The organism is Streptomyces sp. NBC_01498 (assembly GCF_036327775.1).
Taxonomy (GTDB): Bacteria; Actinomycetota; Actinomycetes; order Streptomycetales; family Streptomycetaceae; genus Streptomyces.
Genome location: NZ_CP109598.1, coordinates 749729 through 807399, shown reverse-complemented (window position 1 = coordinate 807399; position 57671 = coordinate 749729). Strand labels below are relative to the sequence as shown.

Sequence of the window (57671 nt, the reverse complement as noted above, 5' to 3'; positions counted from 1 at the left end):
CCGACAGGCCGCGGGCCCGCCCCATCGGCGGAATCCCAGTCGCCACGCCGCGCGGCGTGTCCGAAATGGGATGTTTGAGTCGGCAGTGTAGAACGGGAGACGTGACGGCAATGACGGTTGATCTCCAGCTCCGCGAGGGTCGCGCCGTCCCCGCAGCGGGCGGGCCGCGGTGACGGCCGCCCCCCGGACGCAGGCCGGGACCGCCTCGCGAGCCACCCTCGACAAGGCGTCCGGAGAGAACTTTCCCGTCGCCCCCTTCTTCCTGCCGCGCGCCTGGCGCGAGGACCTGATGGCCGTCTACGGCTACGCCCGCCTCGTCGACGACATCGGCGACGGCGACCTCGCCCCCGGCGGCGCCGACGCCCGCCACCTCGGCCTCGACCCCGCGCGCACCGACGACCGGCTCGCGATGCTCGACGCCTTCGAGACCGACCTGCGCCGGGTGTTCGACCCGGCCGGACCGGACCCCCGGCACCCGCTGCTGCGCGGCCTCGTCCCGACCGTACGGCGCCACACGCTCACCCCGGAGCCGTTCCTCGGCCTGATCGAGGCCAACCGCCAGGACCAGTCCGTACGGCGCTACGGCACCTACGACGACCTCGTCGCGTACTGCGCGCTCTCCGCCAACCCCGTCGGCCGGCTCGTCCTCGCGATCACCGGAACGACCAGCCCCGAACGCGTCCGCCGCTCCGACGCCGTCTGCACCGGCCTCCAGATCGTCGAGCACCTCCAGGACGTCGCCGAGGACCTGGCGAACGACCGGATCTACCTGCCCGCCGACGACATGAAGCGGTTCCAGGTCGGCGAGGATGACCTCGCGGCGCCCACGGCGAACGCCTCCGTACGCAGCCTGATCGCCTTCGAGGCCGAGCGCGCCCGCGAACTCCTCGACGAGGGGCTGCCGTTGGTCCACAGCGTGCGTGGCAGGCTCCGGCTGCTGCTCGCCGGATTCGTCGGCGGGGGGCGTGCCGCCCTCTCCTCGGTCACCGCCGTGGGACACGATGTACTGCCCGGACCGCCCAAAGCCACCACACCACGCCTGCTGCGTGAAGTGGGAGCGGTCCTGCGGACGACGCACAGAAAGGGGTGAGCCGGATCGTGGAGGGACAGACCCCCGTGTCGCCGCCGGTACAGGCCGCGTACAGCTACTGCGAGGCCGTCACCGGGCAGCAGGCCCGCAACTTCGCCTACGGCATCCGGCTGCTGCCCGCCGGCAAACGGCAGACCATGTCCGCGCTGTACGCGTTCTCCCGCCGGGTGGACGACATCGGCGACGGCACGCTGGAGCCCGACGCCAAGCAGGAGCGGCTCGAAGAGACCCGCGCCCTGCTCGGGCGGATCCGCAACGGCACCGTCCAGGAGGACGACACCGACCCCGTCGCCGTCGCGCTCACCGACGCATCGCGCCGCTTCCGTCTCCCGCTCGGCGGGCTGGACGAACTCATCGACGGCGTCCTGATGGACGTCAAGGGCGAGACGTACGAGACGTGGGCCGACCTCAAGCTCTACTGCCGGTGCGTCGCCGGGGCCATCGGCCGACTCTCGCTCGGGGTCTTCGGAACCGTTCCCGGCGCGCCCGGCGCAGAACGCGCCTCCGAATACGCCGACACCCTCGGCCTCGCGCTCCAGCTCACCAACATCCTGCGCGACGTCCGCGAGGACGCGGGCAACGCCCGCACCTACCTGCCCGCCGACGACCTCGCCAAGTTCGGCTGCTCGGCCGGTTTCGACGGCGCCGCCCCGCCCGCCGGCTCCGACTTCACCGGCCTCGTGCACTTCGAGGTCCGGCGCGCCCGCGCGCTCTTCGCCGAGGGCTTCCGGCTGCTGCCCCTCCTCGACCGGCGCAGCGGCGCCTGCGTCGCCGCGATGGCGGGCATCTACCGTCGGCTGCTCGACCGCATCGAACGCGACCCCGAGGCCGTCCTGCGCGGCCGGGTCTCCCTGCCGGGACGGGAGAAGGCATACGTCGCGGTACGCGGCCTCTCCGGTCTCGACGCCCGGAACATCTCCCGGCAGGCCGTCAGGAGACGCCCGTGAAGCCTCTCCCCGCCAACGGCGCGTACGGTGCGACCGCCGACGCTGGTCGCACGTACGGCATCCCCACCGGCTTCCTGCCCACGGGTGCCGTCGGGACGTACGGTTGCCCGGTAGGCGGCAGCCGCACCGGCGCCGTCCGCGCGCACGCGACCTCCACCGGCTTCCCGCCGACGGGCGCGGTCGGCACGTACGCCATCTCCACCGGCTCCTCGCCCACTGCCGCCGTCCGCGCGTGCGGCTTCCCGGTCGGTGGCAGCCGCACCCGCGCCGTCCGCGCGTACACCATCGCTACGGGCTTCCCGCCCATGGGCGCCGTCGGTGCGCGCGGCTGCCCCGCCGAGGGCAACCGCACCGGCAGCGGCTGTCCCGACGCCACCGACCGCGCGGGTGACCCCCGGTCAACCCTGTGCCGATCTGACGCGTCCCTCACGGCGACAGCCGCGGGGGAGGGCCCATGACCACATCCGGCAGTACGACGTCCCGGGGCGGCGCCCCCCGTCACGCGGTCGTCGTCGGCGGCGGCATCGCCGGGGTCACCGCAGCCCTCCAACTCGCCGACGACGGCGTGCGCGTGACGCTCGTCGAGGGCCGCCCGCGTCTCGGCGGACTCGCGTTCTCCTTCACCCGCGGTGAGTTGACCGTCGACAACGGCCAGCACGTGTATCTGCGCTGCTGCACCGCCTACCGCTGGTTCCTCGACCGGATCGGCGGCGCCGCCCTCGCCCCCGTGCAAGACCGGCTCGACGTCCCCGTCCTGGACGTGGGAGCGGGCCGGCCCCGGGTCGGCCGGCTGCGCCGCGACACCCTGCCCGTCCCGCTGCACCTCGCCGCCGGGCTGGCCACGTACCCGCACCTCTCGCTCGCCGAGAAGGTCTCCGTCTCCCGCGCGGCGCTCGCGCTGCGGGCCCTTGACCCCGCCGACCCCGCGCTCGACGGCATCGACTTCGCCACCTGGCTCGGCCGCCACGGCCAGTCGCCGCGCGCCGTCGAGGCCCTGTGGGACCTCGTCTGCGTCGCGACGCTCAACGTCCCTGCCGCACAGGCGTCGATGGGCCTGGCCGCGATGGTTTTCAAGACCGGACTGCTCTCCGAGCGCGGCGCCGCCGACATCGGCTGGGCACGCGTACCGCTCGGCGAACTCCACGACACCCTCGCCCGCGAGGCCCTCGACACGGCCGGCGTACGGACCGAACTGCGCACCCGCGTCACGGCCGTGACCCGCGCCGGGGACGGCCGCTGGAGCGTCCACCTGCCGGGCGGGACCGTCGACGCCGACACGGTGATCCTCGCCGTACCGCAGCGTGAGACGCACGCGTTGCTGCCCGACGGCGCGCTCGACGACCCGGACCGGCTCCTGGACATCGGCACGTCGCCGATCCTCAACGTGCACGTCGTCTACGACCGCAGGGTGCTGCGCCGCCCCTTCTTCGCCGCGCTCGGCACCCCGGTCCAGTGGGTCTTCGACCGCACCGACGCCTCGGGTCTCACCGACGGCCAGTACCTGGCGCTGTCGCAGTCGGCCGTCACGGACGAGATCGACCTGCCCGTCGCCGACCTGCGCGCCCGCTACCTGCCCGAGCTGAAACGTCTCCTCCCCGCCGCCCGGAGCGCCGAGGTGCGGGACTTCTTCGTCACCCGCGAGCGGACGGCGACCTTCGCCCCCACCCCGGGTGTGGGCCGGCTGCGCCCCGCCGCGCGCACCCGGGCGCCCGGTCTCTTCCTCGCCGGGGCGTGGACCGCGACCGGCTGGCCCGCGACCATGGAAGGCGCGGTCCGCAGCGGATTCGGCGCCGCGGACGCGGCCCTCGCCGAACTCGGCCGGGGCCACCGGCACCCGCTGCGGGAGGCGGTATGAGGCCGGACGCCGCCGTACCGGGCACGACGACGACGTCGGCCACGAGCACCGGCACCACCCCGAGCACCAGTACCACCAGCACCACCAGGACCGGCACGCTGAACACGAGCACGGTGACGACGAGTACGGCCACGGCGCGTACGGGACCCATGAGTACTGCGAAAAGAGGAGAGACCGTGGCGACTGTGCCCCCCGCGAACCCCGCTGTCGACACTGCGGACGTCTTCGCGCTGCTGGAGCGCGGCCGTGCCCTGTCCACCCCGGTGTTGCGGGCGGCCGTCGGCCGTCTCGCGGCCCCGATGGACAGCGTCGCCGCCTACCACTTCGGCTGGATCGACGCCGAGGGCCGGCCCGCCGACGGCGACGGCGGCAAGGCCGTACGCCCCGCGCTCGCCCTGCTGTCCGCCGAGGCCGCCGGAGCGCCGGGCGAGACCGGCATCCCCGGCGCCGTCGCCGTGGAACTCGTCCACAACTTCTCGCTGCTGCACGACGATCTGATGGACGGCGACGAGCAGCGCCGCCACCGCGACACCGTGTGGAAGGCGCACGGCCCCGCCCAGGCGATCCTCGTCGGCGACGCCCTCTTCGCCCTCGCCAACGAGATCCTGCTGGAGCTCGGCACCGTCGAGGCGGGCCGCGCCACCCGCCGCCTCACCACCGCCACCCGCAAACTGATCGACGGCCAGGCCCAGGACATCTCCTTCGAGCACCGCGAGCGGGTCACCGTCGAGGAGTGCCTGGAGATGGAGGGCAACAAGACGGGCGCCCTCCTCGCCTGCGCCGTCTCCATCGGCGCCGTCCTCGGCGGCGCCGACGACCGGACCGCCGACGTCCTGGAGGCGTACGGCCACCACCTCGGCCTCGCCTTCCAGGCCGTCGACGACCTGCTCGGCATCTGGGGCGACCCCGTCGCCACCGGCAAGCAGACCTGGAGCGACCTGCGCCAGCGCAAGAAGTCCCTGCCGGTCGTCGCCGCGCTCGCCGCCGGAGGCCCCGCCTCGCGACGGCTCGGTGAACTGCTCGCCGCCGACGCCAAGAGCAACGACCTCGCCCACTTCTCCGAGCAGGAGTTCGCCACCAGGGCCGCCCTCATCGAGGAGGCGGGCGGCCGGGAGTGGACCTCCCAGGAGGCCCGCAGACAGCACACCGTCGCCCTGGAGGCCCTGAACGGGGTCGACATGCCCGAACGGGTCCGCGCGCAGCTCGTCGCACTCGCGGACTTCGTCGTCGTACGAAAGAGGTGATCACCATCACCCCTCGCATATCCACGCCCACCGGAGGCTGACCCACCGTCGGCCTCCGCAGTCGCCGTTCACCGGACCGCACAGGTCCGGCGGACGACGGAGACCCCAGCACAGCAGACGACCAACTGCACTAAGGGGAAGCCATGACAGCGACGACCGACGGAGGCACCGGGTTCGTGGGACCCCGTGCCGCCGGGGCGAGCGGACCGGCCGACACCACTTCCACCCCCGACGACATCGAAGAGGCCGCACGCCGTGCCACCGCACGGTCCGTCGAGCATCTGCTCGGCCAACAGGACGCCCAGGGCTGGTGGAAGGGCGACCTGGAGACCAATGTGACCATGGACGCCGAGGATCTGCTGCTCCGTCAGTTCCTCGGGGTGCGCGACCGGGGAACCACCGAGGCGGCCGGCCGGTTCATCCGGGGCGAACAGCGGGCCGACGGAACCTGGGCCACCTTCCACGGCGGACCCGGTGAACTCTCCACGACCGTCGAGGCGTACGTCGCGCTGCGGCTCGCCGGGGACAGACCCGACGACCCCCACATGGCGCGCGCCGCCGCCTGGATCAGAGAACACGGCGGCATCGCGGAGAGCCGGGTCTTCACCCGGATCTGGCTCGCGCTCTTCGGCTGGTGGAGATGGGACGACCTGCCGGAGGTGCCACCCGAACTGATCTTCCTGCCGCGGTGGTTCCCGCTGAACATCTACTCGTTCGGCTGCTGGGCACGGCAGACCATCGTGCCGCTCACGATCGTCTCGGCACTGCGCCCCGTCCGCCCCGCGCCGTTCGCGCTGGACGAACTGCACACGGATACCGATCGTCCGAACCCTACCAAGCCCCTTGCCCCGGCGGTCAGTTGGGGCGGACTCTTCCAGCGCGCCGACAAGGCGCTGCACCTGTACCGCAAGGTCGCGCCGCGCGCCCTGCGCCGCGCGGCGATGAACGCGGCGGCCCGCTGGATCGTCGAACGCCAGGAGAACGACGGCTGTTGGGGCGGCATCCAGCCCCCCGCCGTCTACTCGGTCATCGCCCTGCATCTGCTGGGCTACGACATCGGGCACCCGGTCATGCGCGCCGGACTCGAATCGCTCGACCGGTTCGCCGTCTGGCGCGAGGACGGCTCACGCATGATCGAGGCGTGCCAGTCCCCGGTGTGGGACACCTGCCTCGCCACGATCGCACTCGCCGACGCGGGCGTCGGCCCGGACCACCCCGCGCTCGTCAGGGCCGCCGGCTGGATGCTGGACGAGCAGATCACCCGCTCCGGCGACTGGGCCGTCCGCAGACCCCATCTCGCCCCCGGCGGCTGGGCGTTCGAGTTCCACAACGACAACTACCCGGACATCGACGACACCGCCGAGGTCATCCTCGCCCTGCGCCGCGTCACCCACCCGGACACCGCGCGGATGAACCGGGCCGTCGAGCGCGGTGTGCGCTGGACGCTCGGCATGCAGTCCAAGAACGGCGCCTGGGGCGCCTTCGACGCCGACAACGTGAGCCGGCTCCCCAACCGGCTGCCGTTCTGCGACTTCGGCGAGGTCATCGACCCGCCGTCGGCCGACGTCACCGCGCACGTCGTGGAGATGCTGGCGTACGAGGGCCTGGGCCGGCACCCCGACACCCGGCGCGGCATCGAGTGGCTGCTGGCCGAACAGGAGCCGAACGGCTCCTGGTTCGGCCGCTGGGGCGTCAACTACGTCTACGGGACCGGGTCCGTGGTCCCCGCGCTCGTCGCGGCCGGGCTGCCCACGACCCACCCGGCGATCCGCCGCGCCGTCCGCTGGACCGAGTCCGTGCAGAACGACGACGGCGGCTGGGGCGAGGACCTGCGTTCGTACCGCGAGGAGACCTGGATCGGGCACGGCGGGTCGACGCCCTCCCAGACCGCGTGGGCGCTGCTCGTGCTCCTCGCCGCCGGGCGGCGCGACACCCCGGCCGTCGAGCGCGGCGTGGCCTGGCTGGCCGAGGCGCAGCGCGAGGACGGCTCCTGGGACGAGCCGCACTTCACCGGCACCGGCTTCCCGTGGGACTTCTCCATCAACTACCACCTCTACCGGCAGGTGTTCCCGCTCACGGCGCTCGGCCGGTACGTCAACGGGGAGCCGTTCGCGGACCGCGCCCCGGCAAGCGCCGAACCGCTCGGGACGACCATCCGGACACCCCTCGCCGGGGAGCGCCTCGGCGGCGGCCGGGCGGACGCCCGCGAGAGGGTCTGATGGGCTCCGCCCCGGACGGAGCCGGGCCCGCCGAGGACGAGGACCCGGCCGGCCCGCCGTACCCCGGCATCCACCCCGGCATCCACCCCGGCGGCCGGGACGACCGGCCCGGCCGCTCCGCGCACCCGGCCCCGCTGCCCCTGCTGATCGCCTGCGCGCTCGGCATCGAGCGGCTGGCCCTGCGCGGCGCGCCCCGCATCGGCCGGGCGGGGCAGGACCCCACCGGGCCCGTCTCCGTGCTCCGTACCGGCATGGGCCCCGCGAACGCCGAGCGTGCGACGGCGCGGGCGCTCGGAACGGACCGGCACCGGAACGCGGCCGTCATCGCGTCCGGATTCTGCGCCGGACTTGTCCCGGGCATGAGACCGGGGGACCTGGTCGTCGCCGACGAGACCCGGGACCCCCACGGCGTCACGCCCTGCACGGGAACGGCCCTGCTCGTCGAGGCGCTGACCCGCGCACTGCCCGGCCGCGGCGTCCACACCGGCCCGCTCACCGGCTCCGGCCATGTGGTGCGCGGCCCCGAACGGGCCGCGCTGCGCGCCACCGGAGCCGTCGCGGTGGACATGGAGTCCGCCGCCACGCTCCGCAGCGCGCTGCGCGCCGGAGCCCGCCCCGTTGCCGCCGTACGGGTGGTCGTGGACGCCCCGGAGCACGAACTGGTCCGTATTGGCACGGTCAGCGGTGGAATATCAGCTTTCCGTGTCCTTCGTGCCGTCATTCCGGCTTTTCTTGAATGGCACCGTTCTTTGCTGCTCCCCAGGAGGTGAGCTCGATGGCCATGCCGCTCCGCCAGACCATCAGGGTCGGGACGTATCTCGTTGAACAGAAGCTCCGCAAGCGTGAGAAGTTCCCGCTCATCGTCGAGCTGGAACCGCTCTTCGCGTGCAATCTCGCCTGTGAGGGCTGCGGCAAGATCCAGCACCCGGCAGGGGTCCTGAAGCAGCGCATGCCCGTGGCACAGGCGGTGGGGGCGGTGCTCGAATCCGGGGCACCGATGGTCTCCATCGCCGGCGGCGAGCCGCTGATGCATCCTCAGATCGACGAGATCGTCCGGCAGTTGGTCGCCAAGAAGAAGTACGTCTTCCTCTGCACCAACGCGATGCTGATGCGCAAGAAGATGGACAAGTTCACGCCGTCCCCGTACTTCGCGTTCGCCGTGCACATCGACGGCCTGCGCGAGCGGCACGACGAGTCCGTCGCCAAGGAAGGGGTCTTCGACGAGGCGGTGGAGGCGATGAAGGAAGCCAAGAAGCGCGGCTTCCGTGTCACCACCAACTCCACGTTCTTCAACACCGACACCCCGCAGACCATCATCGAGGTCCTCAACTACCTCAACGACGACCTGAAGGTCGACGAGATGATGATCTCGCCCGCGTACGCCTACGAGAAGGCGCCCGACCAGGAGCACTTCCTGGGCGTCGAGCAGACGCGGGAACTGTTCAAGAAGGCGTTCTCCGGCGGCAACAGGAGCCGCTGGCGCCTCAACCACTCCCCGCTCTTCCTGGACTTCCTGGAGGGCAAGGCCGACTTCCCGTGCACGGCCTGGGCGATCCCCAACTACTCGCTCTTCGGCTGGCAGCGCCCCTGCTACCTGATGAGCGACGGGTACGTCCCGACGTACAAGGAACTCGTCGAGGAGACCGACTGGGACAAGTACGGCCGGGGCAAGGACCCGCGCTGCGCCAACTGCATGGCGCACTGCGGCTACGAACCGACGGCCGTGCTCGCCACCATGGGCTCCCTCAAGGAGTCGCTGCGAGCGGTACGGGAGACGGTCAGCGGCGGCACGTGAGACCCGTGCGGCGTACGACCGGCGGCGCGTGACGTCCCGGTCGGCGGAGGGGAGGGCGGCCACCGCCGCCCGCCCCTCCGTCGGCCGCGCGCGGCCACCGGCCGTGCCGCACGGCACCGCGCGGTACGAGGACACAGCGAGGAGACGACGGGATGACGGCATGACGGAGTCCGCGGAGCACGTGACGGCCGGGAAGACCGGGCCCCGGGCGGCACCCGCCCCGGGCAAGGGCTTCGACCTCGCGACACTGCTGGCCGAACGCGGCGGTGAACGCTACGAGTTGCACTCCGCGCACCTCAACCACCAACTCCCGCGCATGCTGCGCACCCTCGGCTTCGACAAGGTCTACGAACGCGCCGAGGGCGCCTACTTCTGGGACGCCGACGGCAACGACTACCTCGACATGCTCGCCGGCTTCGGCGTGATGGGGCTCGGCCGCCACCACCCCGTCGTACGCAAGGCCCTGCACGACGTCCTCGACGCCTCGCTCGCCGATCTCACCCGTTTCGACTGCCAGCCGCTGCCGGGCCTGCTCGCCGAGCGACTGCTCGCCCACAGCCCGCACCTGGACCGGGTCTTCTTCGGCAACAGCGGTACGGAAGCCGTCGAGACGGCCCTGAAGTTCGCCCGGTACGCCACCGGGAAGCCCAGGATTCTCTACTGCTCCCACGCCTTTCACGGCCTGACCACGGGCTCGCTCTCCGTCAACGGCGAGGCAGGGTTCCGCGACGGCTTCGCCCCGCTGCTCCCCGACACCGCCCTGGAGATGGGTGATCTCGACTCCCTGGAGCGGGAGTTGGCCCGAGGCGATGTGGCGGGCTTCGTGGTCGAACCGATCCAGGGCAAGGGCGTGCACGCCACGCCGCCCGGATTCCTGCGGGCCGCACAGGAGTTGCTGCACCGGCACGGGGCGCTCCTGATCGCCGACGAGGTGCAGAGCGGGCTCGGCAGGACCGGGGACTTCTACGCGTACCAGCACGAGGAAGGCGTCGAGCCGGACCTGGTGTGTGTGGCCAAGGCGCTCTCCGGCGGCTATGTGCCGGTCGGCGCGACCCTCGGCAAGGACTGGATCTTCAAGAAGGTCTACTCCTCGATGGACCGGGTCCTGGTCCACTCGGCCAGCTTCGGTTCCAACGCCCAGGCGATGGCGGCCGGTCTCGCGGTCCTGTCGGTGATCGAGGACGAGCGGCTCGTCGCCAACGCCGGGGCGACCGGTGATCTGCTGCGGTCACGGCTGGCCGCGCTGGTCGACCGGTACGAACTGCTGCGCGAGGTGCGCGGCCGGGGGCTGATGATCGGCATCGAGTTCGGGCGGCCCGCCTCGCTCGGGCTGCGGAGCCGCTGGACGATGCTCCAGGCGGCCCGGAAGGGGCTCTTCGCGCAGATGGTCGTGGTGCCGCTGCTCCAGAAGCACCGCATCCTCACCCAGGTCTCCGGGGACCGGCTGGAAGTGATCAAGCTGATTCCCCCGCTGAACGTCGGGGAGCGGGAGGTCGACCGCTTCGTGACGGCGTTCACGGCGGTGATGGACGACGCCCATCGCGGGGGTGGGCTGATGTGGGACTTCGGCCGGACGCTGATGAAGCAGGCCCTCGCCCAGCGCTGACAGACACCCGTTTCTTGCCTCCGAGGCAAGGAACTTGCCTCGGAGGAAAATTCCTGGCGGAATGGACCCATGAACCTTCCCGCCGACGCCCGCGAACCCGAGGCGGCAGAGGACCTGCCGGACGTCGCCCCGCGCCTGCGTGAGCTGCGGCGCGGCCGGAGCCTCACCCTGGAGGCCGCCGCCGCGAGAGCCGGGCTCTCCCCGGCCCATCTCTCCCGGCTGGAAACCGGGCGCAGGCAGCCCTCGCTGCCCATGCTGCTCGGTCTGGCCCGCGTCTACGGTACGACGGTCTCCGAGCTGCTCGGAGAGGTGCCGCCCGAGTCCGACCCCGTGATCCGCGCGGCGCGCGCGGAACCCGTGGAGGCCGACGGCTGGACGTACCGCCGGGCGGGCAGCGCCTCCGGCCGGGCCATGCAGCCCCTGCGGGTGACCGTGCCGTACGGGGCGCAGGGCGACCTCGTCCGGGTCCATCCCGGCGAGGAGTGGATCCATGTCCTGGAGGGCCGGCTGAGGCTGGGCCTCGGGGACGGCGTCCATGTCCTCGGCCCCGGTGACAGCGCCCACTTCGACTCGACCACACCGCACCGGCTCGCGGCGGCCGGCCCCGGCGGCGCCGAGCTGCTGTTCGTACACACCCTGCTGACCAGTCCCGTCGCCGAGCTGTGCCTGCCGGGCGGGGCCCACCGCCGCTGACCTGCGGTCAGCCACCACCGGACCGAGAGAGGCCGTCACCATGCCCGACACGTCACCGAAGCAGGAGCAGGAGCAGGAGCAGGAGCAGGAGCAGGACCTGGTCCAGGTCCAGGAGCGGCGAGGTCGGGAGCGGGCGCCGCTGTCCGAGGCGCCCGCACCGTCCGCCGCCTGCGACATGTCGGCCACGCCCGACTCACCCGTTATGTCTGACTCGTCCGCCGCGCCCGCTCCGTCCGTCATGGACGAGGAGCGCAATTTCCCCCGGGGTCTCGCCATCCGGCTCTTCGCCTACCTGGTCGCGGGCCATGTCCTGGCCGGCTTCCTCTATCTGCTCTTCGAGGCGGGCGCCAAAGGCCGGTAGGCCCTGTCCGGCGCCCGCCCGGGGCCGTACTACCCCTCGTCGACCAGGCGTGCCCGCAGCCGTTCGCGCCGCTCGTCCGTCAGCCCCAGCCCGTCCGCGAGGTAGCGGTCGATGCTGCCCCACGTCTCCTCCATCGTCGTGAACGCCGTTTCGAGATACACGGCACGCGCGTCGAAGAGGGGCGCCAGCAGTTCGAGCACCTCCGGCGACGTTCCCTCGGGCGACGGGTCGCCGCGGCGCACCAGATACCGGCGGGCCGGGGCGTTGGACTTCAGATAGTCGGCCTCGATCGCGTCCCGCTCCACGCCCACGGCGAGCAGCGACACCGCGACCGAGAGTCCGGCCCGGTCCTTGCCCGCCGCGCAGTGCATCAGCGCGGGCAGGCTCTCCTCCGCCAGCGCGTGCAGCACACGCCGGTGCTCGGCGGTGCGGTCCAGAATGATGGAACGGTACGAAGCGGTCATCCGGGACACCCCTTTGCCGTCCGCGAGGATGGACCGCAGCTGGTCGAGATCCCCGTGGCGGACCATCTTCCAGAACTCCGTGCCGTCGGCCGGGTCGGTGAGCGGGATGTTCACATTGCGTACGCCGGCCAGTTCGACGTCCAGGCCGTCGAGCTTCTGGTCGGCCGCGTTGCGGAAGTCGAAGATCGTATGCAGCCCCAGCGACGTGAGGAACGCTCTGTCCTCGGCGGTGGCATGGGCGAGGTGGCCGCTGCGGAAGAGCCGTCCGTACCGTACGCGCCGCCCGTCGACCGTGGGCAGACCGCCCACGTCGCGGAAGTTGCGTACCCCGGCCAGAACGGGCTCGGCCGACGGGATCTGCTGCGGCACCTCGTGCGTCACGTGAGCTCCTCCGCGTCTCCGGACGGCGCTGGTCGCCGACCTGTCGCGCTCCGACTTTACGACATGGGCACCCATCGAATAGTCGTACTAAAGGGTTTCTGGTCGTAATGCCGGATTGTGAGTAACACGCCCAGGAAGAAGGGGAGATGGAGGGAAATAGTCGTCCGTGGGTGAGCAGGATCTCATCCGTGACGGTGTGTGGCCGTGCCCGGCCGGGGGAGGCCGAGGGAATCGGTGCGACGCACGGAATTCACCGGTCCGTTTCCACGCAGGGTGACCGGTTCCGGCGGCCGGTATTCGCGGCACTGATTGCCGGAGCAAAGCAACGGGTTGTCCGCGCCGGTCCGCCCGGCTTAACGTCACCGCAATCCGAACGGACCGCCGAATCCTGCCGCCGTTCGGAATCCGCATCCATCCAGCACCCATTCACGTGTGGCAGGAGCGGGGGACCCAGGTAGTACGCCGTTCCGGAGAATCGGGACGGCTCGGGGTGAAGCCGCGTCAACGCGCGGCCGGGCATCTCCAGTCCGAACCCGACAGCTCACCTCGCAGGCGCCGGAGAGGAATTCGCCATGCCCGCAAAGGGTAAGCACCGCCGTCCGAGGAACAACCCGATAGTGCGTGGATTCGTCGTCGCCGGAACGGGCGGCGCGGCCCTCGCTATTCCGCTCGTGGGCGCCACGGGTGCCCACGCCGCCGAGCAGACCGGTGCCCCGTCGTCCGTCACCGCCGCGTCCGCCGCCTCCGTCGCGCACACGGCCGCCGCTCCCGCCGGGCAGCGGGCCGGGACCAAGCGCGGGTCCGTCTACACGGTGAAGCCGGGGGACTACCTCGCCAGAATCGCCCAGACGCACCACGTCCGGGGCGGCTGGCACACGCTCTACGAGGACAACCGCGAGGCCGTCGGCGACAACCCGTCGCTGATCCACCCGGGCCTCAAGCTCACCATCGGCGCCCAGGCCAAGGCGACGGCCGGGGGCCGTGCCGACGGCGCCGCGAAGAAGAAGGCCGCGCCCGCCAAGCCCGCCCCGGCGAAGCCCGCGCCCGCTCGGCCCGCCCCGAAGGCCGACACCGCCGCCGACACCGCCCCTGACACCACGGCCGCGCAGCCCGCCGCGCCGAGCGCCGCGTCCGGCTACACGGCCCCCGTCGACGGCGCCGCCATCACCACCCAGTACCGCGCGTCCGGCAGCAGTTGGGCCAGCGGCTACCACACCGGCGTCGACTTCGCGGTCGGCACCGGCACCACCGTCAAGGCGGTCGCCCCCGGCACCGTCGTCTCGGCGGGCTGGGCCGGGTCGTACGGCAACGAGGTCGTCATCCGGCACGACGACGGCCAGTACTCGCAGTACGGCCATCTCTCCTCGATCTCCGTGTCGGCGGGCCAGAGTGTCGGCGCCGGTGACCAGATCGGTCTCTCCGGTTCCACCGGCAATTCCACCGGTCCGCACCTGCACTTCGAGATCCGCACCGGCCCGGGATACGGCTCCGACGTCGACCCGCTGGCGTATCTGCGCGAGCACGGCGTTTCTCTCTGACGCCTTTCTCTCCCCGGTCCCGACCGCAATCGGATTCACCGGAATCGGCTCCGCCGCAATCGGATCCACCGGAATCAGCCGTCGGCCGGCACCCCCGTGTGCCGGCCGACGGCTGTTCGTCCTTTCCCGGTGGAAATAACTCCGGACCCGATGTCGCTCGCGCGTCACCGAACCACCGGGAAAGGAAGGGACATCGGCCCGGTCGGCGGCGCCGCCGGTATCCGTTCCAGGACGCCGCCCGCGAAGACGTCGTACAACGGCAGTGTCTCCAGATGGACATAGCCGATGTGGCAGTCGCACGTCGTGAGCGGGCAGGGGCGCGGCCGGAGAGCCTCACGGTAGGAACCGTCGTACAGATTGCCCAACTCGGCCGGGACGAAGTGGCACCGGCGGACCCTGCCCTCGCCGTCCACCGAGATCACCGACTCGCCCGTGCGGCAGGGCAGCCCCGCCGACGAGTGCGGGTGGCGGCTGAACGGGAACAGCGGGTCGAGCGCGGTCCACTCCGCCGCCTCCTCGTCCGAGTACCCGCGTCCCTCGGCCGCGTTGACCCACAGATACACCTGGCCGGGGAGGTCGGCGCGGAGTCGGCGCGCCTGGTCCAGATGGTCCGGGAAACCCACCACACCCACACTGAACCGGACTCCCCCGCCTTCCAGTTCACGGCACTTGGCGAGGAAACGGTCGTACGGTGTCTGGCCCGGGTGATACGTGCACCACAGGGCCACCTTCGCGGGGTCGGCCGCCTTCAGCCAGTCGACGCGGCAGCTCAGATTCGTCTGGATGGCGACCCGGGCGACCTGCGGCAGATGCGACAGCTCGGTCAGCGCCCGCCGGTACCAGGAGCGGGTGAGCCCCTCGCCCCACGGGGTGAACAGGACCGACAGCCGGTCGTCCGTCCGCCCGGCCACCCACGCCGTGAAGCGTTCCAGCGCCGCCCGGTCCGCGCGCAACTGGTCCGGGCTGTCACGGCGCTTGGCAAACGGGCAGTAGGGACAGTCGTAGTCGCAGGAGGCGAGCGGGCCCCGGTAGAGGATCGTCAGGTCCACGTCGGTCTCACTTCAGTTCGTACGAGGCCATCGCGGCCCGGACGGCGGGGGAGAACAGGGCGGGGCCCAGCGCGTCCGAGTGGGCGAGCCCCTCGGGCGAGAGACGCAGCAGATCCGGACCGGCGCCCGTGTCGAGCCAGCCCAGATCCGCGAAACGCGTCAGCTCGGCGGGGAAGTCCTCCTCCGGACGGGTGCCGAACCGCGCCCGGTACGCCTCCCGTGCCATGCCCTCGGCCTGGAGCAGCGACTGGAGGAGATGGCGCCGGCGCGCCTCGCCGATGTCGACGGCGCGGCCCACCTCGGCCCGCGCGAAGTCCTCCGTGGTCGTGGTCGTGTACGCGTCGATAAGAGTGCGTATCTCCCGCATCCCGACCGCGTAGTCGAAGGAGTAGTGCAGATCCGCCGTGTACGAGCGCGCCCCGCAGCCGAGGCCGATCATGCCGTCCGTCTGGCACGCGTAGTCGTCCGCCCCCTCGTGCGGCGCACCGGGCAGGCGGAACATCCGCATCGACACCTGCTCGTAGCCCCGCGCGAGGAGATGGTCCCGGCCCCGCCGGTACAGATCGAGCCGCTGCGCGTCCCACTCCGTCTCACTGGCGTGCGCGCGCCGCCCGAGCGGGGTGAGCGGGCGGGCGTACAGCGGGTAGAGATACAGCTCCTCCGGGCGCCAGGCGAGCGCCGCGTCGAGCGAGTACCGCCAGGACTCCGGGGTCTGCCCGTCGATGCCGTAGATGAGGTCGATGTTCAGGACCGGGACGCCCGCGTCCCGGATCCGGCCCAGGGCGGCCTCCACGTCGGACCGGTGCTGCGGGCGCACCGCCGCCCGCGCCTCCTCCTCGACGAAGCTCTGCACCCCGATGCTCAGCCGGGTGGCCCCGCGCCCGGCCAGGACCGACAACCGGTCGGCCGTCGCGGTCGACGGTGACGTCTCCACGGAGAGCGGGACGGACCGCAGGTCGGCGCCCATCCGCTTCTCGGCGATGTCGCACAGCCGCTCCAGCTCACCGGCCGTCAGGAAGGTGGGCGTGCCGCCGCCGAACGCTCCCGCCGCGAACCGCACCCCGCCGCCCGCCGCGCCGTTCGCGTGGAGTGCGTCGGCCACGGCGGTCGCCTGCCGGTCCAGCGCGTCGAGGTAACGGGTCGTCAGCTCGTCGGGCGCGCCGATCCGCGTGAAGAGATTGCAGAAGCCGCAGCGCACCTCGCAGAACGGTATGTGCAGATACAGCGAGAGCGCGTCCTTGCGTTCCCCGGCCCACAACTCGCTCAGGGCGGGCCGGTCGGGCAGCGGGCGGTACGCGGTCTTGTGCGGATAGGCGTAGACGTAACTCTCGTACGGACGCGGTGCGTTGACAACGGACAGGTGGGTCGACTCGGTCGTCATCGGGCTGCCCCCGGCTCCAGGAAGAAATGGGCGTACGGCACGGTCCAGACGGACTCGTGGCCCAGGCGGTGGCCCGACCAGCCGTCGTCGCCGTAGGCCGTGCCATGGTCGGAACAGACGATGGTGAAGCAGCGGCGGCGGCTGCTCGCGGCGGCGAACAGCCGGCCGATGTGCCGGTCCACGTACTCCAGCGCGGCGGCGTGCGTCTCCCGCGAGTCGCCCGCCTCCCGGGTGGCGCCGGGCAGATGGAACCAGTTCGGCTGATGCAGCGACGGCACGTTGACGAAGAGGAACAGCCGCTGACCGGTGGGGAGTCCGGCCACGACCTTCTCCGCGCGGGCCACCTGGGACTCGAACGATCTCGGCGAAGCCACGCCGAACTCCGGCTCCCAGTGGCTCTCCTGGAACATCCCCGGCAGTACGGACCCGAGCGGGCCCCGCTTGTTGAAGAAGCCGACACCCCCGACGCACACCGTGCGGTACCCGGCGTCCGCGAGTCCCGACACCAGATCGGGCGTGTCGAAGACGAACGTCCTCGCCGCCGTGGACTCGCTCCCCTCGAACCGGGCGGCGAACAGCCGGGGGTGCGGCCCCTGCCGGGCCGGTGTCGGCAGGAATCCGGCGAACATCGCCTGGTGCGAGGCGTAGGTGAAGCTGCCGGGGGCGTGCCGCTTCTCCCAGCGCCCGCCGGGGAGATGACGGGTGAGGTTCGGCAGTCGGCCCGCGGCGGCCAGCTCGGCGGCCACGTCGTACCGCAGCGTGTCCAGCGTGATCAGCAACAGGTCGTCACGGCCGACGACCTGTGCCATGTCGGGCGGCTCCGGGACCGCTTCCGCCTCGCCGGTGACCGCGGGGGCCGCGACATCGGGACTCGTGGCTACGGGACCCGTCGCCACGGGACCGGCGGCCTCGGGACCTGAACCCCGGGCCCGCGTGGCATCAGACGCGCGCATCGTGTCCCTCCTCCGCCCTCGTGGCCCCGGCAAGCGGCGAACGTGGGAACACCCGTGGCAGGGCGGCGAGTTGTGCCCCGTAGGTGTCCAGGCCCTCCGCGCCACTGCCGGGCAGCCCGGTGAGACCGGGCAGCAGATCACCGAAGGCGTTGACCTCACCGACGGCGAACCTGCGCCAGCCGGTCGCGGGCAGCAGGTCAACGCCCACGCAGTGCGTGCCGGGGAAGCACGCGGCGGCCCGTTCGCAGACGTCCAGCGCGGCGGACCAGCTCCCGGCGCCGCCGGCCCGCTCCACCGCGTCCCGTACCGCGTCCAGATCGCCGCGTGCCCCGCCGAGATGCAGATTGGTCATGGGCGACGAACTGGTCCGTACGACGGCGTGCGTCGCCCGGCCCGCGACGACCACCACCCGCAGATCGGCCGCCCGGCCGCGCTGCGTGGCCTTCGGCAGCCACCGTTCGACATGCAGCCCGTCCGGGGCCAGCGCGTCGACGATCGCCGCCACCTCGGGCTCGCTCGTCAGCCGCCGCACCCGCAGCGAGTTGAACAGCCGCCCGGCGGCGTCCCGTTCGACCGATGTCGTCGCCCGCACCCGACCGGGGCCCGCGGTCTCGACGGCGAGCACCCCGGAGGCCGACGAGCCGTGTGCGATCTTGACGAACGCCCGGCGCAGACCCGGTCCCTCCATCAGGGCCCGCACATCGTCCCAGCCACGGACCACCGGGCCGCCGGGCCCCGACGTCGGCGACGGCGGTACGGGTACGGAGGCCCGGTCCAGCACCCCGTGGCACAGCCGCTTGTCGAACAGCACCGCCAACTCGTCCGGATCGTCCAGAAGATCCGCCCCCGACTCCCGTACGGCCCGGCCCAACTCCCTTACGACGGAGGTGAACCGCTCGTACCAGAGGGCGGTGCCCTCCACCCGGGTCGGATCGTCCGCGCCGCGCAGCAGCCGCTCCACCGTCCCGTCCTCACCCGGCGACTCGACCCGGACGACCTCACCGGGCCGGAAGACGGCCCGCCCGCCGAGCACGTCGAGCCAGGCCACCTCACGGGCCGGGGGCAGCCCCGCCGCCGCGACGGCGTCCTGGAACAGCCGGACCCGGCGGTTGGCGGGATTGCCGACAACGGCCAGATCCGGCGTGGCACTACTCGGAGACGGCGACATAACGCCACTCGTCCTCTTCGTCGTAGTAGTCCACCGACTCCTGCTCCACCCGCACACCGTGCGCGCCCAGGGCCTGTTCGATCCGCTCGGCGCAGGAGTCGGAGAGGAAGTGATGACGCAGATCCAGCTCCTTGAGGTGCGTGAGCGGCTGCCCGGCGAGCAGCGCCTCGGCGCCCTCGTCGCTCAGTGTCCCCATGGACAGCGCCAGCGACTCCAGCCCGGCCACGACCGGCGCCGAGGCCACGGCCGCGGCGATCTCGTCCTGGATCTCGCTGTTCTGGAGCCCCAGACGGCGCAGCCGCGGGAACCCGCCGCCGTCCAGCAGCGGCGCCAGATCGGCGACCGTCGTGTCGCCCCCGTACTCGTCGGTGCCCAGCCACAGCTCCAGACGCTCCAGCGCGGGCAGCCGGCTCGCGCCGACCGCGCGCACGACGGCGCCCGGCAGCCCGCCCGACTCGCAGCGCAGAACACGCAGATGCTCGTGCGTCACGGGCCGCAGCCGGAGCGCACCGTCGTTGTAGGAGTTGCCGCAGCCGCGTACTCCGAACTCCTCCAGCAGCGGGAACGCGTCGATCGCCGGAGTGACGTCGGTCATCACCAGCCAGGACACCTCGCACTCCTCGCCGACCACGTCCGCCAGGAACAGCGCGCGCAGCGCGGGGAAGCGGCCGGCGTCGGCGACGATCAGCTCCAGGGCCCGTGCCAGGCTCGAGTAGTCGCCCTTCCACCACGGCCCGATCACCAGAGCGCGCACCCGGCTGGTGTCCGCGACGTCCGTGAACCGCTTCCAGATCCGGGCGAAGTCCCAGTCGTCGTCCCACGCGCAGGCGAGCCGCCAGGCGACGGCGTCGCTCTCGGGGAGCGTCCCCGGCGCGGGCGCCTCGTCGTGCGGCAGCGTGAAGACGGGCAGCCCGTGGAACTCGTCGAGATGACCGATGCTCGTCGGGCCGCTCATTCGGCCACCGCCGTGTACCGCGAGTCGTCTTCCCGCGTGGACTCGCAGTCGGACAGGTCCACGACCACTCCGGCGGGCTCCAGCGCCGCCCGGATCCGCTCCCGCACGGGCTCGCTCAGGAAGTGGTGATGCAGATCCAGGGACTTCAGGTGCGTGAGCGGCTGCCCGGCGAGCAGCGCCTCGGCGCCCTCGTCCCCGAGGGTGCCCATCGACAGGTCGAGTGATTCCAGCCGCGCCACGACCGGCGCGCCCGCCACCGCCGCCGCAATCTCGTCCTGGATCTCGCTGTTGCGCAGGGCCAGGGACTTCAGGGCGGGCAGCCGGGCCCCGGTGAGAAACGGATCCAGGTCCGCCACGCCCGCGTTCGCCCCGTACCAGGACACACCGAGCCAGATGTCCAGATGCTCCAGCGCAGGCAGCTCGGCCGCCCCGATGTCACGGACCACGCCCGCGTCCAGACCGCCCGTCTCGACTGTCAGCGACCGCAGTCCCGCGTGCTTGATCCCGGCCATGTCCAGCGACTGGCCGCCGCGCACCCCGAAGGAGCGCAGCTGCGGGAGGCCGTTGATCAGTGGCGCCATCGCCGTCTGGATGATCCACGAGATCTCGCACTCCTCGAAGGTGATGTCACCGACGAACAGCGCGCGCAGGGCGGGGAACCGGTCGCCCGCCGCGACCAGGGCCGCCACGATGCCGGTGGGTGCGGTCTCGTACGCGTCGCTCCACGAACCGACGATCAGCGCCCGGACCTCGGTGGTGTCGACCGCCTCGACGAAGCGGGCGAACGCCGACTCCCACTCCTCCTCCGCCTCGTACGCGTCGACGCCGATACGCCAGGCCACCGACCCGGCGGCGGGGAGCTCCGCCCTCGTCTCGTCCGCGGCGTCGGGGAAGTCGAACGCCGGCAGGCCGTCCAACTCCTCCAGGTGGTTCGAAATGGTCATGGTGAATTGCTCCAGACACCGGCATGGGCGTTGATCGGCTTGATGCTGAGAGAAGTTGTAACAGGCCCCACCGACAAGCCCGGTCCGGGGGCACGGCCGATTGTCAGACCCACCCTCTAGCGTCGTTCACAGGTCGGCGCACTCGGCGCCGCCGATCGAGGGGAGAGCCATGTACCGGCAGGGAGACGTGCTGATCGTGCCCGTCGCGGAGGAGAGCGTGCCGTCCGGGATCACCGGGACACGGAGCGAGCCCAGGGACGCCCGGGGCCGCCTCGTGCTGGCGCTCGGCGAGGTCACCGGACACGCCCACGCGGTCACGGGACCCGGTGTGCTCGTCCGTGAGACCGGGGGCGAGTTCGGGCCGATGCTGCTCCATCTGCCCGAGGGCGGCCGGGTGGTGCACGAGGAGCACGCGGCGATCCCGCTGCCCAAGGGGTGGTTCCGGGTGGTGCGCCAGCGGGAGTACCTGCCGGGCGCGGTGCGCGTCGTCGCCGACTGAGCGACGGCGTCCGGCGCCGGGCGGACAGCCCGGCGGGAACGCGCGGAGAGGTACCGGAGGCACGAGAGGTGCCAGAGGTACGGGAAGCGCGAGAAGTAAGAGCGGCGTGGAGAACAGTGACGACAGGGGACGGGGCTTCAGACATGCAGCATGTGGACAAGTGGCGCGGCATCGCGGCGGCGACCGGGGCGGCCGACCGCCCGGCGGCCGAGGCGGGGATACGTCTCGCCCACCGGACGGCCGGGCTGCCCGAGCCGGAGCGGATCGTCTGGGCGGACTCCCCGCTCGCCGCGCTCGCCGTCGTCCGGTCCCTCACCGACCGTGGCCGGTCGGTCCGCGAGGAGATCCGCACCAGGCCGTGGGCCGAGGAACGGCGCAGGACGCACGACGAGTTGGGCCCGGCTGGCTGGGCCGAGTGGTGGGGCGTCACCGGAGCCAGGCTGTGGGACACCACCCGCGCGCTCGCCGACCGCATCCGCTCCGGCGTCGTCGACGCGCTCGGCGCGGACTCGCCGGACCTGCCGGAGACCCGTCAGCTGCTGCTCGACGCGGTCCTTGGCCAGCACGACGCCGCCTGGCTGGCCGCGTTCGACGGCCGGGGCGACCGGCTCACCGGGCTCGTCGAGGTGGCCGCGCACGCCGGCTGGTGGTGGCCGTACGAGAACGCGACGGTGGTCTGCGAACGCCCGGTGGAACTGCACCGGGACGAGGCGGGCCGGCTCGACCGCGGCGACGGCCCCGCCCTCGCCTACCCGGACGGTTTCGCGCTCCACGCCTGGCGCGGCATGCCGGTCCCGGCCGAGTTCCTCGCCGGGCTCGGCTCGCTCGACCCGGCCCGCATCCGCGCCGAGGAGAACGCCGAACTGCGCCGCGTGATGCTGGAGCACTACGGGTACGACCGCTACCTCGCGGAGTCGGGCGCCGAGCCCCTGCACAAGGACGAGACGGGCATCCTCTGGCGCATAGCCCTCGAAGGCGACGAGGACGTCGTGATGGTCGAGGTCGTCAACTCCACTCCGGAGCCCGACGGCACGAACCGCACCTACTGGCTGCGGGTGCCGCCGACCACGCGTACCGCCAAGCAAGGGGTCGCCTGGACATTCGGCCTGGGCGCCGAGGAGTACGTCCCGGTGCGGCAGACCTGACCGTCCGGGGTCGCGGACCTGTCCTTCCCCGGCCGGACAGCCGTGAGCGGGCGTGGACGGGCCAGGGACCGGCGCGTACGGGACAGGTCAGGGGCGGGCACGTACGGGAGCGGCCGGGACTGTCGCGTACGGAGCGGGCCGGCGGCCGGCCCGCCCCCGGACACGACGCGGATCAGCGGGTCCCCGACAGCAGCGCGTCGGAGCCGATCAGTGACGCGCTGCCCTCCACCGTGCAGGCGTGCGCCCCCGCGACCGCCCCGAGGCGCGCGCAGTCCTCCAGGTCCCGCCCGGCCAGCCGCCCGTAGAGAAAACCGGCGACGTACGCGTCGCCCGCGCCGTTGGAGTCCACCACCGGTGCGGGTGGGACGGTCGCCGGTACCGGCCGGGGGGTGCGGCTGCCCTCGCGGGTGAGCAGATACGACCCACCGGCGCCCGCCGTGGCCACCACCGCCTGTGCCCGGCCCTCACGCAGGATCTCCCGCATCACCGCCGCGATGCGCTCACCGGCCCCCGCCGCGCTGAGGAAGACCAGGTCGGCACGGTAGGCGAACTCCCGGTGGTAGGCGTCGATCCCGTCCCAGTCGTGCAGATCGGTCGAGACGGGGACACCCTGCTCCACGATGTCGTCGAAGAGAAAGCGGGTGAAGTTGGTGATCGACAGATGCACATGGCGGGCGCGCCGCAGATACGGCAGATAGAAGTCACGCGGCATCCGCAGGTCGTCGGGGTCGCGCGCGTCGTGCAAGGACATCCGGCGGCCGGTCCGCTCGACCAGATTGACCGCGCGGCGGGTGCCCGCCGGTGAGATCAGTCCGTCGAAGTCCACCCCGCCCTTGGTGAGATGCTCCCGGACCTGACTCCCCGTCCAGTCGTCACCGATGAAGTCCAGGAATTTGACGTTCAGTCCGAGGGCCTGACAGCCGAGGGCCACATTGCCCCCGGTCTGCCCCGGCCATTCGCGGATCGGCCCGACACCGACCGAGTCGGCGAGCGGGACCGGCAGCGAGTCGACCCGGACCACGGTGTCCACACCGCTGCCGCCGACGACGAGCACATCGACCCGCGCCCCGGGGCCGGGATCGGCACCCGGCCCGGATATCCCCTCGACGTCCGGATGTTCGGTCCGCTGCTGCGCCACAGTCTCCACCTTCGTGCCGGATTCCGGATGTCCGCCTCAGTATGGCCGTGGCGGCGTCGGCCGGTGGGATGTCAGCCACTCCGGGCATCCCCCGTCAGCGGTCGTGGCCGAACCGCGCGGCGATCAGGGGGAGTCGGCCGGCGGCGATCGCGTGCGCCGCGGCCCTCGGAGTCGTACGGTCGGCCGCCGCGCGCTCCAGCGTCAGCTCCGTCAGCGCGCGCATGGCGCGCCGGATGTGGGCCAGGGCCTCGTCCGGATCGGGCCCGATGTCGCCGAAGAGGGTCCACCACCACCAGGCGTTCGTGGCGGAGTTGACGACGACGTCCGGCAGCACCGTGATCCCGCGCGCGGCCAGCGACTCCTCCGCGTCCGGCCGGACGGGCATGTTCGCCGCCTCGATGATCCAACGGGCCCTGATCCGCGCCTGGTTGGTGGTGTCGATCGCGTACGAGACGGCGGCCGGCACCAGGATCTCGGCATCCGCCGACAGCCAAGCCTCGCCCGGCAGTTCACGGTCCCCGGGCCGCAGCACCGCGCGGTCCACCGTGCCGAACCCGTCACGCGCGGCGAGCAGCGCCTCGACGTCCAGTCCGTCCGGGCAGGCGATGGTGCCCTTGACGTCCGCCACGGCCACGACCGTCAGTCCGGCCCGGGACAGGAACCGCGCGGTCGCCCCGCCCATGGTCCCCAGCCCCTGGAGAGCGACCCGTGTCCCCTCGCGCGCGACCCCGGCCCGGTCGAGAGCCGTCAGCGCGGACTCGGCCACACCGCAGCCGCCGGCCAGTTCGTCCAGCCCGATGCCGTCGACCTCAGCCGCGAAGGCGTCCGCGAGCCGCCGCCGCGCCGCGGCCTCGTCGTCCAGGAGGGGATGGATCGCCTGCACGGTCGAGATCAGCCCGGCCTCGGCGGCGGCCCGGTCGATCACGTCCTGGGTCAGCCCGAGGTCCTCGCCTGTGGTCCAGACGGTCTCGATGTACGGCCTGACGGCCCGCAGATAGCGGACGAGTACGCCGTACGCCGCCGGGTCCCGGGGATCGCAGTCGATCCCGCCCTTGGCGCCGCCGAGCGGGATGTAGCGCGCGGCGGGGTCGTCGTCGTAGTGCAGGGCCTCCTTGAGGGTCATGCCACGGGCCAGGCCCGTCACCTCGTCCAGCGAGCAGCCCTCGCGCATCCGCAGCCCACCGCTGGAGACACCGCGTACGAGCCGGTCCACGACCAGATACCCCTGGCGGCCGGTCTCGCGGTCGGTCCAGGTCAGCGAGATCAGCGGCGGGGACATGGGTGCCTCCCGGCACGACGGCGGGCCGTGGGGAAGCGACACGGCTGAACGGGAGGTCAGTATCGAGAGCGGCGACGGTGCTGTCAAAGAGCGGTGACGGCGCTGTCCGAGAGCTCCCCGAGGAGCCGACGGCGGTGGAGGAGCGCCGAGAGGAACGGCGGACAGTCGGCCGCATGGCCGGATTTCGCCCATCGGAGACCCGTGAGGGAATCCCGGAGATCGTCCGTGCGTTCCCAGCGGGTGTCACGTACGGCATATCACCGTGGCACTGTGGTATCAGAAAACTCCCATAACGGGATGAAATCGAACCTTCAGGAGATGCAGTGGACGGCGCCGGCTCCTCACCCTCACTCCGCTCCCGGCTGCGCTCGATGCGGACCGAAGCCTTCGGGGCCGACTCGGCCGGCGAGCGCCTCCGGCGCATCCACCGCTCCCCGAACTTCGCCGACGGCGTCTTCCGCAATCCCGAGGGCACCACCAGAACGAGACCCTCCGGCTCCATGCGGGAACTGTCGAAGGTCTATCTCAACAAGGAGGCGCGCGCCCGGCGCCGACCCGCCACCCCGATCCCCGTCCACCGGGACACCCTCGCGGACCTCGCCGTACCACCCGCCTCCGGTCTGCGGCTCACCTGGATGGGACACTCCAGCGTCCTCGCCGAGATCGACGGCCGGCGGGTCCTCTTCGACCCGGTCTGGGGCGAGCGCTGTTCCCCCTTCTCCTTCGCCGGACCGAAGCGCCTGCACCCCGTGCCCGTCTCACTCGCCGCGCTCGGACCCGTCGACGTCGTCGTCATCTCGCACGACCACTACGACCACCTCGACCTGCCGACGATCAAGGGCCTGGCCTCCACCGACACCGTCTTCGCCGTGCCTCTGGGCGTCGGGGCCCACCTGGAGCACTGGGGGGTGCCCGCCTCCAGGCTGCGCGAGCTGGACTGGAACGAGACGGCGGAGATCGGCGGCATCTCGTTCACCGCGACCCCCGCGCGCCACTTCTGCGGCCGAGGACTGCGCAACCAGCAGCACACCCTCTGGGCCTCCTGGGCCGTCGCGGGACCCGAGCACCGGATCTACCACAGCGGTGACACCGGCTACTTCTCCGGATTCCGCGACATCGGCGCGGCGCACGGCCCCTTCGACGCCACGATGATCCAGATCGGCGCCTACAGCGAATACTGGCCGGACATCCACATGACCCCGGCGGAGGGTCTGCGCGCGCACCTCGACCTCCAGCAGGGCAACCCCTCCGGCGTGATGCTGCCGATCCACTGGGGCACGTTCAACCTGGCCCCGCACCCGTGGGCCGAGCCCGGCGAAGGCACGGTCGCGGCGGCGGCCGAGTCGGGCGTACGGATCGCCCTGCCACGTCCCGGCGAGTCCTACGAGCCGACGGTGAGCGAGACCATCCCAGGTGCGCCGTGGTGGCGCTCCGTCGCGCTCCCGCCGACGGGCGGCCGGCCGGAGCCGGCACCGTCCGGGGACAAGGCGGCCCTTACGGCGCCGACCACGGCCGCGACCACCACGTCCGCGAACGCGGGCGCCACGACGACCACCACGACAACGACGACATCCTCGGTGTCCGAGCCCGGTACGCGACCGGACACCGCGAAGCGCACCGACGACCCCGGCACGGGGTCCACCGGCACGGCGCCTTCCGCGCAGAGCGCCCCCTAGAGCCTGTCTGACAAATCCCGCCTGGCGCGCGACGCCCGGCACGCACGCTCTCCCCCGAAGCCCCCGAAGCCCCCGAGGGGGCACGGGAGGTGCCCCCTGTGTGGTCGGAGTCGGCCACGTACGCCCGGACCATCCACGACGACGATCCTCCGCCTCGCGAGCGCACGCACCGGCGGGGACATCAGCCGCTCCGCGACGGGCGCACGCCCCGCCCTGCGGGCGGACGGCACTATCTGTCAGACGCGGCCTAGGGTCTGTCGTTCGGATCGTGCCGGGCCCGCGTGCCCCGGCACCACGCCTCGCCGCTGTTGACGGCGCGGGAGGGAGGCACGGCGGAGGCCACGTCTCGCTCCTCCGCCGTGCGATCCACGGCGCCAAAGTGACATCGGCCGCCGACGCGGCGGGCGCTCACCGATCCGGCCTGTTCCGAACGACAGGCCCTCGGCCCTGTCCGCCGGACAGGGCCCGGCCCCCTTCCCGCTCCGCGGGCCCGGAACACCTGGCGTGGCTCCTCTCCGCCGTAGCCCGAGCCCACGGAGTCGCGCCGGACGGGATCTGACCGGCGGGCGGTCGTGCGCGGTTCGGACCCGGCACGGCGCGGGTCCGTATGCGCGCTCCACGATCCCGCCCGGCCTGTAGCCGGCACCGGCGCTCTCCATGGGTGGCCGGTCAACTCGCCATGCCCGCGTGCCCGTACGTCCCGGCGCCGCGCCCCACGCCCCGCACGCCGCACGCGATTCCTGACACGCTCGCCCACTCCCGCTCACCCACGAGGAGTGAGCGCGTGGGCAACTGCCCCGCCCCTCAGTTCGATTGCACTGTTTCGCTCTGTTGTGCGACGACTCATACCGAAGCGGGACGCTCTGTGGGCAACTTCGTCAACTGTCCGCCGCGACTGACTATTCGCCAACTACCGTGTGTGCTCAGTGATGAACGCTGGGCTTCCTTCCGCATGTCCGCCCGCCCTCCCCACCGACGACCACGCACCAGACCGCCGCAGAACACCGCCACACCACACCGCCGCGAAACCCGAATGCCCGCGGCGGGCCCCACGTACCGAGGACACTCATGTCGCACCTTCGCGCCCCCGCCGCGCGACCCGCCCGCCGAGAAGGCGGACGGCACGGCCGGCCAAGCGCCCGTACGTCCACGGCCAGGACGTCGCCCGCCAAGGGCCCCGACGCCGTACCCGACCCCGCACCCGACCCCGCCACGCCGGTGACCCCCGGGACCCGGATACGCGCCCAACTCCTGCGCGCCGCCGTGGTGCCGACCGTCATAGCCACGCTCGGCGGCCTGCTCGCCGTGCTCGTCGTCGCCCGCTCCGGCGGGGCGAGGCCGACGGGCGGTGTCTGGGCCGCCCTTGCCGGCGCCGTGCTGATCGGGGCTGCCGCGGTGACGTACGCCGTCGTCGCCGCCGACCGCGCGGCCAGGTCCGTGACCGACCGCAGCCACGCGCTGCGCAGGTCGAACGCCCGCGCCCGGTCCGACCTGCGCGGCGTCGTGGAACAACTCCGCCGGGGCGAGGGCCCGCCACCCCGCCGTACACCCCCGTCGACGCCCCCCACGGGCGACGAACTCGACCTGCTCGCAATGGAGTTGACCCGGTCCCAGGAAGGCGCGGTCGCCGCTGTCGTCCAGGCGTCCCGGCTGTCCAGCAGCGTGGGCAACGAGCAGAAGGTCGAGGTCTTCGTCAACATGGCCCGACGGCTCCAGTCACTCGTCCACCGGGAGATCCAGCTTCTGGACGAACTGGAGAACAAGGTCGAGGACCCGGATCTGCTGAAAGGTCTCTTCCACGTCGACCACCTCGCCACCCGTATCCGCAGGCACGCCGAGAACCTCGCCGTACTCGGCGGGGCCATCTCGCGCCGTCAGTGGAGCCTGCCGGTCACCCTGACCGAGGTGCTGCGTTCCGCCGTCGCCGAGGTGGAGCAGTATCCACGCGTCAAACTCGTGCCGCCGATCAGCGGGACCCTGCGCGGCCACGCCGTCGCCGACGTCGTCCATCTGCTCGCCGAACTGGTCGAGAACGCCACCCTGTTCTCCGCCCCGCACACCCAGGTCCTGCTCCGCGCCCAGCCGGTCACCTCCGGACTGGCCATCGAGGTCGAGGACCGCGGGCTCGGCATGCCCGCCGACGAGCAGAGCCGGATGAACGCGCTGCTCGACGACCCCGACCAGGTCAATGTCGCCCATCTCCTCCAGGACGGACGGATCGGCCTGTACGTGGTGTCGGCACTCGCCCGCCGACACGGCATCGCCGTACGGCTGCACGCCAACATCTACGGCGGCATCCAGGCCGTACTCGTACTGCCGCGCGCCTTGTTGGGCGGCCGGGGCGACGGCGACAGCGACGACACCTACGCACCGGAGCAGGCGGAACCGGCCGCACGGGCGGAGCCGACCGGACGGGCAGGGCAAGCCGGTCAGGCGGGCCGGGCCGGACGGACCGTTCACGCCGCACCCCCGTCGGGGCCGCTGCCCCCCGCAGCCCCCGTCGTGCCCGCGCCGGTGCCCCCGCCCCCGACCGACCCCCCCTCCGCGCCTGCGCAGCCGCACGAGACCGGGCCTGCCCCGGTCGCGGACACGTCGCGGTCATACTCCGGGCGGACGTCCCCGGGTCCACGCTCGCACCGGCGACGGACCTCGGAACGCCGGCCGCTGCCCGTACGCGGCGAGCACACCACCCCCACCATCCAGGGCGGCTCCCGCGCGAGCTCGATCTCCCGGCCCCGGCCGCCCGCGCCGGAGGAGCGGCCCCAACTGCCCAAGCGCCGCAGCCAGGAGCACCTCGCCCCGCAACTCCGGGACGCCCCCGCCCCGCCCGGCGACAACCAGGCACTCCACGATCCCGGTCTGATGGCCGCCTTCCAGCGGGGCATCGGCCTCGCCGAGGCCCAGACGCCCCGGGACCCCCGGCACGCAGTCGACGCGTCCCCCGCACCTGTCCCCGTCCCCGTGACGGACCTGACAGACCTGACGGACCGGCCGGACCTGACCGACGTGCCGTCCGTGCCGGTCCCGACGGACCTGCCGGACACGGAACGCCGAAACCGAGACAACCCCCCCAAGGAGTAGATCACCATGGCGAGCGATGCGCCGACCGGCCACGTCTCCGACCTCGACTGGCTGCTCAGCGGCCTGGTCCAACGGGTGCCGTACACCCGCAGCGCGGTACTCCTCTCCTCCGACGGACTGGTCAGATCCGTCCACGGCCTCGATGCCGACAGCGCCGACCACATGGCCGCTCTCGCCTCCGGCCTCTACTCGCTCGGCCGCAGCGCCGGGGCGCGCTTCGGCGACAGCAGCGAGGTCCGCCAGGTGGTGGTGGAGCTGGACTCCACCCTCCTCTTCGTCTCGACGGCGGGGTCCGGCACCTGTCTCGCCGTACTGGCCGGACGCGAGGCGGACGCCGCCGTCCTCGGCTACGAGATGGCGATACTGGTCAAGAGCGTCCGGCCCTATCTCGTCACGCCGGTCAGACGAGCGGCCGTCACCCCGTCGAGCGTTCCGGGGCGGTGAGCGGCGTGCGGCTTCTGCGGGACGGGCCCTGGCTGGACGACGCGGCGGGCCGGCTGATCCGCCCGTACACCGTCAGCGGCGGGCGGACCCGTCCGACGACCGAGCTGGATCTGATGTCGCTGGTCATGGCCACGGGCGCGGCCAGCCGGATGTACTTCGGCCCCGAGCACAGCCAGGCGCTCGGCCTCTGCCAGGGGCCGATGTCGGTGGCGGAGATCGCCGGACGTCTGCGGCTGCCCGCCGTGGTCACGAAGATCCTGCTCTCCGATCTGATGGACAGCGGCGCGGTCACCGTCCGGCCGCCGCACCTTTTCGACAATCCCGGCGACTGTTCCCTCCTGAAGGCAGTACTCGATGGTCTACGACGACAACTCTGACTCCGGGCCCGTCGCCTTCCCCACCGCCCTGAAGGTGCTGATCGCCGGTGGATTCGGGGTGGGGAAGACAACCTTTGTGGGATCGGTCAGCGAGATCGTCCCGCTGAGCACCGAGGAGTTGCTGACCCAGGTCGGTACGGCGACGGACGATGTGACGGGTGTCGAGCAGAAGACGTCGACCACGGTCGCCATGGACTTCGGCCGTATGACGCTGGACGCGCGGCATGTGCTCTATCTGTTCGGCACCCCCGGGCAGGAGCGTTTCTGGTTCATGTGGGACGAACTCTGCCGGGGCGCGCTCGGCGCGGTCGTCCTCGCCGACACCCGGCGGCTGGAGCACTGCTTCTCGGCCGTGGACTTCTTCGAGAAGCGCGGGATCGGATTCGTCGTGGCCGTCAACGAGTTCGACGGCGGGTTCCGTTACGACCCGGAGGAGGTCCGGGCCGCGATCGACCTCCGGCCGGAGGTGCCCGTCGTGATGTGCGACGCGCGGATCGCCAGTTCGGGCATCCGTACGCTGGTGACGCTGGTCCAGCATCTGCTCACCGCCGTCCCGGAGGGGCAGCCACCGGAGCCGGTCGGCGCGCCCGGCGAACCACCGGAACCCGTCGGCATGCCCGGCGAGCAGCCGGAACCCGCCGTCGCCAGCGGAGCCGGCCCGGACGAGGGGGCGCGGTGATGAGCGGACACGGAGCTGAGCAGACGCGGCGGGCCTGAGCGAGCGTGGTGACGGGCGAGCGCGGTGGTGACGAGGGGACGACCCGCGCGGTGCGACACGCGCGAAAAGAAAGGCGGTTCGCCCCGTCGGCACACCCCTCAGCCGTCGGTCCCACCGACCGGCGGTGGCCCCGTGCTGGCACGCAGCACCACCTCGCCGCCCACCCGCAGTACGCGTGAGCGCTGCCCGTGCGGCTCACGCAGCGCCAGCGAGATGGCGTGCCGGCCCATGGTGGTCAGCGGCAGGGCGACGGTGGTGAGCGGGGGAGTCAACTCCCGTACGAGCGGGATGTCGTCGAAGCCCGCGAGCGAGATGTCGGCGGGCACGCCCACACCCGCCTCCCGGAACGCGGCGAGCGCGCCCACCGCCATCACATCGGTCACCGCGAAGACACAGGTGGGGCGGACCGGCCGGGTGAGGAGTTCGCGGGCGGCGGCATAACCGCCGTCCCGGGTGAAAGCGCCTTCTACGACCGCGTCACGGCCGAGCGCGATCCCCGCCTCGGCGAGCCCTTCCCGGAAGCCCGCCAACCGGTCGGCGACGGTGGTCAGTTCGGGCGGCCCGCTGAGAACCGCGAACCGCCGGTGGCCGAGCGCCAGCAGCGCGCGGGCGAGCGCCGCCGCGCCCGCCCGGTTCTCGGGCAGGACGGCGTCGGCGCGCAGACTGCGGTGGCGGCTGACGACGGCGACCCGCCCGCCCGCGCGGATGTACGGGTCCAGCTCGGCGCCCAACGCCCGTTCCCAGGTGCGGTCCTGGAAGCCCGAGCCGATCAGCAGAATCGCGCGGGCGCGCTGGGCCCGCAGCATGGAGACGTACGCGATCTCCCGCGCCGGTTCGCGGAACGTACTCGCCAGCATGACCATCACGTCCTGCTCGGCCGCCGCCCGCATCACCCCGTCGGCGATCGCCGCGAAGTACGGGTCGCCCACGTCGTGGCAGATCATCCCGACGGTCTTGCTCGACGAACTGGCCAGTGCCTGGGCGTGCGCGTTGGGGATGTAGCCGAGCAGATCCGCCGCCGCCCGCACCCGGTCGCGCAGTTCGTCCCGCACCCGCGTCGTCCCGTTCAGCGCTCTGGAGGCGGTCGCCAGGGAGACCCCCGCGTGGCGGGCCACGACGTCGAGCGTCACATGCGTCCGTGCTTCCCGTTCACTCAAGTCGGCCCCCGAGTCGCGGTGGCGGCAGGGCCCCCGGCGGGGCCCGGAAACTTCCGGACGACCTATTGACCGTTCGGACGAGCAGTCATTAGCGTGGCGATCACCTTACCAGAAAGCGCTTTCTGAAAGCGCTTCTCCGGTGGGGCCGCAAGGCGGCCGGTACAGCCACCGGTCACGGCGGAGGATCGGACAGGGCCTCGTAACCGCTCCTGATTCCCGAGGAGTTCACTGTGAGCCAGAGCGTCGTACCGGGACCGGCCAAGGAGATCGCGGGAGTCGCCGCGCGCACCGGGCCGGGAGCCGGGGAACGGTTCGGCAAGGCCGTCGAGACCAGTTGGCGGCCCGTCGCGCTGCTCCTCGGCTGCTTCGTCGTGTGGTGGGCGATCGCCGCCGCCGAACTGGTCGAGCCGTATCTCGTCCCGTCGCCCGGAGCGACCCTCGACGTGCTGACGGGCAAGACGAGTTACCTCTGGGAACACACCTGGGTGACCACGTACGAGACTCTGCTCGGCTTCGCCATCGCGGTCGTCGTCGGCATCCTCGCGGCGGTCGTGATGGTCTACTCGTCGACCGTGGAGAAGACCCTCTACCCGATCCTGCTCTTCGCCCAGGTCGTACCGAAGATCGCCATCGCGCCGCTGTTCGTCGTCTGGCTCGGTTTCGGCATCACGCCGAAGGTCCTGATCGCGGTGCTCATCGCCTTCTTCCCGGTGGTGATCTCCATGGTCACCGGCCTCAAGGCGGTCGACCCGGAGATGCTCCAGCTCTCCGCGACGATGGGCGCCAAGCCCTGGCAGACATTCGCCAAGATCCGCTTCCCCGCCTCGTTGCCGCATCTGTTCTCGGGCCTCAAGGTCGCGGTCACGCTCGCCGTGACGGGCGCGGTCGTGGGCGAGTTCGTCGGCGCCAACGAGGGGCTGGGATACGTGATCCTCCAGGCCAACGGCAATCTCGACACCCCGATGCTCTTCGCGGGACTGCTTGTCATGTCACTGATCGGTGTGGTGCTGTTCGTGCTGGTCGAGATCGCCGAGAAACTGCTTCTGCCCTGGCACGCGAGCCGCCGGGACACCAACGTCACGACCTCGTTCTGACAGATCGGCGGAGTCCGCCGCGTACGCCCGCGTCCGGCCGGTACGACCCCGCCACGCCCCCGGTCCGGACGGCACCACCCCGCCGCACCCCGGCGGCACCACCGCGCACGGCCCCCACCGCACGACCCCCACGGCACCCCGCCCGACCCGACGCCCACCGCACCATCGCGTCCGACGCCCGCGCCACGACTCCTCCGCTCCCACGGCACGACCCCGTTCCGATGAGACCTCTCCTCCGAGAAGGGCCAGCCATGCACCCCCGCAGACTCCTGATCGGCCTCGTACCGCTCCTCCTGGTCGCCACCGCCTGCGGCGAGGACGGCGGCGGGACCACCACCAGCGACTCCGGCGAGAAGCTCGACAAGGTGACGCTGACGCTCAACTGGTACCCGTACGGCGAACACGCGCCGTTCTACTACGGCGTCGAGGAGAAGATCTTCGAGAAGCACGGCATCGACCTGGAGATCCGGGCCGGCCAGGGATCGCAGAAGACCGTCCAGGCCACCGCGGCCGGGCAGACCGACTTCGGCTGGGCGGACACCCCCGCCGTGATCAGCGGCGTCGACCAGGGCGTCAACGTCAAGAGCCTCGGTGTGATGCTTCAGACGACACCGTCGTCCGTGCAGTTCTTCGCCGACCAGGACATCAGCACACCCGCCGACATCAAGGGCCGGACGATCGCGGGTACGGCGGGTGACGCGCTCAGCAAGACGTTCCCGATCTTCCTCCAGAAGAACAACCTCTCGCTGTCGGACGTCAAGATCCAGAACACCGACCCGGCGGGCAAGATCGCGGCGGTCATCTCCGGCAAGACGGACGCGCTGCTCGGCTACGCCAGCGACCAGGGCCCGACCATGGCGGACAAGGCCAAGAAGGACGTGGCGTATCTGCGCTTCTCGGAGCACGGGCTCAACTTCTACTCCAACGGCCTGATCGCCGGCCAGAAGATCCTCGGCTCCGACCCCGAACTCACCAAGCGGATGGCCGCGGCCGTCAGCGAGGCGTGGGCGGCGGCCGAGAAGGCGCCGGAGCCGGCGGTGGCCGCGATGGAGGGCGCGTCCGAGCAACTGCCGCCGAAGGCCGTACTGACCGAGCAGTTCGCGACGACGATGACGCTGCTGCACACCGAGGCCACGAAGGGCCGGGCACCCGGGCTCAACACCGAGGCCGACTGGCAGGAGACCATCGACGTCTTCGCCGAGGCCGGTCTGGTGAAGAACCCGAAGGCGCCGTCGGACTACTGGGACAGCTCCGCGCTGAAGGGATGACGATGCCCAGGGACGCGACTCTCCGGGACCAGACGGAGCGGGGAGAGCAAGGAGGGGAGGGAGAGCGGGGAGTGCGCGGAGAGCAGGGAGAACGGCGCGTGAGCGGGACCAGCCTCGGCAAGGACGGCGGCACGGCGGGCGGCGCCCGCGCCGGAAGCGGGGCGGCGGTCTCCCTGCGCGACGTGGCCGTCCGGTTCCGTACGAAGGACCGCGACGTCACCGCCCTGCGCGAGGTGTCGCTCGATGTGCCGATGGGCGAATTCGTGGCGATCGTCGGCCCCTCGGGGTGCGGCAAGTCGACCCTGCTGAAACTGGTCGCCGGACTGCTGAAGGCGTCCAGCGGTGACGTACGGCTGCACGGCGAGCGCGTCGACGGGCCGCGCCCGGACATCGGTTACGTCTTCCAGCGGGCCGCCCTGCTGGAGTGGCGCAGCGCCCGGCGCAACATCCTGCTCCAGGCCGAGATGCGCCGGATGCCCGGCGCGCTCGCGGGCCGACGCGCAGACGAACTCATCCGGATGACCGGACTCGGGGGCTTCGAGGACGCCTACCCGCACGAGTTGTCCGGCGGGATGCAGCAACGGGTGGCGCTCTGCCGGGCGTTGCTGCACCAGCCGCCCGTGCTGCTCATGGACGAACCGTTCGGCGCGCTGGACGCGCTGACGCGTGAGCAGATGAACATGGAGCTGAACCGCATCTGGCGGGAGACCGGCACGACCGTCCTGCTGGTCACGCACTCCATCTCGGAGGCGGTCTATCTGGCGAACCGGGTGGTGGTGATGAGCCCCCGGCCCGGCACGATCACGGAGATCATCGACGTCGGGCTGCCGCCGGAGCGGGACTACGTCGAGACGCTGGCCCGGTCCGAGTTCCGCGAGGCGACGACGCACATCCGGGAACTGCTGGGAGCGGCGTCCTCGGAGGACTGAGCGCGGGGGCACGGGCGGGGGAGGAGCGAGAGCCGCGCGGGATCGGTGGGCGCCGGACGGGCCGAGGGCCGTCCGGCGCCGCCGCGTGGGCGCTGTGGTCGGTCGGGCCGGTGAGCGAGCGACGTATCCGGGCGAGGCGCCGTACGGCCTCCGACCTCGACGCGTGTGCCCGTGTTCTGGCGGAGATCCGCGGGAGCGCCGACCGTTCGGTCAACTGGTCCCGGAATCCTGCGGGTTGGCTGGAGCCCGACCGAGGCGGAGGCTGCCTGGGCGGGGGAGCCGGCCCACCGGGTCACGGGGAACGTCTGCCTGTCGTTCGCCCGCCCGCCCCGGCAACGCCGCACCCCCGGCGGGCCTCAGGGCCCGCCGGGGGTGCGGCGCGTGTCCGCGTACGTGTCTCAGAACCGCAGCCGCGACAGATGGCGGTGGCTGTTGCGGGCCGTGGCCATCGGGTCCTTCGGCGCGTCGTGCTCGACCAGCCACTGCCGTACGCCGCCCCGGTGTGCCGTCTCGAACATCTCCGCGAAGTCCAGGACGCCTGATCCGACGTCCGCGAAGTCACCGTTCGCGGCCATGTCCTTGACGTGCAGCGCCGGGAAGCGCGGGCCCTCGTCCACGAACAGACTGCGCGGGTCCGCCCCGCCCTTCGCGGCCCAGTAGAGGTCCAGCTCGAAGCCGACGTACTCCGGGTCGGTCTCGTTGAGCAGGATGTCGTACAGCACCTCGCCCTCCACCGTCCGGTGGTCCGCGTCGTGGTTGTGGAAGAGCACCGGGCCGAGACCCGACTCCCGCGCCACGCGCCCCGCCCGGTTCATGGCCGCCGCCGCCTCCCGGTAACCGGCCGGGGTGTGCATCTCGGTCGGCAGGCTCGGTACGACGACCCACTCGCCGCCCAGTGTGTGCACGTCCGCCACTGCCTGCTGGAGACCGGTGCCCGCCACCGTGCCGTAACCGACGTGCTCCAGCACGGCCTTGAGCCCGACGTCGTCCAACACCTGCCGGATCTGGGTGGCGTTGCGGCCGAACCGTCCGCTGACGCCGACCGTCGCGTAACCGATGTCCGCCAACTGCCCCAGTGTTCCCTCGAAGTCCGTCTCCAGGACGGAGCGCATCGTGTAGAGGTGCATGCCGATGCCCGAGCGCGGAATCCGCCGCCGGCAGCGAGGATCGTGGTGCCGGCCGGACTCCGCCGCACGGGCGGTGCCCGCCGTCGAGGCAAGCCCCACCCCGGTGAGGCCCGCCACCGCCGTGCCCAGGAACGCTCTTCGTGTGCCGTTCGCCCTCACGTGACCTCTTCTCTCCATGCTTCTCGATGTCCCGCTGTTTCTCGCTGTCCTTCAACTCGTCGGCATCCGGGCCGTGTTGCCGACAGGGCCCGCCCGCGTCACATGCGGTGCCGGGTCACTTCGCGGTGATCGGGAACTCGCCGGTCGTCCTGTCACCCTTGTCGTCCGTCACCGTGAGGTGCGCCGTGTACGCGCCGGGCCGCGCGTACGTGTGGGTGGCGCTCGCGCCCTGCTGACCGGTGGGCCGGGTGTTGTCTCCGAAGTTCCAGCTGTACGAGGCCACGGTGCGGCCCCCGGCGAGCTTCACCGTCCCGGTCAGCTCCGTCACCAGCGGCGCCGCGCCCTCCGCCCTGGGGGCGGTGACGGTGACCGTGGTGCCGGGCTTCTTCTCGACGCCCCGGCCGTTGAAGCGCAGCCAGTCCACGGAGAGCACGTCCTGGCCGTCCGGCTTCCAGTCCGGGTTCAGGAACACCGCGTACATCTTCACCGTGCCGCCGACCGGACGGAGTGGGGTGGTCGGGGAGACGAAGTTCGTCCAGGAGCCGGTGTTCGGGACGGTGACCGAACCCATCAGCGGGCCGGTGGGCGAGCCGTTGCGGAACTCGATCGTGCCGCCCGTACCGCCCGAGGACGCGCCGACGGTGACCGACCGGACCCCGGTGAGATTCACCGGGTCGTACGCGACCCAGTCGCCGTGCTCCACCTCGATGACGCGCTTGCCGCCGGACGCCTCGGGCCGCTCGCCCACCGTGACACCGCCGCCCTCGCCGCCGCCCTCGCCGCCGGTCTCGCTGAAGAACTCCCCTTCGCGGTAGGAGGACTTGAGGTTCGACGTGGCGGTCCCGGTCAGCGCCGGAACCCCGTCGTCGCTGTCACCGCCGTTGTCCCGGTAACTCGCGCTCAGGCGGTAGAACACGTCCTGGTTCGCGTGCTCGTCGCTCGCCGGGACGGTGAACTCGCCCGTGCAGCCCTGCGCGGTCTGCACCGGGTGCAGCACGGACGCGTGCCCGAGCCGCGCCTCGACGGAGACCCGTGCGCAGTCGATCTGCTCACCCTTGCCGTCCTCGCGATCCGTGACCTTCACCGTGAACGGAATCGTGTCGCCGAGGCTGAACATGCCCCCGTCCGGGGCCTGTTGAATGGTCAGCACCGGCCGCGTGTTGCCGACGGTGATCTCCCGTACGGCCCCCGCGGAGAGCCGGTCCGGTCCGGTGACCGTCAGCCGGGCCGTGAAGACGCCCTTGTCGGTGTAGATGTGCGACGGGTCGGCCTTCGTGGAGTCGACAGTGCCGTCACCGTCGAAGTCCCAGGCGTACGTGACCGGTTGACCCCCGGGCAGACCGGAACCGGCACTGGAGAACTTCACACTCCGGGGCCCGGGACCCGTGTCGGACGTGGCCGTGATCCGGGCGGTCGGCACCTGGCCGTCGCCCACGTAGTCGACGCGGTAGATGCCGGTCCCCGGATTGGGCACACCCGTACGGCCCGCGCCCGAGCCGACCCCGAAGTCGATCACGTACAGCGAACCGTCGGGTCCGAACTCGGCCTCGAACAACTGGTTCCACCGCATGTCGGGGAAGATCCGGTTGACCGACTGGATGTCCCCGGCCTTGGCGGGCGGGAAGCGCGGGTCGGTGAACGACTGGTCGTGCCGCTGGACCGAGAACGTCTTGAACCAGTTCTGGCCCAGCTCGAAGTTGAACCACTTCCCGTCGAAGTACTCGGGGAACCTCGTCGGCGCCGTGTTCGCGGGGTCGAAGTCGTAGACGGGACCGCTCATCGGCGCGCCACCGCCGCCGACTTCGGGGAACTGGGGCGAGCCCGAGTACAGGTACGGGACGGTCGCGGGCGTGGCCGGCGGCAGCTCCCGCAGACCGGTGTTGTTCGGCGACTCGTTGACGGGCGCAGCGCAGTCGAACTTCGGCCCCGAGACACGGGTCGCGAAGTCGAAGTCGTTGAACGGGGTGTTGGCCCCGATGCAGTACGGCCAGCCGAGATTCGCCGCCTTCGGGACCCGGTTGAACTCGACGGTGCCCTCGGGTCCGCGATTCGGGTCCGCGGAACGGGAGTCGGGGCCGTAGTCGCCGATCAGCAGCGCCCCGTCCTTCGGGTCGGTGGTGATGCGGAAGGCGTTGCGCAGCCCCATCGCGTAGATCTCGGCGCGGGTCTTCGCGGTGCCGGGCGCGAACAGGTTCCCCTCGGGGACGGAGTACGTCCCGTCGTCCTCGGGGGTGATCCGCAGGACCTTGCCCCGCAGGTCGTTGGTGTTGCCCGCGCTGCGCTGCGCGTCGAACACCTGCCTGCCAGGACGTTCGTCGATCGGCGTGAAGTTGTCCGAGCCGAAGGGGTCGGTGTTGTCGCCGGTCGCGATGTACAGATCACCGTCCCGGTCGAAGGCGAGCGACCCGGCCATGTGCACGTTGGCGCGCTGCTCGTCACGGTCGGTCGGGATCTCCAGGAGAAGCTTCTCGGAGGCCGGATCGACGGTGTCGCCCGTCAACGTGTAGCGGGACAGGTTGAGTTGCTTCTTCTCCTTGTCGGAGTGCAGCAGATAGAGCCACTTGTTCGTCGCGAAGTCCGGATCGAGTGTCAGGCCGATCAGACCGTCCGACGCCTCGGTCATCTTCGGGCTGTAGTCGAAGTCCAGGGCGGTGGTGGTCTCCAGCGTCGACTGGTCGAGGACCCGGAGCTCCCCGGTGCGCTGGATGTAGATCACCCGTCGGTCGGGGGTCACGGCCAGCTCGTACGGGTCGGAGAGGTCGGTCGCCAGCTGCGTACGCTCGAACGACCCGGTCTTGGTCGCCGAACAGTCACCGGGTTTGGTGCCCGCCGCCCACTGGATGCCGCCGAGAAGGTGCTTGAGGAAGTTCTCCTCCTCGAACGCGGCCGGGTCGTGGCCGCCGGCGGTGAACCAGGAGCGCCCGCCGTCGTAGTTCTGGCACCACGACCACGGGTGGTCGAGGCCCTCGTCCAGGCCGGTGATGCCGTCGTTCACCTTGATCTGGGCGAGCGTGTGCACCTTGCCGGTGGGGTTGGTGCGCCAGTTGTACCACTCCTCCGTACGCTCCCAGAGCTCCGGAAGGCCCTTGGTGGAGGGGTGTGCCTGGTCGAGGACCTTGACACGGCCGGTCTGCACGGCGGGGTGCTTGTCGAAGATGGCGCCGGTCAGCCCCTCGTACCAGTCCCAGTCCCGCTCACTCGCCGACGCGGCGTGCAGCCCCACCCAGCCGCCGCCCGCGCGGACGTACTTCTGGAGCGCGGCCCGCTGTGACGCGTTCAGCAGATCGCCCGACTCCGGTGTGGAGTTGGTGTTGTTGAAGACGATCGCCTGGAAGCGCCCGAGGTTGGAGTCGGTGAAGACGGCGGCGTCGTCGGACGCCTCGACCTCGAAACCGTTCTCCGCGCCGAGCTTCTTGATCCCCTCGATACCGGCCGGGATCGACTCGTGCTCGAAGTTGGTGACCTTGGAGAAGACCAGGACCCGGACCGGCGCGGCGTCGGCGGGAGGCGGCGAGGCGACCCCGAGCCCGAGCACGAGAGCGAGCAGTGCCAGGACGACGGTGAAGGGCGTCGACGCCCTTCGCGGCCGGCCGGCGCGCGGAGTGGATTGTTCTGGTGGACGGCTACTCACGGGCGCTCCCGGTGCAGGTGGCGGCTACGAATGGGCAGAAAGCGCTTTCTAAGTACGCCGCACAGCGTAGGTTCCCGGCTTCCGGGGGGTCAATGGGTCGGAAGCGGCGTCCGTGGTAAGGGAGTTGGGGACGGGGACTGTCCTGGTCCGTCCGACGAGTGATCACCGACGTGGCGCGGGGCGGCCGGATCGCGCGGCTGATGCCCGCCGGTCCGTCCGTCGGAGCCGGCGGGCGGACCGCCGCCGCGTCCCCGAGGCGATGCGACCTGAGATCCGGCGCCTGTCTGCGGGGCCACGGAAGCGGCGGGCGCGGGTCGGCGACGTGCCGGGGCCGGAAAATACGGTTCGTGACCACCGGTCGGAGTGCGGTATTGTTCTTATGCGCGTTCGGCCAGGGGAAACCCCAGGTCAGGCGGGCATCGGGACGTGGCGCAGCTTGGTAGCGCACTTGACTGGGGGTCAAGGGGTCGCAGGTTCAAATCCTGTCGTCCCGACTCGTGAGAGTCGGATTCAAGGGCCGGTTTCGGAGAAATCCGAAACCGGCCCTTGATCGTTTCTGCGGGCCGCATTCAGGCGGTGAGCGGTTGTGTCTTCGGCCCGCCCGTAATACTTCCGCCCGCCCGTGACACGGGCGGGGCCGATGACACCACGGTGGACGAGACCGGATCTGCCCGTACGACGACCGCGTCGTACGTCGGGACGCGTCGGGTACGAAGGCGCGACCCGCTGCGTCCAGGCGTACGGCATCCGGGACTCCCGGCTCCGACCGGACCCGAGTCACGGCGGACGGGCCCGGGGAATTCTCCGGGCCCGTCCCGTGGGCCGGTGTGCTCGCGAGCCCGCGTACGCCGGGGCTCGGCCGCCGACCGTGCGGGCGCGCCGCCCGCGACGGGTTCCGGACAATCCCCGCTTCGGTGTCCATGGAGAGCGGCGGGGTGGAAGCGGCGGGAAACGACGACTGATGACAGGGCAGCGGTCGTAACGACTGACCCACGCCGCGCGCCGAGGGAACGGAGTGAGTCCCGGTGCCACAGCGGCACCTGCGACGAGCATCGGAACGGCTGGCCGAGAACGTTGTGCCGGGCCGTGCTTCTGGGACAGTGAGCATCGGATTTCGAACGCCCGCGGCACTCCGCCGGAGCACGTGCTCCGGCGTTCCTCCGCGCCGGTTGAGGGCTGAGCCGAGGCTCGTTCTCGCCACGCGGCACGTGTCGGGCGTGCGTATCCACGCACCGGACCGCGCAGGCAGCACTCATCCACAGGAGGCACGCCCATGCACGTCCGTACCTCAGTTCTGTCCCCCAGACCCGTCGGCCCCTTCAGGCCCTTGCGGGCCGCACTGCTCGTCCTGGGAATGCTGGCCGCTCTGCTGGCCGCGGCACTTCCCACGGCCGGCTCCGCCCAGGCCGCCGTGCCCGACCGCTGGGGATTCGCCTATCTGGACAACCCGACCCCGCCTTCCGGCTACGTACCCGATACCACTCGGCAGTGGGGCAGTTGGGCCTCTCCGTCCACCAACCCCGTCAAGGTGGATCAGATCGGCGTCGGTTCGTACGTCGTGCACTTCCCGCTGATCGGAGGATCCGGCGGGATCGCCCATGCCACCGCGGTGAGCAGTGTCGGTCATTGGTGCCAGATCGCCGACTGGAGGACGGCAGGATCCGGTCAGGACGTCTACGTGACCTGTTATCGCCCCGGCGGCGCACGTGACAACTCCACCTTCACCGTTCTCTACACGAGCAGCAGCGGCCTGTCCGCCACGCCCGCCGGCTCGTACGGCTACCTCAACTCGGACGGCGCCGGCACGGTTCTCGCCCAGTACAACTCCACCGGCGCCGTCAACGCGGTGAGTCATGGCTCGACCGGCATCTGGAGGGCATGGCTTCCCGGGCTGGGGCTGGCCAGTCAGGCCGGCGATCTTCAGGTCACCGCGGTCGACGCGCGGCAGGGTGCGCGATGCAAGGTGTCCGACTGGGCGCCGGGCTCGCCGGGGCAGACCGTGGTGGTCGCCTGCTACAACGGGGCCAACGCCCTGTACGACACCGAGTGGACCCTGAGCTACTCCTACCTGCGAGCGGTCCACGGACCGGCCTCTCCGCCGAGGTCCTTCGGCTACCTCTGGTACAACGGATCGGTGCCCGCCCTCACCAACTACAACTCGGGCGGAGGCACCAACACCCTCGGCGGCTCGGGAGCGCCCTTCACGGTCACCATGCCATCGGTGGGCGTCCCTCCGGACACCGCCCAGGTCACCGCGTACGGCAGTGGCCCGGACTACTGCGGCCTCCACACACCCTGGACCAGGGCCAGCGGCGCCGTCCGGCTCAACGTGGCCTGCTTCAGTCCCGGGGGAGCACCGGTGAGGATCCCCTTCTTCGCCGCGTACACCTCGGCGTTCTGACCTGAGGCAGCGGCCTGAAGCGGGGACAGTCCCGCCGAGCACCTCGCGGTAGAGGCGCGCTTCGCGGTGTTGTGGCGGCGCCGGGGAAGTGGTGGGCGGCGAGGGACCGACGCCACTGTGCCGGCTCCGGCCGCCCGGCCGTACCGACTCACGTCGCGTCCGCACGAAATGTTCCGGGCCCCAAAGGGCCCAGGTCACCGACCTGGGCCCGCACTCGCGAAGCGGGAGACGAGAACCGAACGAGAACCGGACCCGCGCCGCGCGCGGGGCACCCGGACACGGGAGTCCGATCCCTGGCCTCCCAGACCCGGCCACGGGCCGCCCGTCCGGCGGTCGTTGTCATCCGTGGCGGCGATGGGCGGGACGGTGGGTCGTCTCGCTGCCCGAGGGTCGCGCGCCGCATAGTCCCGGCGTATCCGGAACGTGATCGGTGCGTGACCGGCGGCTTCTAGGATGGCCGACCACGGGGGGTGCGCATGCGCAGACGCTGGACCGGCACACTGGCGACGGCAGCGACCGCCGTACTGGCCGCATTCACGCTGGCCTCCTGCTCCCCACCGCACCGGAACCTCATCGGCGTCCGCCCAGCGGCGGACGGTGGCGCCGTCGCCATGCTGCGGCCCTGCGGGGAAGACCGTGCGGCTTCCGCCCGCGTACTGGGTTCGGTCACCACCGACACCCCCGAGGACCCGGTGGAAGACCTCACGTCCTGGCACGTGAGCGCACCCCGGTCCGCCGAAGGCCCGGAGAACATCGCGCTGTTCCACACACCGGACGGCTGGACAAGCGACCGGCCGCCGCAGGGCGACCAGCGGCTCAAGGCGACCCACAGCTACTCGGCCGGCTTCGTCGTGCTCTCCGACGGCGGCGGCGTCGACTACCAGGGAGTTGTCCACTTCACCGCTGCCGACCTGGCGCGCCTGGAACCAGGTCAGGTCTGGGCCGGCGGCCGGACCATGACGGTCGAGGAATTCGAGAAGCACACCGGCCAGGAGTGCGACGACGGCTGGTTCTGAGCCGGCCGGACCCGGGCGCCAGGGACCCGCCGCGACTGCCCTTCGACCGCACTACGTCAGGACGAGAGGCACCGTGATGGTGAGGTGTTCGTCGGTGGTCGGCACGGCGGCGGAAAGCGGGTTCATACGAGCCGCGAGGTGGCCGATCACCCGGCTGGTCACCGGCTCGTCCCACTCCGCCGTGCCTTCCGGTGGCAGGCACATCTCCTCCTGGGCGGGTGGGTTGTCACCGAAACAGCGCGCGGTGTCCATGTTGACGACCCAGCAGGCCAGCGCGATCTCGACCTGCCCGGGTGCCGCCCACCGCGCCCGTACGTGGGCGCACATGGTGAAGCCGTCCCCGCCGTAGGTGACCGTCGTGGAGAACGAACCGCCACGCGGGTATCGCCGTAACAGCGTGAGTACTGCCGGCTCCACGACTGCCCGCGCCATCGGTTCCGTATACACCGTCTGCCCCCCTGTCGAGCCCGGCTTCCAGCATCCCGGACGGAACGGGTGACGGACAGAAGGAGTGCCCCTCATACCCGTCACGCAGCTCGCTTGGGCCACTCCGGATGCGAAGACGGCGGGCGGGACACCCGATGCGGGGGCGGTCGGCCCGGTGGCTCGCCCGCGTCCCGCCACGGCACCGGGGTCGTTACGATCGCGATGTGTGCGCAGACATCGTGATTGCCGAAGACGACGTGAAACAGGCCGAGTTGGTGCGCCGCTACCTGGAGCACGAAGGGCACGCCGTCACCGTTGTCGCCGACGGCCGAGCGGCTCTGGAGGAGGTACGGCGCGGGGAACCGGATCTGCTCGTTCTCGACGTGATGATGCCCCGGGCCGACGGCCTCGACGTGGTGCGGATCCTGCGCGCCGAGTCCCGGGAGGTGCTGGTGCTGATGCTCACCGCACGCAGCACCGAGGACGATCTGCTGCTCGGGCTGGATCTGGGCGCGGACGACTACATGACGAAGCCGTTCAGTCCCCGGGAGCTGACGGCCCGGGTGCGCACGCTGCTGCGCCGCAACAGACGTCCCGGTGCCCCGGTCCCGGGCTCCGCGCCCGCCGCCGTCGAGGACGAGGCGCTGTCCGTGGGCACGCTGAGGGTCGATCCCGCGCGGCACGAGGTGTCGGTCGGGGGGACACAGATCGTGTGCACCCCCGGCGAGTTCCGCATACTCGCCGCGATGGTCAGGGAGCCCGACCGGGTCTTCACCCGGGAGCGGCTCCTGGAGGAACTGCACGGCTTCGACAAGTACATCAGCAACCGCACCGTCGACGTGCACATCATGCATCTGCGCAAGAAGATCGAGCCCGCCCCACGGCGCCCGGTCCGGCTGCTGACGGTGTTCGGTGTCGGCTACAAACTCACGGACCCCGCGAAGAAGGTGCGCCATGCGCCGTCCTGAACAGCGACAGCGACAGTGTCGGCGGGAGCGTCGCCGGGAGCGGGAAGACAAGCGGGAAGAGAAGCGGCCGAGGCCGCGCCTGCCGCTCCGCAGGAGTCTGCTCGGCAGGCTGCTGATCGTGTCGGTGTCGGTGGCCTCCTGCGCGGTCGCCGCCACGGCCTGGCTCGCGGTGCAGACCACCTCCGGAGCGATCCGTCAGGAGCAAGGACAGGATCTCAGCTCCGACGCCAAGATCTACGACACGCTCCTCGGGTACGCGGCCACCCACGCCGGTTGGGAGAACGCCGGGGACACGGTGACCGAACTGGCCCGGACGTCCGAACGCCGGATCGTGCTGACCACCGAGAGCCGGCGGCTCCTCTTCGACTCAGCCGCCGCCGACGGAACCTCCGGCACACCGTCCGTCGCGCCGCTGCCCGCTCAAGCCTCGGCGGTCGTCGACCCGTTGTCGGTCGACACCGGACTGAGGCCCGACACCACGACGTCCGGCGAGGACCGTGTCGATCCGCGAGCCGTGGGCCCCTTCCTGCTGCCGGCGAACGAACGAGCCAGGCTGCGGAAGGACGCCGACCAGAAGGCCGAGTGCCTGGGAAGAGTGGGTGTCGCCGCGGATGTGGTCGAGAGTCCGAGCGGCCGGCCCCGGGTCGAGTTCGTGCGCAACGACACCGAGCGGCTCCTGGAGACCAAGTGCTCAGCCTATGAGCCGGGCCCCACCCCGACCGAGAGGAAGGCCCTCCAGGAGCTCGACGAACTGGCCGACGCCTGCCTGAAACGCCAGGGACGTGCGGGCGTCGCACTGAATCTCGACCTGTCCTGGAACCAGGGGTACGACGACTCCGCGCGAGCCGTACCCGGCCTCGCTACGGGCAGGACCGCAGCCGGGAAGAAGGCCGCCGACGCCGCCCTGAAGCCGGCTCCGGTCGCCCGTGACAGTCGGTACGACCGGGCTGTCGCCTCGTGCGTCGGCAGCGCCCGCCGCGAGCAGCTCACGGACCATGTCGCGCCGCCCGCGCTGCTGTTCATCGACGGCACCGGCGCCGTCAGTGTGCCCGGCTTCGATCTCTCCCCGGCGAACACCGCACGCATCGTCGGGGTCACGGCGCTCGTCCTGGCTCTCACCGTGGGTGTCTCGGTGATCGCCGGAGCACGGCTCGTACGGCCCCTGCACGCGCTCACCGGCGCGGCGCAGCGGATGCGGGACGGACTGGACTCGGCACCGGTGCCGGTCGGCCCGGACAACGAGATCGGACGGCTGGCCGCGGCCTTCAACGACATGGCCGTACACCGCGCCCGCCTCGAGGAGCAGCGCAAGGTGATGGTCAGCGACGTCGCCCACGAACTGCGCACCCCGCTGAGCAACATCCGCGGCTGGCTGGAGGCGGCACAGGACGGGCTGGCCGATCCGGACCCGGCGTTCGTCTCCTCGCTCCTCGAAGAAGCGGTGCAGCTTCAGCACATCATCGACGATCTACAGGACCTGGGAGCGGCCGACGCGGGCGCGCTGCGCCTGCACCAGGAGCCGGTGTACGCCGACGATCTGCTCGGCCAGGTCGCCGCCGCGTACCAGGCTCCGGCCGAGACCGCCGGCGTCACACTCACGGTCGCCGCGCCGACGCCCGGCCGGCCGGGACCGTGCCTGTACGCCGATCCGGTCCGGTTGCGCCAGGCGGTGAGCAACCTTGTCTCCAACGCGGTACGGCACACACCGTCCGGCGGCCTGGTGAGCCTGCGTTCGTACGTGACCGGCTCCCGGGAGGGTGAGGGCCCCGGGCGCGAGGTGGCCCTGGAGGTGTCCGACACAGGCACCGGCATCCCGGCCGACGACATCCCGTACGTGTTCGACCGCTTCTGGCGGGCCGAGAAGTCCCGCAACCGGAGTACCGGCGGCAGCGGCCTCGGCCTGGCCATCGTGCTCAAACTCGCCGAGGCGCAGGGCGGAACGGCGAGTGTGGCGAGCACCGAGGGGCAGGGATCGGTCTTCACCCTGCGGCTGCCGGCGGCGCCCGGTGGTGGTCCGGACGGGGAGGACGATGGGTCGGACGGAGAGAACGGGGGAGACGGTGGGGACACGGCGGTGAGTGCCGACGGCGCGGCGCGGACAGGGACCGGCGAAGCACCGGTCGGCGGCGCCCGGCCCTGACATGGTCGACATCACGCTCTGACACTTTTCTCACAAGTGGTCGCCAGCCTGGAGCCCTGCCCGCGACCTGGTGCGACTCGGCATCAGGTGCGAACCATCCCGGGCTGGAACTGGAGTCGTACATGTCACGCCGTCACCCCCTGCGCCTCGTCGTCCTGCCGGCCGTCGTCGCCGGAATGATGCTCGCCCCGGCCACGGCGGCCCTCGCCTCCGACGGGAAGCCGTCGCCGTCGCCGTCGGCGGCCGAGGAGAAGCCCACCGCCCCTTCCACGGACGCCAAGAAGGCCGAGGACGCCAAGAAGGCCGAGGAACAGAAGAGGCTCGACGCCGTCAAGAGGGGCGACATCAAGGACGTCCCGCGGGGCGGTGTCGCCGCGGGCGAGGCCCCGGCCCAGGATTCCGCGACGACCGCCTTCGTCGGCTCGGCCGCCGGAGCGCTGCTCCTCGCGGGCGCCGGAACCATCGTGATACGTCGCCGCTCCGTCTCGCGACGCGGTATCTGACCCGGCGTCACAGGGGCGCCGCCCTTCACCGGGTGGCGCCCTCGCACACGTAGCACCGAGCCGGTCCCGCCGCCCGCTCCTCGCGGGCCCGCCCGCGCCGCCGACAACCGCCTTGTGCCGCGCGGCACTCGGACCCGCGCGTCCGGCCCGATCCGACAACGGGCCCCGCCCCCGGCCCTGTTCTGGAGCCCGCTGTGTTCCCTGCCCGCACCGCTCTCGTCGTCTCTGCGGTACTGATCGTGCTGACCGGCTGTTCGTCCGCACCGGACACCGCCGTCCCGTCCTCCGCGACCGGCCCCGCCACCGGCGCCGGTACCCCGCCGCCCCGTTCCCCGAAGGCGGTCGGGCGGCCCGGGACACCCGTCGGGATATCCATCCCCTCGATCGGCGTGCGGAGTTCCCTGATGGAGCTCGGCCTCAACGCGGACGGAACCGTCGAGGTCCCGCCGCCCGAGAAGGGCATGACCGCGGGCTGGTACACCGGCGGTGCGACGCCCGGCGAAGCCGGCGCCGCCGTCGTCATCGGTCACAACGACACCCGGTTCGGCAAGGCGGTCTTCCACGACCTCAAGAAGATCACCAAGGGCGCGGGCATCACGGTCCGCGACAGCCGGGGCGAGTCGGCGCGCTTCACCGTCACGGGCACCGAGAGCGTCAGCAAGGACACCTTTCCCACCGACAAGGTCTACGGCGACACGAAGGACCACGCCCTGCGCCTGATCACCTGCGACGGCGACTTCGACGCCCAGGGGCATCCGGTGAACAACCTCATCGTCTACGCCACGCTGGACTGACGCACTCCTCGGCGGCCCGTCAACCTCACGGCGTCGGCGCGCCGGAGAGCGGAAGCCGCACCGAGCACTTCTGCCCAGGCGGCGACCGGGCGTGCCCCGGACCGTCCGTGCCCGGGACCGTCCGTGAAGACGGCTTCGCGTCTCCATCGCGCGCCGGGTACCTGCGGTCAGTCGGTGAGGACCCGGGGCTCGTCGGCGGGGGAGCGGTGCCGGTCCACGATCGCCTCGACGATCCGTGTCAGCCGCTCCCCGATCCGATCGATGCTGCCGTTCTGCGCGCTGACCTGTGCGCCTTCGAGTACGAAGGTGATCTCGGCCGTGGTCTGTTCGGGATCGGGCAGTCCGGCCTCGGCGCACATGCCGGCCATTCTTTCGGTCTGGCGCGCCTTGTGCTTCTCGATCACCTGCCGTGCGGGATGGGCGCGATCGGGCAGTTCGGCGAGGGAGTTGATGAACGGGCAGCCCCGGTGCGAGAGCTCCGGCAGTCCCTCGGCGATGAACCGGGCCAGGCCCAGGATCTGCTCCCTGGGCCGGCCGGGGTGTTCGGCCTCGACCCGGTCGAAGGCCGCCCGGTAGTCGGCGGCGACGATCCGCAGCCACTCCGCGACCAGCGCGTCCTTGGTCTCGAAGTGCCGGTAGATCGCCGTCTTGGTGGTCTCGGCCTTCTCGGCGATCGCCTGGACGCCCACCCGCCGGATTCCCTCGTTCTGGAAGAGCTCTTCCGCCGCGTCGAGGATGCGCTCACGGGGCGGCAGTTTCGCGACCCTGCTCGGCCTTCTGACGGTCGATGTCATGACTGCTCCCCGACGTTCGGCGGGGGGACACCCCGCACGCTGCTACGGTACCAGTCCGACCTGAACGAAACCGTTCGGTATCGTCAAGTACTCAAAGGTATCGTTCTCTTCGCCGGGAGTGGCAATGAAAGCTGCCGAATATGTGCGCTTCGACGCGGTGGGGCTCGCGGAGCTGGTGGCCGGGAGAGAGGTGACCCCGGCCGAACTGGAAACAGCCGCACGCGAGGCCGCCCAGCTGGTCAACCCGCGGATCAACGCCATCGTGGAGACGTGGCCGAGCGACGACGAGCCGCACCCCGGCAGGACACCGCTGTGCGGGGTTCCTTTCCTCATCAAGGACATCGGAGTGGCCATGGCCGGACGGCGCATGGAGCTGGGCAGCCGTCTCGCGGCCGGCCATGTCGCCCGCGCCGACTCCGCCCTGATGACGCGCTTCCGCGACGCCGGCCTGGTGACCTTCGGGCGCACCGCGACACCGGAGTTGGCGTACAGCATCACCACCGAACCCGTGCTGTACGGCGCGACACGCAACCCGTGGGACCTGGAGCGCGGCGCGGGCGGCTCCAGCGGGGGCTCCGCCGCGGCGGTCGCCGCCGGGGTGGTGCCGATCGCGCACGCCACGGACGCCGCCGGTTCGCTCCGGATCCCCGCCGCGTACAACGGCCTGTTCGGGCTGAAGCCCACGCGCGGCCGGGTCTCCATGGGCCCCGACTTCGACGAACTGTTCAGCGGCCTGGCCGTGCACGGAAGTCTCAGCCGGACGGTCCGCGACAGCGCGGTGCTGCTCGACCGGATATGCCGCCCCGAACCGGGGGACCCGTACTCCGCCCCGGAACCGTGCCGGCCCTACGCGGCCGAAGTCACCCGCTCCCCGGGCTCGCTGCGGATCGGCGTACTGGCGCAGGCGTGGGGCGGGCGCCGCACCACCGCACCGGTCGCCGACGCCCTGTCGCGGACCGTGCGTCTGCTCGAATCCCTGGGCCACCAGGTGGTGGAGGCCGAGGTCGGTCTCGGGGCCGACTGGGAGGAGTTCGTCCTGGCCGTGGCCCGTCTGATGACGGTGAATCTCACGGCCTCGGTCGACGGGCTGGCCGCCGCCTTCCACCGGCCCGTCGACTCCTCGACCCTGGAGCCGACGACCCTGGCCGGCCATCGCTACGGACAGCGGGTCAGCGGCGCCCAGTTCGTCGATGCCCTCACGATCCGGAACCGGGTCGCCCGGAGCCTGGCACGGTACTTCGACGCTCACGACCTGCTGCTCACCCCGACCCTGCCGGAGCTTCCCGTACCCCTGGGCGCCTATGCCGAGGGCGCGGAGGAACTCGACGGACTGGGCTGGATCGGCCGTGTCCTCGACCGCTCGCCGTTCACCGTGCCTTTCAATGTCGCGGGCACGCCCGCCATGTCCGTGCCCGTGACGGCCGACGCCGGCACGGGGCTCCCGGTCGGCATGCAGTTCGCCGCCGGTTACGGCCGCGAGGACACCCTCTTCCGCCTCGCCGGCCAACTCGAACAGGCACGTCCGTGGTCGGCCCGAACCCCCGTCGTGTGGGCGGGAAACCGCACAGGCCACTGACGAGTGGGGCGGCCACCGGGCGACCGGGATCACATGAAGTGCGGGGCGGGACCGATGGCCGGTGACTGTGGGCCGCGATCGGGAGGACGCAGCCCACAGTGACGCATCGGGAGTCTCAGTATCCGTAGATCATCTTGTACGCGACTTCCGGGAGGAACTGACCCGCCACGGAGCCCGCGCCGACTCCGCAGTTGCCGTCGGACTCGCCGGGGGTCTTCAGCCACAGCAGCATTTCGGCTCCGCCGCCCGTCTGGCTGGCGGCCCCGATCCTCCGCCCGGCGGGGTTGCACCACTCGCCGTTGGAGTCGTTGCCGTTGCGGCTGGTGTCGATGACGAAGGGCTTCGTGTAACCGAAGGACGCCGACAGCGCGGAGTTGATGCCGTTGCCGTAGCCGAAGTTCCGGTCGTTGCCGTAGTAGTTCGAGATGTTCGACGCGAAGCCGTGCGCCTGTCGGACCCCGGCGCCGTCGAGATGCCGGGCCATGGTGCCCGCGTCGATCCAGGCGGGGTTTCCGGCGTCCAGGTACGTCCACGTGTGGGGCGCCTGCGCGGAGAACCGCGCCAGGGCGTCCCTGAGCATGCCGTTGCGCTCGTCGATCTGCTGCTGGGACATGCAGCTGAAGTCGCCGAGGGAGTCGGGTTCGATCACCACCAGCGCCGGTCGCCCGCCGATGGCCGAGGCGAAGGCGGAGATCCAGGCACGGTACGCCTCCGGAGAACCGGCCCCGCCGCCGGAGTGGCCGCCACAGGCGTCACGGCCGGGGATGTTGTAGGCGATCAGGACGGGAAGCTTGTCGGCGGCGTCGGCCGCTCCGACGTAGGAGCCCACCGCCGCCCCGATGTCACCGCTCCAGGAACCGAACCACCGGGCCATGGGCCGCGAGGCGATGTTGTCCCGGATCGCCGACGCCCGTCCGTCACCGGGGTTCGCGGCCACCCACTGGGCCGGAGTGGAGTTCGGGTCCGCGTAGAACCCGCTGGTCATGCCGATCGGATCGGCCTGGACACCGGCGTCGGCCTGCCCGGTGCCGAGGGGCAGGAGCAGGCACGCGAATGCCGACGTGACGAGCGTACGCATCATCTTTCTCATGAGTGCAGCCCTCTCTGGGAGCGCTCCCACACTGGAGATGAATCAGCCAAGGGGAGGCGCGGGTGGGGGGATCGAGCGGCGGTCCCCAAGGGGTTCTCTCCGGGAACTGCCGCTGTCAGACGAGACAGTGACAGGGGGCCACTTCGCTGTCAATGAGTCCGGCGAGGGCTTCGGCGCGAGGATCGGGGCGGTGGCGGGCGTTGCTCGCGGGAGTCGGCGTACGGACGACCGGCGGCAAGCACTCCCGGCTCTCACTCCGCGAACACCCGCCCCGCGTCGGCGTGCGACAGCCGCATCTGCTCGTACGGCCGGGCAGCCGGGGCTGCCCGACAGAAGGTGTGCGGCGGGCTTGAAATCCGGTTGTCGTCGATCCCTTTGCGACCGGCTTGCGCGGTTTGAGTTTCATGGTGACTCCCTCTGGAATTGTCCCTTTTGGTCGCGGGCGGGAGTCGTCCTGGAAGCGATCGACGGCATGCCGGTTGACCAGCGCGACTGTCCTGCGTCCGGTCGGCGGGAGACGACGCGGCCGGGCGGCGCGGGGTACGACGCGCTCGACGCCGTAGCAGTTCGGGCGGTCGCCGCTAAGGAGTGTCGAGATGCTCGACGCGGGCACTGAACGGGCCCGCCCGCCGCCTTGGTCGGGCGCTGTCCACGCCCGATCGGTTGCTGCTTCTTTTGCAGTCCGGCTGTAGTCCGGCCTGAATTGACCGCCTGCTCCGGCACTCCGGGGACCGACCATGGCCATTCCCTTTTCGCGTGCGGGAACGCTCACCGTATCGCTCGCCGTATCTGCCGTGATCAAGGCGAATCACCCCCTGATGCGACAACGGTTCGCCTGCCTGCTCTCGTCTGGGAGGCGGTCCCCGCCCACGGACGAGCCGATCCCGGGTGAGCTACCCTGCGCGCATGCGCCGACAGTTCGCCGGCTGGCCGGAGCAGGCCATGGACGTGTTGTGGCAGCTCCAGGGCGACCCCGACCACGCGACCCGTGAGCGCTGCCGCGCAGACCGGGAACGCCTGGTCCGGCAGCCGATGATCGCCCTGCTGAACGAGGTCGCGGACGCCGACCCCCGGTACGAGGACTTCTCCGTCTGGCACTACCGCACCAACTCCTGGTGGTGGCAGCACCAGGGCGCGGTGATCCGGCTCGGCCGCAAGGTCGAGATCGGTCTCCGGTTCGACCTGGACGGTCTGCGGATCCAGGGCGCCTGGTGGTACCCGGACCCCGGCCAGGTGGACATGTTCCGCAGGGCAGTGGCCGCCGAGGGGACCGGCCGTGAACTGTCCGCCCTCGTCGAGGAGTTGCGGACGAAGGGATACCGCATCTCCGGGGACACGATGAAACGGCCCCCGCGCGGGTATCCGGCGGACCACTCCCGTAACGGTCTGCTGCGCCATCGTTCGCTGATCGCCTCCCGCCGGCTCGGCGGTGAGGAGTCGCTGCACACCCACGAGGCGGTCGACCGGGTCCTCTCGGCCGCCGCCGACCTGGACGCCCTGCTGAGATGGCTGGTCCGCCACGTGACGCCCACCGCCTGACACCACGAGAACGCCGCGCCACCGCACCACCGCGCCCGGACGGTGAGGCGCGCCGCCGATGCCTACCCGCCCACCCCCGCCCCCTCGACGTGCGGCAGGAACAGCACCGCGTCGAAGTCCGTCGGGGTCGTCGGGGGGAGTGGGAGGTAGGCCCGGGTTTCCTGGGGGCGGGGGGACAGGGGTGGGGACGTGGCGAGCAGGGCGGTCAGTTCTGCCGCCGGGAACAGGCGGGGGGTCGAGGTGGTCGCGGACAGCAGGCCCTCCAGGGTGTCCGGGGGAGGGGCGCCGATGCCGTGGTGCGGGGCCGTGCCGATCGCCGTCGCGATCACCGCGTAGGACGCGCCGTACGCGCGGGCGAGGTGGGCGCCCGCCGGGGTCCAGGTCACGTCCATGGGGCCGTAGCGCATCCGTACCGTGTCGCGGCGCAGGTGCTCGTTGTGGGCGAACACCAGCGACGGGCCGTGGGCGAGGGCGCGTTCGCGGGTGGTCAGCGCGCGCAGGTTGGCCGCCATCATCGCGTCGCGGATGCCCATGCAGCGCTCCAGCCGCTCCCGGGGCTCGGTCCGGGCCAGGGCCGCGTGGTAGGCGAGCAGGCCGGCGGCCGTACGGGCGGCGAGGTCGGCGTCGTACCGGGCCTCACCCGTGAGGTTCCGGGAGGCGAGCAGCCAGGACAAGTCGTCGCCGATCAGGCGCAGTTCACGGGCCTCGGAGGTGTCGCCGACCGACCGCGAAGGGTCCATCGTGGCCGCCGGGTCGGACCAGCGCGCGTCGTCGCCGAGCAACTCCTCGATCCGGTCCCAGCTGTGCGGCAGCGACGAGCCCTCGGCCGTCGGGGCGCCGTCCAGCAGACCGTGCAGCATGCGCAGGGCCAGGCGGGGGCTGTGCGCGCCGCTCTCCGCGTTGTTCTCCAACGGGCCGTCGAATCCGGCGAATCGCACCTGGTCCTCCGGCGGTCGTACGCGGTTGTGCCCGCGCAGCCACTCCACGAGGGCGTGGTTCGCCGGTGAGGCGCCGAAGCCGTGGCTGATGCCGTCCGCCGTCACCTGGCCGAGCCGCCCGTCGCCACCCCGTACGTAGTCGTCCACCGACCGCCCCGCCAGACAGTCCGACTCCAGCGTCACACAGCGGCACCGCTCGTGTTCGACCAGGCCCCGCAGCAGGTCGTTGCGCAGCAGCGGGAAGGTCTCCTCACCGTGGAAGGGCTCGCCCAGGGCGAGGACGAGGGGTTGTCGTGGGCGCTCCCGGAGGAACGCGGAGATCGTCGCGTACATCGCTTCACCGATTGCCATGGCTTCGAGCGTATCTCTGACGTTTCGGTTGAAGGTTGGGGTGAAAAGGGGAGCCATGGGGGCCATGGATACTGGGGACGGACGGAAGGAACCTTAAAAGAGGGGGAGTACATGAGGCCCGTGGATCTCGCCCGGCCGCACGGGCTGTCCGGGCAGGCGGTCCGTAACTACGAGGCCGCCGGTGTCCTGCCCCCGGCCGAGCGCACCGCGTCCGGGTACCGGCGCTACACGCGCGTGCACGTCGCCGCGCTGCGGGCGTTCCTCGCGCTGGTTCCCGCCCACGGCCACCCCGCCGCCCGGTCCGTCCTGACGCTGATCAACACCGACCGCACCGACGAGGCGCTCACCGTCGTCGACCGGAGCCACGCCGAACTGCTCGCCGACCGGCACACCCTCGACACCGTCGAGCAGGCACTGACGGAACTCACCCACACCCCCGGCGAATCCCCCTCGCCACGCACCCACACCATCGGCACCCTCGCCCGCCGCCTCGGCCTCCGCCCGGCCACCCTGCGCCGCTGGGAACGCGCCGGGCTGCTCGCTCCGCGCCGGGACCCCGCCACCGGCTACCGGATCTACGCGCCCGGCGACGTACGGGACGCCGAGATCGTGCGCCAGCTACGGCGCGGGGGGTACGTGCTCGCGCGCATCGCGCCTCTCCTGGACGAGCTGCGCGACGTCACGTCCCCCGGCACGGCCGCGTCGGCGATCGCCGAACGACGTGAACGTCTGCACGCCCGCGCCCTCGCGATGCTCGACGCGTCCGCCGAGACCCGCGCGTACCTGCGTGAACGCGAGAACGAACATGAAAGAGAACGCGGACGCGAAGGCGAGAACGCACGCGAAAGAGAACGCGGACGCGAAGGCGAGAACGCACGCGAAAGAGAACGCGGACGCGAAAACGAACGGGCCCGGCAGGGGTGACCCGCCGGGCCCGCCCGGTCCGTCATGTCAGCCGCGCACCCCGCACGTGGCCGTGGCGATCTTCGTGGGATCGCTCTCGGACCGCGCCGTCAGCGTCACCTTCCCGGAGCGGGACGCGCCGCGCCCCGCCGCCACCGCGACCTTCACGGTCGTGGACGAGCCGGCCTCGGCCGTCGCCAGTCGGCTGGGCAGCGCCACCTTCCAGTTCTTGCCGTCGACCCGCGCCGACAGCCGGTACACGTCCGACTTCTCGTACGCGGCCGAACCGCTCGGCGCCCGCCCCTTGTTGGTCAGGTCGAAGCGGCACGTGGTGCCCGCCCCGTCCGCCTTCCCCCGGGCGCTTCCGTGGCCGAGCGCGACACCCCGCTTCTGTGTCCCGGACCCGTCGAGGGAGCGGACGGCGATGACGTACGACAGCTCGCCCCGCTTCGTCATCCGCCTGTCGATCACGTAGAAGTGGAGCCGGTTGGCCTGGTCGACCCACTCGTACGCACTGCCCGAGTTGGTCCCGGCGTGGAACAGACCGTCGTTGAGCTGCCGGTAGTCGCCGATGGAGCGCATGACGGGCGTCCCGTCCGGCTTTTTGAAGTCGACCATGCCGATGTCCTGCGGATTGGCGTCGATCATCCAGCTGAAGCAGAGATAGCCGCAGCTGTTGTTCTCGTTGTCGAAGGGCTTGTTCTTGGTCAGCAGCACTCCGTTGTCGGGGGTGAACGAGTCGGTGCCGATCCGCTGCACCGTCTCGATGGTGTAGTCGGTGAAGCCGGGCCCGGAGCACAGCGGGTCGGTGTTCACGTCGCACGCGGGCGTCCTGTCCGTGCCGAGATCGATCCGGACGCCCTGGAGGGCGTTCTTCTTCACGGCGGCGGTACGGGCCCGCACCTCGAACACGGCCGGGCCGTTCGCCGTCAGCTCCTCGGGCGTGAGGTTGAGGACCTGCGCGTCGTCGATGAAGCCGAGCTTGGTCCGCGTACGCAGGGTGAATCCGGCGGCCATCGAGGCGCCCCGTGTCGCGGGCACCTGCCAGCGGTTGTGCGGGCCGCCGGGGCCGTTGAACGAGCCGCGGTCCATGCCGTCGAAGGGACCGGTGCCCGAACGGTGGTACGGCTGGACGAACGGGTTGTTGGCGTTGTCACCGATGTCGAAGGTGTGCGTGATCTCGTGGGTGATCGTTCCCGAACTCTCGCCCTGCCGGATACCGGAGTTGCCCCACAGCTGCGAACCCGCCTTCCACGACGTCCACTCCGTGTACCGCCCGCGCACCCAGTTCGGCAGCGCCGGGTCCGGCGGCCCCCACTCGTCGGGGATGTCCTCCTTGCTCTGGAACATCATCTCGCCGAACTCCTGCCAGACGGAGGTCTCGTCGTAGCCGGCGTAGAGACGGAAGACACGGTCGTACGCATTCGACTCGGCCTCGCCGACGTCCGCCTTCCACAGCGGGTCGATGTCGCGCTCGATGGAGCCCTTGCAGGTGTGCCCGGCCGGACAGCCCTGCCCCTCCTGGCCGATGTCGTTGATGCCGTACTCGTAGGAGGGGCGCGGGGCCCGGTAGGGCGCGTACGGGACGAACTCGACGCCGATCCGGCCGCCGGTCTGCTCCATCCAGTACTCGTTCACGGTGTGCCCGTGGTTGACCTTGCTCGGCTTGTTCCAGAAGTCCGCGTAGAACTGGGCGACCTGTTCCCGGGGCACCGGGTCGATCTGCGGGTTGCCGAACACGTCGCTGCCCTTGGGCAGGGTCATCACGAACGGCTGGTCGGGGAAGTCGACGGCCAGTACGGCGATCTTCAGCTTCTTCACGGTCGGCTGCCGCTCCGGGTCGGCCCAGTCGGTGCCGGGGACGGAG

The 57671-nt window shown here is 71.6% G+C and carries 47 protein-coding genes, 1 tRNA gene, 1 pseudogene and 1 riboswitch (1 of these 50 cut by a window edge); of the genes and pseudogenes, 32 read left to right on the top strand and 17 right to left on the bottom strand.

All coding sequences use genetic code 11. The annotated features are described in order from the left end of the window. Window positions 1-169: 169 nt before the first annotated feature. The 11 genes from hpnC to OG875_RS03010 all read left to right on the top strand — a co-directional run bounded on the left by hpnC (window position 170) and on the right by OG875_RS03010 (window position 11810). Window positions 170-1090 carry a squalene synthase HpnC gene (hpnC, locus tag OG875_RS03060; protein WP_330172652.1) on the top strand — a complete coding sequence of 307 codons (921 nt, stop codon included), beginning with the start codon at window positions 170-172 and terminating at the stop codon, window positions 1088-1090. Next, on the top strand, window positions 1087-2037 hold the full coding sequence (gene hpnD / locus OG875_RS03055; protein WP_330172651.1) for a presqualene diphosphate synthase HpnD: 951 nt from the start codon (window positions 1087-1089) through the stop codon (window positions 2035-2037). Before hpnC ends, hpnD begins: the two co-directional genes overlap by 4 nt. Next, window positions 2034-2495 carry a hypothetical protein gene (locus tag OG875_RS03050; protein WP_330172650.1) on the top strand — a complete coding sequence of 154 codons (462 nt, stop codon included), beginning with the start codon at window positions 2034-2036 and terminating at the stop codon, window positions 2493-2495. The genes hpnD and OG875_RS03050 overlap by 4 nt, the downstream gene beginning before the upstream one ends. Continuing rightward, complete coding sequence (gene hpnE / locus OG875_RS03045) at window positions 2492-3892, top strand: hydroxysqualene dehydroxylase HpnE (RefSeq protein ID WP_330172649.1); 1401 nt, start codon at window positions 2492-2494, stop codon at window positions 3890-3892. Before OG875_RS03050 ends, hpnE begins: the two co-directional genes overlap by 4 nt. A 185-nt stretch (window positions 3893-4077) precedes the next feature. Further along, complete coding sequence (locus OG875_RS03040) at window positions 4078-5136, top strand: polyprenyl synthetase family protein (RefSeq protein WP_443079240.1); 1059 nt, start codon at window positions 4078-4080, stop codon at window positions 5134-5136. A 143-nt stretch (window positions 5137-5279) separates the two neighbouring features. Further along, entirely contained in the window at window positions 5280-7355 is a 2076-nt protein-coding gene (gene shc, locus OG875_RS03035) for a squalene--hopene cyclase (RefSeq protein WP_330172648.1), read from the top strand. Next, on the top strand, window positions 7355-8125 hold the full coding sequence (locus OG875_RS03030) for a phosphorylase family protein (protein ID WP_330172647.1): 771 nt from the start codon (window positions 7355-7357) through the stop codon (window positions 8123-8125). Before shc ends, OG875_RS03030 begins: the two co-directional genes overlap by 1 nt. A gap of 5 nt (window positions 8126-8130) precedes the next feature. After that, window positions 8131-9150 (top strand): adenosyl-hopene transferase HpnH, encoded by a 1020-nt coding sequence (gene hpnH, locus OG875_RS03025; RefSeq protein ID WP_330172646.1) that lies wholly within the window; start codon window positions 8131-8133, stop codon window positions 9148-9150. A 160-nt stretch (window positions 9151-9310) separates the two neighbouring features. Further along, window positions 9311-10756, top strand: coding sequence for an aspartate aminotransferase family protein (locus OG875_RS03020; RefSeq protein WP_330172645.1), 1446 nt, complete (start codon window positions 9311-9313; stop codon window positions 10754-10756). Between the two features lie 69 nt (window positions 10757-10825). Then, window positions 10826-11449, top strand: a complete 624-nt coding sequence (locus OG875_RS03015; protein ID WP_330172644.1) for a helix-turn-helix domain-containing protein — start codon at window positions 10826-10828, stop codon at window positions 11447-11449. A 202-nt stretch (window positions 11450-11651) separates the two neighbouring features. Next, a complete protein-coding gene (locus tag OG875_RS03010; protein ID WP_443079238.1) occupies window positions 11652-11810 on the top strand; it encodes a DUF6126 family protein in 159 nt (52 codons plus the stop codon). 29 nt (window positions 11811-11839) lie between these two features. Here the strand turns inward: OG875_RS03010 and OG875_RS03005 are convergent, their stop codons facing one another. Then, a complete protein-coding gene (locus OG875_RS03005) occupies window positions 11840-12643 on the bottom strand; it encodes a tyrosine-protein phosphatase (RefSeq protein WP_330177581.1) in 804 nt (267 codons plus the stop codon). A 421-nt stretch (window positions 12644-13064) separates the two neighbouring features. Beyond that, a riboswitch (cyclic di-AMP (ydaO/yuaA leader) is annotated at window positions 13065-13225 on the top strand. 2 nt (window positions 13226-13227) lie between these two features. Here OG875_RS03005 and OG875_RS03000 point away from each other — a divergent pair. Then, window positions 13228-14193, top strand: coding sequence for a LysM peptidoglycan-binding domain-containing M23 family metallopeptidase (locus tag OG875_RS03000; protein ID WP_330172643.1), 966 nt, complete (start codon window positions 13228-13230; stop codon window positions 14191-14193). A gap of 164 nt (window positions 14194-14357) precedes the next feature. Here OG875_RS03000 and OG875_RS02995 read toward each other — a convergent pair whose 3' ends face one another. From OG875_RS02995 to OG875_RS02970, 6 genes are all read right to left on the bottom strand, one after another. Then, window positions 14358-15242, bottom strand: a complete 885-nt coding sequence (locus OG875_RS02995) for an STM4011 family radical SAM protein (protein ID WP_330172642.1) — start codon at window positions 15240-15242, stop codon at window positions 14358-14360. A gap of 7 nt (window positions 15243-15249) precedes the next feature. Beyond that, window positions 15250-16623, bottom strand: coding sequence for an STM4012 family radical SAM protein (locus tag OG875_RS02990; RefSeq protein ID WP_330172641.1), 1374 nt, complete (start codon window positions 16621-16623; stop codon window positions 15250-15252). Further along, complete coding sequence (locus OG875_RS02985) at window positions 16620-17432, bottom strand: STM4013/SEN3800 family hydrolase (RefSeq protein WP_330172640.1); 813 nt, start codon at window positions 17430-17432, stop codon at window positions 16620-16622. The genes OG875_RS02990 and OG875_RS02985 overlap by 4 nt, the downstream gene beginning before the upstream one ends. A gap of 130 nt (window positions 17433-17562) precedes the next feature. Then, complete coding sequence (locus OG875_RS02980) at window positions 17563-18744, bottom strand: STM4014 family protein (RefSeq protein WP_330172639.1); 1182 nt, start codon at window positions 18742-18744, stop codon at window positions 17563-17565. Next, window positions 18725-19699, bottom strand: a complete 975-nt coding sequence (locus OG875_RS02975) for an STM4015 family protein (protein WP_330172638.1) — start codon at window positions 19697-19699, stop codon at window positions 18725-18727. The genes OG875_RS02980 and OG875_RS02975 overlap by 20 nt, the downstream gene beginning before the upstream one ends. Continuing rightward, the gene (locus tag OG875_RS02970; RefSeq protein WP_330172637.1) at window positions 19696-20643 is read right to left on the bottom strand and encodes an STM4015 family protein; all 948 of its coding nucleotides are present in this window, start codon (window positions 20641-20643) and stop codon (window positions 19696-19698) included. Before OG875_RS02970 ends, OG875_RS02975 begins: the two co-directional genes overlap by 4 nt. A gap of 169 nt (window positions 20644-20812) precedes the next feature. Here OG875_RS02970 and OG875_RS02965 point away from each other — a divergent pair, with 169 nt between their 5' ends. Together OG875_RS02965 and OG875_RS02960 are read left to right on the top strand one after the other, a co-directional pair. Next, window positions 20813-21142: a hypothetical protein gene (locus tag OG875_RS02965; protein ID WP_330172636.1), complete on the top strand. Its 330-nt coding sequence runs from the start codon at window positions 20813-20815 to the stop codon at window positions 21140-21142. A 143-nt stretch (window positions 21143-21285) separates the two neighbouring features. Further along, window positions 21286-22287 (top strand): DUF6745 domain-containing protein, encoded by a 1002-nt coding sequence (locus tag OG875_RS02960; protein WP_330172635.1) that lies wholly within the window; start codon window positions 21286-21288, stop codon window positions 22285-22287. A 172-nt stretch (window positions 22288-22459) separates the two neighbouring features. Here OG875_RS02960 and OG875_RS02955 read toward each other — a convergent pair whose 3' ends face one another. Beyond that, window positions 22460-23317, bottom strand: a complete 858-nt coding sequence (locus tag OG875_RS02955; protein ID WP_330177580.1) for a carbohydrate kinase family protein — start codon at window positions 23315-23317, stop codon at window positions 22460-22462. A 202-nt stretch (window positions 23318-23519) separates the two neighbouring features. Continuing rightward, on the bottom strand, window positions 23520-24704 hold the full coding sequence (locus OG875_RS02950; protein WP_330172634.1) for a Glu/Leu/Phe/Val dehydrogenase dimerization domain-containing protein: 1185 nt from the start codon (window positions 24702-24704) through the stop codon (window positions 23520-23522). A gap of 371 nt (window positions 24705-25075) precedes the next feature. Here OG875_RS02950 and OG875_RS02945 point away from each other — a divergent pair, with 371 nt between their 5' ends. The 5 genes and pseudogenes from OG875_RS02945 to OG875_RS02925 form a co-directional block, all read left to right on the top strand. Beyond that, window positions 25076-26380: an MBL fold metallo-hydrolase gene (locus OG875_RS02945; protein WP_443079237.1), complete on the top strand. Its 1305-nt coding sequence runs from the start codon at window positions 25076-25078 to the stop codon at window positions 26378-26380. 1068 nt (window positions 26381-27448) lie between these two features. Further along, window positions 27449-29461 carry an ATP-binding protein gene (locus OG875_RS02940; protein WP_330172633.1) on the top strand — a complete coding sequence of 671 codons (2013 nt, stop codon included), beginning with the start codon at window positions 27449-27451 and terminating at the stop codon, window positions 29459-29461. A 6-nt stretch (window positions 29462-29467) separates the two neighbouring features. Further along, window positions 29468-29905, top strand: a complete 438-nt coding sequence (locus tag OG875_RS02935) for a roadblock/LC7 domain-containing protein (protein WP_330172632.1) — start codon at window positions 29468-29470, stop codon at window positions 29903-29905. Window positions 29906-29910: 5 nt separating this feature from the next. Further along, window positions 29911-30282, top strand: coding sequence for a DUF742 domain-containing protein (locus OG875_RS02930; protein ID WP_330172631.1), 372 nt, complete (start codon window positions 29911-29913; stop codon window positions 30280-30282). Further along, window positions 30260-30868, top strand: a pseudogene (locus OG875_RS02925) (GTP-binding protein); the annotation flags it as partial. The gene OG875_RS02930 and the pseudogene OG875_RS02925, both read left to right, overlap by 23 nt. A gap of 230 nt (window positions 30869-31098) precedes the next feature. Here the strand turns inward: OG875_RS02925 and OG875_RS02920 are convergent. Beyond that, window positions 31099-32130 (bottom strand): LacI family DNA-binding transcriptional regulator, encoded by a 1032-nt coding sequence (locus OG875_RS02920; protein WP_330177579.1) that lies wholly within the window; start codon window positions 32128-32130, stop codon window positions 31099-31101. A 257-nt stretch (window positions 32131-32387) separates the two neighbouring features. Between OG875_RS02920 and OG875_RS02915 the strand changes: the two genes are divergently transcribed. The 3 genes from OG875_RS02915 to OG875_RS02905 all read left to right on the top strand — a co-directional run bounded on the left by OG875_RS02915 (window position 32388) and on the right by OG875_RS02905 (window position 35448). Then, window positions 32388-33251 (top strand): ABC transporter permease, encoded by an 864-nt coding sequence (locus tag OG875_RS02915; RefSeq protein WP_330172630.1) that lies wholly within the window; start codon window positions 32388-32390, stop codon window positions 33249-33251. Window positions 33252-33502: 251 nt separating this feature from the next. Then, window positions 33503-34519 carry an ABC transporter substrate-binding protein gene (locus tag OG875_RS02910; RefSeq protein WP_330172629.1) on the top strand — a complete coding sequence of 339 codons (1017 nt, stop codon included), beginning with the start codon at window positions 33503-33505 and terminating at the stop codon, window positions 34517-34519. A 98-nt stretch (window positions 34520-34617) separates the two neighbouring features. Continuing rightward, the gene (locus tag OG875_RS02905; protein ID WP_330172628.1) at window positions 34618-35448 is read left to right on the top strand and encodes an ABC transporter ATP-binding protein; all 831 of its coding nucleotides are present in this window, start codon (window positions 34618-34620) and stop codon (window positions 35446-35448) included. A 398-nt stretch (window positions 35449-35846) separates the two neighbouring features. Here the strand turns inward: OG875_RS02905 and OG875_RS02900 are convergent, their stop codons facing one another. Both OG875_RS02900 and OG875_RS02895 read right to left on the bottom strand, forming a co-directional pair. Beyond that, entirely contained in the window at window positions 35847-36752 is a 906-nt protein-coding gene (locus OG875_RS02900) for a sugar phosphate isomerase/epimerase family protein (protein WP_443079051.1), read from the bottom strand. Between the two features lie 97 nt (window positions 36753-36849). Next, window positions 36850-40365 (bottom strand): ThuA domain-containing protein, encoded by a 3516-nt coding sequence (locus OG875_RS02895; RefSeq protein ID WP_443079050.1) that lies wholly within the window; start codon window positions 40363-40365, stop codon window positions 36850-36852. A 420-nt stretch (window positions 40366-40785) separates the two neighbouring features. On the opposite strand from OG875_RS02895, the gene OG875_RS02890 reads away from it, so the two are divergent. From OG875_RS02890 to OG875_RS02880, 3 genes are all read left to right on the top strand, one after another. After that, window positions 40786-40859 (top strand) — tRNA-Pro (locus OG875_RS02890). A 779-nt stretch (window positions 40860-41638) separates the two neighbouring features. Next, on the top strand, window positions 41639-42766 hold the full coding sequence (locus tag OG875_RS02885; protein WP_330172626.1) for a hypothetical protein: 1128 nt from the start codon (window positions 41639-41641) through the stop codon (window positions 42764-42766). A gap of 476 nt (window positions 42767-43242) precedes the next feature. Beyond that, complete coding sequence (locus OG875_RS02880) at window positions 43243-43782, top strand: hypothetical protein (protein WP_330172625.1); 540 nt, start codon at window positions 43243-43245, stop codon at window positions 43780-43782. A gap of 51 nt (window positions 43783-43833) precedes the next feature. On the opposite strand, the gene OG875_RS02875 is transcribed toward OG875_RS02880, so the two are convergent. Continuing rightward, on the bottom strand, window positions 43834-44214 hold the full coding sequence (locus tag OG875_RS02875; protein ID WP_330172624.1) for a hypothetical protein: 381 nt from the start codon (window positions 44212-44214) through the stop codon (window positions 43834-43836). A 218-nt stretch (window positions 44215-44432) separates the two neighbouring features. On the opposite strand from OG875_RS02875, the gene OG875_RS02870 reads away from it, so the two are divergent. From OG875_RS02870 to OG875_RS02855, 4 genes are all read left to right on the top strand, one after another. After that, entirely contained in the window at window positions 44433-45176 is a 744-nt protein-coding gene (locus OG875_RS02870; RefSeq protein ID WP_330172623.1) for a response regulator transcription factor, read from the top strand. Continuing rightward, complete coding sequence (locus OG875_RS02865) at window positions 45163-47316, top strand: sensor histidine kinase (protein ID WP_330172622.1); 2154 nt, start codon at window positions 45163-45165, stop codon at window positions 47314-47316. Before OG875_RS02870 ends, OG875_RS02865 begins: the two co-directional genes overlap by 14 nt. A 122-nt stretch (window positions 47317-47438) precedes the next feature. Beyond that, on the top strand, window positions 47439-47819 hold the full coding sequence (locus OG875_RS02860; RefSeq protein WP_330172621.1) for a hypothetical protein: 381 nt from the start codon (window positions 47439-47441) through the stop codon (window positions 47817-47819). 194 nt (window positions 47820-48013) lie between these two features. Further along, the gene (locus tag OG875_RS02855; RefSeq protein WP_330172620.1) at window positions 48014-48613 is read left to right on the top strand and encodes a class F sortase; all 600 of its coding nucleotides are present in this window, start codon (window positions 48014-48016) and stop codon (window positions 48611-48613) included. A 167-nt stretch (window positions 48614-48780) separates the two neighbouring features. Here OG875_RS02855 and OG875_RS02850 read toward each other — a convergent pair whose 3' ends face one another. After that, window positions 48781-49407: a TetR/AcrR family transcriptional regulator gene (locus OG875_RS02850; RefSeq protein ID WP_330172619.1), complete on the bottom strand. Its 627-nt coding sequence runs from the start codon at window positions 49405-49407 to the stop codon at window positions 48781-48783. Window positions 49408-49531: 124 nt separating this feature from the next. On the opposite strand from OG875_RS02850, the gene OG875_RS02845 reads away from it, so the two are divergent. Beyond that, window positions 49532-50983 carry an amidase gene (locus OG875_RS02845; RefSeq protein ID WP_330172618.1) on the top strand — a complete coding sequence of 484 codons (1452 nt, stop codon included), beginning with the start codon at window positions 49532-49534 and terminating at the stop codon, window positions 50981-50983. Between the two features lie 115 nt (window positions 50984-51098). Here OG875_RS02845 and OG875_RS02840 read toward each other — a convergent pair whose 3' ends face one another. Next, entirely contained in the window at window positions 51099-52073 is a 975-nt protein-coding gene (locus OG875_RS02840) for a glycoside hydrolase family 6 protein (protein ID WP_330172617.1), read from the bottom strand. 906 nt (window positions 52074-52979) lie between these two features. On the opposite strand from OG875_RS02840, the gene OG875_RS02835 reads away from it, so the two are divergent. Next, on the top strand, window positions 52980-53612 hold the full coding sequence (locus OG875_RS02835) for a DUF2461 family protein (protein WP_330172616.1): 633 nt from the start codon (window positions 52980-52982) through the stop codon (window positions 53610-53612). Window positions 53613-53674: 62 nt separating this feature from the next. Here OG875_RS02835 and OG875_RS02830 read toward each other — a convergent pair whose 3' ends face one another. Then, a complete protein-coding gene (locus OG875_RS02830; protein ID WP_330172615.1) occupies window positions 53675-54901 on the bottom strand; it encodes an erythromycin esterase family protein in 1227 nt (408 codons plus the stop codon). A 111-nt stretch (window positions 54902-55012) separates the two neighbouring features. Between OG875_RS02830 and OG875_RS02825 the strand changes: the two genes are divergently transcribed. Further along, window positions 55013-55825, top strand: coding sequence for a MerR family transcriptional regulator (locus OG875_RS02825; protein WP_330172614.1), 813 nt, complete (start codon window positions 55013-55015; stop codon window positions 55823-55825). Window positions 55826-55852: 27 nt separating this feature from the next. Here OG875_RS02825 and OG875_RS02820 read toward each other — a convergent pair whose 3' ends face one another. Beyond that, window positions 55853-57671 carry the 3' portion of a peptidase M6 gene (locus OG875_RS02820; RefSeq protein WP_330172613.1) on the bottom strand. 200 nt of this gene lie beyond the right edge of the window, so only the last 1819 of its 2019 coding nucleotides appear in the window; its start codon lies off the right edge, out of view — the gene reads right to left on this strand; it ends in the stop codon at window positions 55853-55855.

Bases quoted from the DNA above. Each gene is read 5' to 3' on its own strand.
- hpnE (WP_330172649.1), top strand. From the start codon at position 2,492: ATGACCACATCCGGCAGTACGACGTCCCGGGGCGGCGCCCCCCGTCAC.
- shc (WP_330172648.1), top strand. From the start codon at position 5,280: ATGACAGCGACGACCGACGGAGGCACCGGGTTCGTGGGACCCCGTGCC.
- OG875_RS03030 (WP_330172647.1), top strand. From the start codon at position 7,355: ATGGGCTCCGCCCCGGACGGAGCCGGGCCCGCCGAGGACGAGGACCCG.
- hpnH (WP_330172646.1), top strand. From the start codon at position 8,131: ATGGCCATGCCGCTCCGCCAGACCATCAGGGTCGGGACGTATCTCGTT.
- OG875_RS03020 (WP_330172645.1), top strand. From the start codon at position 9,311: ATGACGGAGTCCGCGGAGCACGTGACGGCCGGGAAGACCGGGCCCCGG.
- OG875_RS03015 (WP_330172644.1), top strand. From the start codon at position 10,826: ATGAACCTTCCCGCCGACGCCCGCGAACCCGAGGCGGCAGAGGACCTG.
- OG875_RS03010 (WP_443079238.1), top strand. From the start codon at position 11,652: ATGTCTGACTCGTCCGCCGCGCCCGCTCCGTCCGTCATGGACGAGGAG.
- OG875_RS03000 (WP_330172643.1), top strand. From the start codon at position 13,228: ATGCCCGCAAAGGGTAAGCACCGCCGTCCGAGGAACAACCCGATAGTG.
- OG875_RS02990 (WP_330172641.1), bottom strand. From the start codon at position 16,623: ATGACGACCGAGTCGACCCACCTGTCCGTTGTCAACGCACCGCGTCCG.
- OG875_RS02985 (WP_330172640.1), bottom strand. From the start codon at position 17,432: ATGGCACAGGTCGTCGGCCGTGACGACCTGTTGCTGATCACGCTGGAC.
- OG875_RS02980 (WP_330172639.1), bottom strand. From the start codon at position 18,744: ATGTCGCCGTCTCCGAGTAGTGCCACGCCGGATCTGGCCGTTGTCGGC.
- OG875_RS02975 (WP_330172638.1), bottom strand. From the start codon at position 19,699: ATGAGCGGCCCGACGAGCATCGGTCATCTCGACGAGTTCCACGGGCTG.
- OG875_RS02970 (WP_330172637.1), bottom strand. From the start codon at position 20,643: ATGACCATTTCGAACCACCTGGAGGAGTTGGACGGCCTGCCGGCGTTC.
- OG875_RS02965 (WP_330172636.1), top strand. From the start codon at position 20,813: ATGTACCGGCAGGGAGACGTGCTGATCGTGCCCGTCGCGGAGGAGAGC.
- OG875_RS02960 (WP_330172635.1), top strand. From the start codon at position 21,286: ATGCAGCATGTGGACAAGTGGCGCGGCATCGCGGCGGCGACCGGGGCG.
- OG875_RS02950 (WP_330172634.1), bottom strand. From the start codon at position 24,704: ATGTCCCCGCCGCTGATCTCGCTGACCTGGACCGACCGCGAGACCGGC.
- OG875_RS02945 (WP_443079237.1), top strand. From the start codon at position 25,076: ATGCGGACCGAAGCCTTCGGGGCCGACTCGGCCGGCGAGCGCCTCCGG.
- OG875_RS02940 (WP_330172633.1), top strand. From the start codon at position 27,449: ATGTCGCACCTTCGCGCCCCCGCCGCGCGACCCGCCCGCCGAGAAGGC.
- OG875_RS02935 (WP_330172632.1), top strand. From the start codon at position 29,468: ATGGCGAGCGATGCGCCGACCGGCCACGTCTCCGACCTCGACTGGCTG.
- OG875_RS02910 (WP_330172629.1), top strand. From the start codon at position 33,503: ATGCACCCCCGCAGACTCCTGATCGGCCTCGTACCGCTCCTCCTGGTC.
- OG875_RS02900 (WP_443079051.1), bottom strand. From the start codon at position 36,752: ATGGAGAGAAGAGGTCACGTGAGGGCGAACGGCACACGAAGAGCGTTC.
- OG875_RS02885 (WP_330172626.1), top strand. From the start codon at position 41,639: ATGCACGTCCGTACCTCAGTTCTGTCCCCCAGACCCGTCGGCCCCTTC.
- OG875_RS02880 (WP_330172625.1), top strand. From the start codon at position 43,243: ATGCGCAGACGCTGGACCGGCACACTGGCGACGGCAGCGACCGCCGTA.
- OG875_RS02875 (WP_330172624.1), bottom strand. From the start codon at position 44,214: ATGGCGCGGGCAGTCGTGGAGCCGGCAGTACTCACGCTGTTACGGCGA.
- OG875_RS02865 (WP_330172622.1), top strand. From the start codon at position 45,163: ATGCGCCGTCCTGAACAGCGACAGCGACAGTGTCGGCGGGAGCGTCGC.
- OG875_RS02860 (WP_330172621.1), top strand. From the start codon at position 47,439: ATGTCACGCCGTCACCCCCTGCGCCTCGTCGTCCTGCCGGCCGTCGTC.
- OG875_RS02850 (WP_330172619.1), bottom strand. From the start codon at position 49,407: ATGACATCGACCGTCAGAAGGCCGAGCAGGGTCGCGAAACTGCCGCCC.
- OG875_RS02845 (WP_330172618.1), top strand. From the start codon at position 49,532: ATGAAAGCTGCCGAATATGTGCGCTTCGACGCGGTGGGGCTCGCGGAG.
- OG875_RS02840 (WP_330172617.1), bottom strand. From the start codon at position 52,073: ATGAGAAAGATGATGCGTACGCTCGTCACGTCGGCATTCGCGTGCCTG.
- OG875_RS02835 (WP_330172616.1), top strand. From the start codon at position 52,980: ATGCGCCGACAGTTCGCCGGCTGGCCGGAGCAGGCCATGGACGTGTTG.
- OG875_RS02830 (WP_330172615.1), bottom strand. From the start codon at position 54,901: ATGGCAATCGGTGAAGCGATGTACGCGACGATCTCCGCGTTCCTCCGG.
- OG875_RS02825 (WP_330172614.1), top strand. From the start codon at position 55,013: ATGAGGCCCGTGGATCTCGCCCGGCCGCACGGGCTGTCCGGGCAGGCG.